The 56,338-nt window shown below is 69.1% G+C and carries 52 protein-coding genes and 2 tRNA genes (2 of these 54 only partly in view); 24 read left to right on the forward strand and 30 right to left on the reverse strand.

Annotation, left to right across the window (positions count from 1 at the left end):
• The 3 genes from murA to IBL26_RS04055 form a co-directional block, all read right to left on the reverse strand.
• Positions 1–602, reverse strand: partial view of a UDP-N-acetylglucosamine 1-carboxyvinyltransferase gene (gene murA, locus IBL26_RS04045; RefSeq protein ID WP_187783167.1) — the 5' end (the start) only. The gene continues 658 nt to the left of window position 1, outside the view; the window shows 602 of its 1,260 coding nt (coding positions 1–602); its start codon is at positions 600–602; the stop codon falls past the left edge of the window.
• A 35-nt stretch (positions 603–637) separates the two neighbouring features.
• Entirely contained in the window at positions 638–1,192 is a 555-nt protein-coding gene (dcd, locus tag IBL26_RS04050; RefSeq protein ID WP_187783168.1) for a dCTP deaminase, read from the reverse strand.
• A gap of 133 nt (positions 1,193–1,325) precedes the next feature.
• A complete protein-coding gene (locus IBL26_RS04055; RefSeq protein WP_187783169.1) occupies positions 1,326–1,496 on the reverse strand; it encodes a hypothetical protein in 171 nt (56 codons plus the stop codon).
• 346 nt (positions 1,497–1,842) lie between these two features.
• Between IBL26_RS04055 and IBL26_RS04060 the strand changes: the two genes are divergently transcribed.
• Positions 1,843–2,412 carry a PEP-CTERM sorting domain-containing protein gene (locus tag IBL26_RS04060; protein ID WP_187783170.1) on the forward strand — a complete coding sequence of 190 codons (570 nt, stop codon included), beginning with the start codon at positions 1,843–1,845 and terminating at the stop codon, positions 2,410–2,412.
• Positions 2,413–2,758: 346 nt separating this feature from the next.
• On the opposite strand, the gene IBL26_RS04065 is transcribed toward IBL26_RS04060, so the two are convergent.
• Positions 2,759–2,833, reverse strand: a tRNA-Thr gene (locus tag IBL26_RS04065).
• A gap of 367 nt (positions 2,834–3,200) precedes the next feature.
• Between IBL26_RS04065 and radC the strand changes: the two genes are divergently transcribed.
• Positions 3,201–4,130 carry a RadC family protein gene (gene radC, locus IBL26_RS04070; RefSeq protein ID WP_367615365.1) on the forward strand — a complete coding sequence of 310 codons (930 nt, stop codon included), beginning with the start codon at positions 3,201–3,203 and terminating at the stop codon, positions 4,128–4,130.
• Between the two features lie 148 nt (positions 4,131–4,278).
• The gene (locus IBL26_RS04075; protein WP_187783171.1) at positions 4,279–5,499 is read left to right on the forward strand and encodes an MFS transporter; all 1,221 of its coding nucleotides are present in this window, start codon (positions 4,279–4,281) and stop codon (positions 5,497–5,499) included.
• A 28-nt stretch (positions 5,500–5,527) separates the two neighbouring features.
• On the opposite strand, the gene IBL26_RS04080 is transcribed toward IBL26_RS04075, so the two are convergent.
• The 6 genes from IBL26_RS04080 to IBL26_RS04105 all read right to left on the reverse strand — a co-directional run bounded on the left by IBL26_RS04080 (position 5,528) and on the right by IBL26_RS04105 (position 11,198).
• The gene (locus tag IBL26_RS04080) at positions 5,528–5,965 is read right to left on the reverse strand and encodes a glycoside hydrolase family protein (RefSeq protein WP_187783172.1); all 438 of its coding nucleotides are present in this window, start codon (positions 5,963–5,965) and stop codon (positions 5,528–5,530) included.
• Positions 5,962–6,180, reverse strand: a complete 219-nt coding sequence (locus tag IBL26_RS04085; RefSeq protein ID WP_187783173.1) for a hypothetical protein — start codon at positions 6,178–6,180, stop codon at positions 5,962–5,964. The genes IBL26_RS04080 and IBL26_RS04085 overlap by 4 nt, the downstream gene beginning before the upstream one ends.
• Before the next feature lie 200 nt (positions 6,181–6,380).
• Complete coding sequence (locus tag IBL26_RS04090; RefSeq protein WP_187783174.1) at positions 6,381–6,755, reverse strand: phage tail fiber protein; 375 nt, start codon at positions 6,753–6,755, stop codon at positions 6,381–6,383.
• A gap of 40 nt (positions 6,756–6,795) precedes the next feature.
• Positions 6,796–8,043 (reverse strand): hypothetical protein, encoded by a 1,248-nt coding sequence (locus tag IBL26_RS04095; protein WP_187783175.1) that lies wholly within the window; start codon positions 8,041–8,043, stop codon positions 6,796–6,798.
• 2 nt (positions 8,044–8,045) lie between these two features.
• A complete protein-coding gene (locus tag IBL26_RS25535; protein ID WP_206684134.1) occupies positions 8,046–10,496 on the reverse strand; it encodes a glycosyl hydrolase family 28-related protein in 2,451 nt (816 codons plus the stop codon).
• 51 nt (positions 10,497–10,547) lie between these two features.
• The gene (locus IBL26_RS04105) at positions 10,548–11,198 is read right to left on the reverse strand and encodes a hypothetical protein (RefSeq protein WP_187783176.1); all 651 of its coding nucleotides are present in this window, start codon (positions 11,196–11,198) and stop codon (positions 10,548–10,550) included.
• 293 nt (positions 11,199–11,491) lie between these two features.
• Here IBL26_RS04105 and IBL26_RS04110 point away from each other — a divergent pair, with 293 nt between their 5' ends.
• From IBL26_RS04110 to IBL26_RS04135, 6 genes are all read left to right on the forward strand, one after another.
• Positions 11,492–12,643, forward strand: a complete 1,152-nt coding sequence (locus IBL26_RS04110) for an extracellular solute-binding protein (RefSeq protein WP_187783177.1) — start codon at positions 11,492–11,494, stop codon at positions 12,641–12,643.
• A 3-nt stretch (positions 12,644–12,646) separates the two neighbouring features.
• The gene (locus IBL26_RS04115) at positions 12,647–13,696 is read left to right on the forward strand and encodes an ABC transporter ATP-binding protein (protein WP_187783178.1); all 1,050 of its coding nucleotides are present in this window, start codon (positions 12,647–12,649) and stop codon (positions 13,694–13,696) included.
• A complete protein-coding gene (locus IBL26_RS04120; RefSeq protein WP_187783179.1) occupies positions 13,696–14,550 on the forward strand; it encodes an ABC transporter permease subunit in 855 nt (284 codons plus the stop codon). Before IBL26_RS04115 ends, IBL26_RS04120 begins: the two co-directional genes overlap by 1 nt.
• Complete coding sequence (locus tag IBL26_RS04125) at positions 14,547–15,329, forward strand: ABC transporter permease subunit (protein WP_187783180.1); 783 nt, start codon at positions 14,547–14,549, stop codon at positions 15,327–15,329. Before IBL26_RS04120 ends, IBL26_RS04125 begins: the two co-directional genes overlap by 4 nt.
• Before the next feature lie 141 nt (positions 15,330–15,470).
• A complete protein-coding gene (locus tag IBL26_RS04130) occupies positions 15,471–15,917 on the forward strand; it encodes a hypothetical protein (protein ID WP_367615366.1) in 447 nt (148 codons plus the stop codon).
• Positions 15,914–16,408, forward strand: coding sequence for a hypothetical protein (locus IBL26_RS04135; protein ID WP_206684135.1), 495 nt, complete (start codon positions 15,914–15,916; stop codon positions 16,406–16,408). The genes IBL26_RS04130 and IBL26_RS04135 overlap by 4 nt, the downstream gene beginning before the upstream one ends.
• Here IBL26_RS04135 and IBL26_RS04140 read toward each other — a convergent pair.
• Genes IBL26_RS04140 through IBL26_RS04165 form a run of 6 tightly spaced genes read right to left on the reverse strand, consistent with a single transcriptional unit; the run spans position 16,400 to position 26,299 of the window.
• Positions 16,400–18,178: an ABC transporter ATP-binding protein gene (locus IBL26_RS04140; RefSeq protein WP_187783183.1), complete on the reverse strand. Its 1,779-nt coding sequence runs from the start codon at positions 18,176–18,178 to the stop codon at positions 16,400–16,402. The two genes, IBL26_RS04135 and IBL26_RS04140, sit on opposite strands and share 9 nt — an antisense overlap.
• Positions 18,178–19,053 (reverse strand): ABC transporter permease, encoded by an 876-nt coding sequence (locus tag IBL26_RS04145; protein WP_187783184.1) that lies wholly within the window; start codon positions 19,051–19,053, stop codon positions 18,178–18,180. Before IBL26_RS04145 ends, IBL26_RS04140 begins: the two co-directional genes overlap by 1 nt.
• The gene (locus tag IBL26_RS04150; protein ID WP_187783185.1) at positions 19,050–20,057 is read right to left on the reverse strand and encodes an ABC transporter permease; all 1,008 of its coding nucleotides are present in this window, start codon (positions 20,055–20,057) and stop codon (positions 19,050–19,052) included. Before IBL26_RS04150 ends, IBL26_RS04145 begins: the two co-directional genes overlap by 4 nt.
• 9 nt (positions 20,058–20,066) lie before the next feature.
• Positions 20,067–21,626 carry an ABC transporter substrate-binding protein gene (locus IBL26_RS04155; RefSeq protein WP_241748977.1) on the reverse strand — a complete coding sequence of 520 codons (1,560 nt, stop codon included), beginning with the start codon at positions 21,624–21,626 and terminating at the stop codon, positions 20,067–20,069.
• 32 nt (positions 21,627–21,658) lie between these two features.
• Complete coding sequence (locus IBL26_RS04160; RefSeq protein WP_241748978.1) at positions 21,659–25,480, reverse strand: hydantoinase B/oxoprolinase family protein; 3,822 nt, start codon at positions 25,478–25,480, stop codon at positions 21,659–21,661.
• A gap of 15 nt (positions 25,481–25,495) precedes the next feature.
• Positions 25,496–26,299: an IclR family transcriptional regulator gene (locus IBL26_RS04165; RefSeq protein ID WP_187783188.1), complete on the reverse strand. Its 804-nt coding sequence runs from the start codon at positions 26,297–26,299 to the stop codon at positions 25,496–25,498.
• Positions 26,300–26,647: 348 nt separating this feature from the next.
• On the opposite strand from IBL26_RS04165, the gene IBL26_RS04170 reads away from it, so the two are divergent.
• The 6 genes from IBL26_RS04170 to IBL26_RS04195 all read left to right on the forward strand — a co-directional run bounded on the left by IBL26_RS04170 (position 26,648) and on the right by IBL26_RS04195 (position 32,645).
• Positions 26,648–27,448: a DUF2189 domain-containing protein gene (locus tag IBL26_RS04170; RefSeq protein ID WP_187783189.1), complete on the forward strand. Its 801-nt coding sequence runs from the start codon at positions 26,648–26,650 to the stop codon at positions 27,446–27,448.
• A 141-nt stretch (positions 27,449–27,589) separates the two neighbouring features.
• Positions 27,590–28,792, forward strand: coding sequence for a pyridoxal phosphate-dependent aminotransferase (locus IBL26_RS04175; RefSeq protein WP_187783190.1), 1,203 nt, complete (start codon positions 27,590–27,592; stop codon positions 28,790–28,792).
• Between the two features lie 10 nt (positions 28,793–28,802).
• Complete coding sequence (locus IBL26_RS04180) at positions 28,803–30,476, forward strand: aminotransferase class I/II-fold pyridoxal phosphate-dependent enzyme (RefSeq protein ID WP_187783191.1); 1,674 nt, start codon at positions 28,803–28,805, stop codon at positions 30,474–30,476.
• The gene (locus IBL26_RS04185) at positions 30,473–31,483 is read left to right on the forward strand and encodes a GNAT family N-acetyltransferase (RefSeq protein ID WP_367615367.1); all 1,011 of its coding nucleotides are present in this window, start codon (positions 30,473–30,475) and stop codon (positions 31,481–31,483) included. Before IBL26_RS04180 ends, IBL26_RS04185 begins: the two co-directional genes overlap by 4 nt.
• Before the next feature lie 4 nt (positions 31,484–31,487).
• Complete coding sequence (locus tag IBL26_RS04190; protein ID WP_187783192.1) at positions 31,488–31,988, forward strand: DinB family protein; 501 nt, start codon at positions 31,488–31,490, stop codon at positions 31,986–31,988.
• Positions 31,989–32,057: 69 nt separating this feature from the next.
• The gene (locus tag IBL26_RS04195; protein ID WP_187783193.1) at positions 32,058–32,645 is read left to right on the forward strand and encodes a type 1 glutamine amidotransferase domain-containing protein; all 588 of its coding nucleotides are present in this window, start codon (positions 32,058–32,060) and stop codon (positions 32,643–32,645) included.
• A 15-nt stretch (positions 32,646–32,660) separates the two neighbouring features.
• Here IBL26_RS04195 and IBL26_RS04200 read toward each other — a convergent pair whose 3' ends face one another.
• Positions 32,661–33,545, reverse strand: a complete 885-nt coding sequence (locus IBL26_RS04200; protein WP_187783194.1) for an alpha/beta fold hydrolase — start codon at positions 33,543–33,545, stop codon at positions 32,661–32,663.
• Position 33,546: 1 nt separating this feature from the next.
• Entirely contained in the window at positions 33,547–34,041 is a 495-nt protein-coding gene (locus tag IBL26_RS04205; RefSeq protein WP_241748979.1) for a hypothetical protein, read from the reverse strand.
• A gap of 86 nt (positions 34,042–34,127) precedes the next feature.
• On the opposite strand from IBL26_RS04205, the gene IBL26_RS04210 reads away from it, so the two are divergent.
• Complete coding sequence (locus tag IBL26_RS04210) at positions 34,128–34,367, forward strand: hypothetical protein (protein ID WP_187783195.1); 240 nt, start codon at positions 34,128–34,130, stop codon at positions 34,365–34,367.
• A 115-nt stretch (positions 34,368–34,482) separates the two neighbouring features.
• On the opposite strand, the gene IBL26_RS04215 is transcribed toward IBL26_RS04210, so the two are convergent.
• The 3 genes from IBL26_RS04215 to trxB form a co-directional block, all read right to left on the reverse strand.
• On the reverse strand, positions 34,483–34,632 hold the full coding sequence (locus tag IBL26_RS04215) for a hypothetical protein (protein ID WP_187783196.1): 150 nt from the start codon (positions 34,630–34,632) through the stop codon (positions 34,483–34,485).
• A gap of 347 nt (positions 34,633–34,979) precedes the next feature.
• Entirely contained in the window at positions 34,980–35,873 is an 894-nt protein-coding gene (locus IBL26_RS04220; protein WP_187783197.1) for a LysR family transcriptional regulator, read from the reverse strand.
• A gap of 5 nt (positions 35,874–35,878) precedes the next feature.
• Positions 35,879–36,859 (reverse strand): thioredoxin-disulfide reductase, encoded by a 981-nt coding sequence (trxB, locus tag IBL26_RS04225; protein WP_187783198.1) that lies wholly within the window; start codon positions 36,857–36,859, stop codon positions 35,879–35,881.
• Positions 36,860–36,999: 140 nt separating this feature from the next.
• Here trxB and IBL26_RS04230 point away from each other — a divergent pair, with 140 nt between their 5' ends.
• On the forward strand, positions 37,000–37,476 hold the full coding sequence (locus IBL26_RS04230) for an Lrp/AsnC family transcriptional regulator (RefSeq protein WP_187783199.1): 477 nt from the start codon (positions 37,000–37,002) through the stop codon (positions 37,474–37,476).
• A gap of 49 nt (positions 37,477–37,525) precedes the next feature.
• Here IBL26_RS04230 and IBL26_RS04235 read toward each other — a convergent pair whose 3' ends face one another.
• The 6 genes from IBL26_RS04235 to carA all read right to left on the reverse strand — a co-directional run bounded on the left by IBL26_RS04235 (position 37,526) and on the right by carA (position 45,395).
• Positions 37,526–37,921, reverse strand: coding sequence for a hypothetical protein (locus IBL26_RS04235; protein ID WP_187783200.1), 396 nt, complete (start codon positions 37,919–37,921; stop codon positions 37,526–37,528).
• 2 nt (positions 37,922–37,923) lie between these two features.
• Positions 37,924–39,123, reverse strand: a complete 1,200-nt coding sequence (locus tag IBL26_RS04240; protein WP_187783251.1) for a threonine ammonia-lyase — start codon at positions 39,121–39,123, stop codon at positions 37,924–37,926.
• A 35-nt stretch (positions 39,124–39,158) separates the two neighbouring features.
• Positions 39,159–39,632 (reverse strand): transcription elongation factor GreA, encoded by a 474-nt coding sequence (gene greA / locus IBL26_RS04245; RefSeq protein WP_187783201.1) that lies wholly within the window; start codon positions 39,630–39,632, stop codon positions 39,159–39,161.
• Positions 39,633–39,768: 136 nt separating this feature from the next.
• Positions 39,769–43,014, reverse strand: coding sequence for a carbamoyl-phosphate synthase large subunit (gene carB, locus IBL26_RS04250; protein WP_187783202.1), 3,246 nt, complete (start codon positions 43,012–43,014; stop codon positions 39,769–39,771).
• Between the two features lie 117 nt (positions 43,015–43,131).
• Complete coding sequence (locus IBL26_RS04255; protein WP_187783203.1) at positions 43,132–43,881, reverse strand: SDR family NAD(P)-dependent oxidoreductase; 750 nt, start codon at positions 43,879–43,881, stop codon at positions 43,132–43,134.
• A gap of 32 nt (positions 43,882–43,913) precedes the next feature.
• Positions 43,914–45,395, reverse strand: a complete 1,482-nt coding sequence (gene carA, locus IBL26_RS04260; RefSeq protein WP_187783204.1) for a glutamine-hydrolyzing carbamoyl-phosphate synthase small subunit — start codon at positions 45,393–45,395, stop codon at positions 43,914–43,916.
• A 189-nt stretch (positions 45,396–45,584) separates the two neighbouring features.
• On the opposite strand from carA, the gene IBL26_RS04265 reads away from it, so the two are divergent.
• The 4 genes from IBL26_RS04265 (at position 45,585) to IBL26_RS04280 (ending at position 50,879) form a co-directional block, all read left to right on the forward strand.
• Positions 45,585–46,043, forward strand: a complete 459-nt coding sequence (locus IBL26_RS04265) for a GatB/YqeY domain-containing protein (protein ID WP_187783205.1) — start codon at positions 45,585–45,587, stop codon at positions 46,041–46,043.
• Positions 46,044–46,331: 288 nt separating this feature from the next.
• The gene (gene dnaG, locus IBL26_RS04270; RefSeq protein WP_187783206.1) at positions 46,332–48,176 is read left to right on the forward strand and encodes a DNA primase; all 1,845 of its coding nucleotides are present in this window, start codon (positions 46,332–46,334) and stop codon (positions 48,174–48,176) included.
• A 185-nt stretch (positions 48,177–48,361) separates the two neighbouring features.
• A complete protein-coding gene (gene rpoD / locus IBL26_RS04275; RefSeq protein ID WP_187783207.1) occupies positions 48,362–50,290 on the forward strand; it encodes an RNA polymerase sigma factor RpoD in 1,929 nt (642 codons plus the stop codon).
• A 7-nt stretch (positions 50,291–50,297) separates the two neighbouring features.
• Positions 50,298–50,879, forward strand: coding sequence for a GNAT family N-acetyltransferase (locus IBL26_RS04280; RefSeq protein ID WP_187783208.1), 582 nt, complete (start codon positions 50,298–50,300; stop codon positions 50,877–50,879).
• Positions 50,880–50,945: 66 nt separating this feature from the next.
• Here IBL26_RS04280 and IBL26_RS04285 read toward each other — a convergent pair whose 3' ends face one another.
• From IBL26_RS04285 to ppa, 3 genes are all read right to left on the reverse strand, one after another.
• The gene (locus IBL26_RS04285; protein WP_187783209.1) at positions 50,946–51,782 is read right to left on the reverse strand and encodes a hypothetical protein; all 837 of its coding nucleotides are present in this window, start codon (positions 51,780–51,782) and stop codon (positions 50,946–50,948) included.
• Between the two features lie 87 nt (positions 51,783–51,869).
• Positions 51,870–52,733: a hypothetical protein gene (locus IBL26_RS04290; RefSeq protein WP_187783210.1), complete on the reverse strand. Its 864-nt coding sequence runs from the start codon at positions 52,731–52,733 to the stop codon at positions 51,870–51,872.
• Positions 52,734–52,805: 72 nt separating this feature from the next.
• The gene (ppa, locus tag IBL26_RS04295; RefSeq protein WP_187783211.1) at positions 52,806–53,330 is read right to left on the reverse strand and encodes an inorganic diphosphatase; all 525 of its coding nucleotides are present in this window, start codon (positions 53,328–53,330) and stop codon (positions 52,806–52,808) included.
• 204 nt (positions 53,331–53,534) lie between these two features.
• On the opposite strand from ppa, the gene IBL26_RS04300 reads away from it, so the two are divergent.
• The 3 genes from IBL26_RS04300 to IBL26_RS04310 all read left to right on the forward strand — a co-directional run.
• A complete protein-coding gene (locus IBL26_RS04300) occupies positions 53,535–54,782 on the forward strand; it encodes an E22 family MetX-like putative esterase (protein WP_187783212.1) in 1,248 nt (415 codons plus the stop codon).
• A gap of 69 nt (positions 54,783–54,851) precedes the next feature.
• Positions 54,852–54,925, forward strand: a tRNA-Ile gene (locus tag IBL26_RS04305).
• A 148-nt stretch (positions 54,926–55,073) separates the two neighbouring features.
• Positions 55,074–56,338 carry the 5' portion of a sensor domain-containing diguanylate cyclase gene (locus IBL26_RS04310; RefSeq protein ID WP_187783213.1) on the forward strand. Its footprint extends 331 nt past the window's final position, so the window shows 1,265 of its 1,596 coding nt (coding positions 1–1,265); it begins with the start codon at positions 55,074–55,076; its stop codon lies beyond the right edge, outside the window.

Raw genomic sequence — 56,338 nt, forward strand, 5'->3', positions numbered from 1 at the left:
ACCAGGCAGGTGGCGAGGTCGCAGATCTCGGGCTCGCGCGCCGCGTTGATCAGGGTGGTGGTGCCGCGGGCCAGGGTGGCGGCCATCAGCAGGTTCTCGGTCGCGCCGACGGAGACCTGGGGGAAGATGATCTTGGCGCCGACCAGGCCATCGGGGGCGGAGGCGTCGATATAGCCGGCCTGCAGGTCGATCCTGGCGCCCATGGCCTGCAGCCCCTTCAGGTGCAGGTCGACCGGGCGGGTGCCGATGGCGCAGCCGCCGGGCAGCGAGACGCGGGCGCTGCGGTAGCGGGCCAGCAGGGGGCCGAGCACGAGAATGGAAGCACGCATCTTACGGACGAGGTCGTAAGGGGCTTCCAGGCTGGTGGCCTCGCCTTCCAGGCGGAGGGTGCGGGCGGCCTTGTCGTGCTCCACCTTCAGGCCGTGCTGGGCGAGCAGGGCGGCCATGGTGATGACGTCCGACAGCGCGGGCGTGTTGGTGAGGGTGACGCCATCCCCGGTGAGCAGGGCGGTGGCCATCAGCGGCAGGGCGGCGTTCTTGGCGCCCCCCACGGCGATGCTGCCCTTCAGCCGGCGGCCGCCACGGATGCGGATGCGGTCCATCGCCTTACTCCCTTACTATCTTACTGGAGGGCTGCTTACAGGCGGGGCAGCGCGACGCCGCGCTGGCCCATGTACTTGCCCTTGCGGTCTGCATAGGAGACGTCGGGCGCCGACTCGCCGCGCAGGAAGAGGAACTGGCAGATCCCCTCATTCGCGTAGATGCGGGCGGGGAGCGGGGTGGTGTTGCTGATCTCGATGGTCACCTGGCCTTCCCACTCGGGCTCCAGCGGGGTGACGTTCACGATCAGGCCGCAGCGGGCGTAGGTGGATTTGCCGAGGCAGATGACCAGCACGTCGCGCGGCACGCGGAAGTATTCGACCGTGTGGGCCAGCACGAAGGAATTGGGCGGGATGATGCAGGTCGGGCCCTTGCGGGAGACGAAGCTGGTGTCATCGAACTGCTTGGGGTCCACCAGCGCGTTGTCGACATTGGTGAAGATCTTGAACTCGTCCGCCACGCGCGCGTCGTAGCCATAGGAGGAGACGCCGTAGGAGATGACGCCCTCCCGCCGCTGGCTCTCCACGAAGGGCTCGATCATGCCGTGCTCGGTGGCCATCCGACGGATCCAGTGGTCGGGCATGATCGACATGGGCAGGGGCTTCCGTGGCGGCTGTGGGCGCGGGTGCGGCCGCCGACCGGAGGCGGCACCCGCGCGCGCGAAGATAAGAGGCGCCGGGGTCTACAGCACAGGCCCCGCAGCCGCAACCGACGGGCGTGGGAGGTCAGGCCTGCTCGGGTTCCGGCTTGGCGGCCTGCTCGGCTTCCCGGCCGCGGGTCTGCGCCTTGCGGCGGCGCAGGTTCTCGCGCAGCGCGGCGGCGAGGCGGGCCTCGGCCCTGGCGGCGCGGATTTCGGCGGCGGTGCGGGGCGGGGCGGTGTCGGGTGGCTTGGCCATGATGCGTCCGGGGCAGCGGGCTGGCGGGGCAGTGGCTGGTTATTGGCGCGCGGCGGCGTGACGGCAAGCGCGGATTGCGGCGCCGGCGGCGTCAGGACGGCCGACAGGCGAGGGTTGGACGGCGGAAGGGATGGCGCCGGGGTGGTGGCCGGCGGCTTAATGCCATGCTCACGGTAAAGAGTACCGATCACGCGAGGGTGAGCACTGTCGGCAGACTTTACGGCGTGAGGATGCGGCTTGGGAAAGCGGGAGGAAAAATCACTGAAAACATGGCGTTAACGGAGTGGCCCGGGTCTTGCTTCTGTCAGTCCGGGCACGAAGCGCGCCCCTGCAAGGAGATTACGCCATGAAGAACTTCCTCTTGGGTACCACGATGGCCGTCGCTATCGCGGCCGCCGCACCTGCCGCCTTCGCCGCGCCGATTGCCGCTGGCAGCAACTTCTCGATCCAGGGCGTGGACAGCGTCAACGCCACCACGATCTCGTTCCCGTCCCCGGCCAACCTGGCGGTCTCCGCCGGCAGCTTTGCCGGCCTGGGCACCTGCACCGCCTGCGTGTCGCTGGAGAGCATCACCTACTCCCCGGCCGTGTCGTCCGGCCTGTTGCTGACGATCGTCAACAACCTGCTGACGGCGACGTTCACGATCGATCCGGGCGCCACGGCGTTCGTCTCGAACGGCACCCCGGGCACCGTCAACATCGACGGCACGGGCGTCGCCACGCTGACCGGCTACGACCCGACCCCGGGCCGGTTCTCCTTCACCACGCAGAACGGCGTGCTGAACAACGTGACCTTCTCCTCCACGATCGTGGCGGTGCCGGAGCCGGCTTCTCTGGGCCTGTTCGGTATCGGCATGCTGGGCCTTGGCCTGATGCGCCGCGCCCGCCGCAAGTCCTCGGCCGCCGTGGCCGCCTGAAGCCTGACACTCTCGGCCCTGGGCGGCTCACGCCACCCAAGGCCGAAGGTTGCTGAGATCTGACGCCTGGCTGACTGAACCGTCCCGCACCCGTTGGCTCCGTGCCGCCGGGTGTGCTTCCCCCTCCGGGGCGGGTCACCCCCCCACAGTCCGGTGCCGGTCTGGCGATGCCTGCGATGGAGCGCCAGCGCGCCGCCCTTGCCGACAACGGCGGGGGCGGCGCGATCTTTTTGTGGGAGCGCCGATGCGGTGCGCAACGCCGCACGGTGTGGGCGAAACCGGTCCTGATAACAGGGAAGTCTGGGACTGGCCTTCGCGTGAAGCCGCGCTGGAAGCGGGCTTCGGATGGTGCTGCTGCAGGGACTCGAACCCTGGACCTCTCCCTTACCAAGGGAGTGCTCTACCACTGAGCTACAGCAGCGTACCGGCTGAAAGCGAGGCGGTTCCTAGGGTCTGGCGCGGTGGAGCGCAATACCCTTTTTGTGGCACGCGGCATGAACCGGCATGGAACGGTACCCGCGATTGGCACGCTGCCGATACGCGGTTCGCCGGGTGTTCCGGCTTGGCGCGGTGTGGGGCGACCGGGGCTGGTTGGGCGGTGCTGGTGGAGTGGTGGCTGGGCCGAGACGGTGGGGTCCGCTTCGCACGGTCCAGCGCGTTCATAAAAGATGTGGAAAACTCACGAAATCGTGAGTGTTTGGTTGCCTGGGTGCGGGGAGACGGGGAGAATGGCGCCGCAAGGCCGCCCCCGCGGCCCTATGGCAATCGCAAGAGGCGTGCGTCCGGATATGTGGCTGAAACGCATCATCGAGCCCGCGCTGCAGGGCTGGCCCTGGCGGACGAAACCGCGCGCGCGGCCCAGGCCGGTGTACCGCCCGGTGCCGCAGGGGGCGCTGCCGCCGGGCTTCGCCGAGGATGCCAGTGCCATCCGGCTGAATGCCAGCCTGATGGAATCCGGCACCGGGCGCGGCAAGGCGGAGTGGATGGGCGCCGGTGGCAGCGGCCGGAAGCGGGGCGGGGAGGCGGCGGAGATGCCGTTCCCCGAGGGTGACGGGCCACATGGCCACCGCGGCCGCATGCGGGAGAAGCTGCTGGAGCGCGGGCCGGGGGCGCTGGCCGATTACGAGCTGCTGGAGATGCTGTTGTTCTTCGCCTTCAAGAAGGGCGACACCAAGCCGTTGGCGAAGCGGCTGATCAACCGGTACGGCTCCTTCGCCGGGGTGCTGACGGCGCCGCAGCAGGAATTGCTGGCGACGCCGGGACTGGGGGAGCACAGCGTCTCCGCCCTCAAGCTGGTGCAGGACGCGGCGTTGCGGCTGGCCAAGGCGGAGGTGATGGACCAGCCGGTGCTGAAGAGCTGGGACCTGTTGATGGACTACCTGAACGCGGCGATCGCGCGGGAGAAGATCGAGCAGTTCCGCATCCTCTTCCTGGATTCCAAGAACCGGCTGATCGCCGACGAGGCGCAGGCGCGCGGCACAGTGAACCATACGCCGGTCTACCCGCGCGAGGTGATCAAGCGGGCGCTGGAGCTGCATGCGACGGCGTTGATCCTGGTGCACAACCACCCGAGCGGCGACCCGACGCCGAGCCGGGCGGATGTGGAGATGACGGCGGAGATCAAGGCGGCGGGGGCGGTGCTTTCCGTCGTGGTGCATGACCACATCATCATCGGCAATGGGCGGCACCTGTCCTTCCGGCGCGAAGGGTTGCTCTGAGGCGTCCTGGCCGTGCGGGGCGGGATGCCTGTGGCCAGGGGGCGGCTGGTCTGCCGGCGGTGGTGGTTGCCGCCCGGGCCTGGCTTGTTACTGTGCTGCGGTGCGCTGGCAGGATGACCCGGCGCCGGGCAGGGACGGAACACGCCGGATGACGGTCGAGAGCGGTGCGGATAGCGCCATGATGAAGCGCGGCGCCGACGGCGCCATGATGAAGCGCAATGTCTACCTGATGTTCCTGTGCCAGGCGCTGATGCAGGCGGCGACGGTGGGGCAGACGGCGATGTCGGCGCTGATCGGCTACAGCCTGGCGGGGGACAAGGCGCTGGCCACCCTGCCGCTGGCGTTGCAGATGGCCTCCACCATGGCGGCGTCGATCCCGGCGGGCATCATCTTCGCGCGGCTGGGGCGCAAGCCGGGCTTCGTCCTGGGCGCCATCTGCGCCGGGCTGGGCAGCCTGACCTTCGCGGCCGGCATTTGGCAGGGCAGCTTCCTGCTGTATTGCCTGGGTGCGCTGCCGGCGGGCATCGGCTTCGGCATCTCCCAGCATTATCGCTTCGCGGCAGCGGAAGTGGCGACGCCGGCCTACCGGCCGCGAGCGATCTCCCTGGTGATGGCGGGGGGCGTGCTTTCGGCCATCTTCGGGCCGGAGCTGGTGAAGCATTCGAAGGACATGTTCGGGCCGCTGCTGTTTCTCGGCACCTATCTGATCCTGGCGGTGCTGCCGGTGATCTGCATTACGCTGCTCTCCTTCACCCGGTTGCCGCCGGCGCCGCCGCGGCCGAAGGTGGCGACGCCGCTGCGGGCCATCCTGACCCGGCCCTCCTTCCTCACCGCCGTCATCGCCGGTGCGCTGGCCTATGGCACGATGAACCTGATGATGACGGCGACGCCGCTGGAGATGATGCTCTGCGGCTTCGGCGTGACGGACAGTGCCACGGTGATTCAGATGCATGCGGTGGCGATGTTCGCGCCGGGCTTCTTCAGCGGCCGGCTGATCGGGCGCTTCGGCGCGCGGCGGGTGATCGTGGCGGGGGCGGGGCTGAACCTGGCCTGCGTGGCGATCGCGGCCAGCGGCGCCAGCTTCGTGCAGTTCGGCGTCTCGCTGATGCTGCTGGGGCTGGGGTGGAACTTCATGTTCGTCGGCGCCACCAACCTGCTGGCCGAATCCTACCGGCCGGAGGAGCGGGTGCGGGCGCAGGCGGCGAACGACTTCATCGTGTTCGGCACGGTGGCCTGCACGGCCTTCGCTTCCGGCGCCATCCATGCGACGGCGGGGTGGGATACGCTGATCCTGCTGCTGGTGCCGGCGATGGTGCTGGCGGTGGGGGCGCTGGCCTTCTCCCGCCGCCGCGCGGTGGCGGCGGGGTAGGCTGGGCGCCTTCGCGCCCGGCGCGGGCTCAGCCCTCGCGCATCATCGCCGCCATGCGGGCGGCGCGGGCGGGGGTCTGGCGGGCCCAGAGGGAAGCGAGCATGCCCTCCGCCGCCGCCGCGTAGTCGCCACGCTGGATGGCGGCCAGGGTGGCGCGGAACTTCAGCAGGCCGGCGAGGCCGAGCTGGAAGGCCATGGCCTGCAGCACCACCTGCCGCGTTTCCGACAAGGCGCCGGCCCAGGGCAGGGCGCGGGCGAGATCGGCCCGGATCTCGGCGATGTCGTTTTCCAGCAGCAGGGTGGCCTCGGCGGCGGTGAGGCCCTTGCGGTCCAGGCAGCGGCCGATGCCGATGGTGGGATGGCCGACTACCGTCATGCCGGGCAGCAGCGGCTTGCCGGTGGCGTCGTCATAGACGGCGAGGCGCAGGCCTTCTTCCCGCCGCAGCAAATCGGCGACGCGGCTCATGCGGCGGCTTCCTTGCGTGGCGCGCGGCGGCGTGGGGGCTTCGGTGCCTTCTGTTCCGGCATCAGGGCCGAGACGGCGCCAAGGCCGAGGATGCCGACATTGACGAGGTTCTGCAGCATCGCCTCGTCCGGCACGATGCCCTTGAGGGCGAAGACGATGACGGCGAGCGAACGCAGCGTGCCCGGCTCCGCGAGCCGGTCCAGCAGGTAGCGCATGGTGGGGGGTTCCTGTGTCTGGAGCGTGATCGCCTGAGGCGGGATCACTGGAGGTGTGACTCACGCGAGCGGGCCTGGGCGTGGTCGCCGAAAGGCGTGCACCGCGCGGCGGGCAGTGGGCTGGAGCGTGCGCCGTGCCCGGATGTGCGTGGGCCTGCTGCTGGGGGTGGCCCCGCCTGGGGTGGGCGGGGCCGGGGTGGTCATTCGGCGTTGAGGGTAAGCGTCTCGGCGCCGATGGTGACGGTGCCGGGGCCGGAGACCGGGGCGTTCTGCGCCAGCGGGCCGAAGGCGAGCGGGTTGCCACCGGAGGCCGCGTGGTAGAGGCCGACATGCGTCAGCGTGCCGGCGGTGGCGGTGAAGACGAAGCGCAGCGCCTCGGCATTCCGCTGCTGGCCGGTGCCGGTGAAGGTGATCTTCTGGCGGGCATAGCCGTTGCCCGCCGGCTCGCCGGACAGGCCGGCGGCGACGGTGCCGCCGGTGCCGAGCGCGGCATAGACCGCGGTGGGCAGGGAAGGGCCGCGGGCGCAGAGGGCGCGAGCCACCAGGTTGCGGGCATAGTCGGTCAGGATCGGCATGGTGGTGATTCCTCTGGAAGGGGTGGAAAGCAGGGCGCGCCTATGCGGCGGCGGCCATCGCCTGCAGGAAGGCGTTGGGCAGGCGGGTGGGCGCGTAGTCGACCAGCTCGACCTCGCCGAAGGCGGCGCGGTTGAGTTGGGTGGAGGCGTGGCCGAGCAGCATGCGCGCCAGCCCGGGGGGCAGGGCGGCGCCGGTGGCCTGCACCGCGCCGCCGCCGAGGCAGAGCGCCTGGTCGCCCGGCGCCCAGGCGAAGGCGGCGCGGAAGGGCGTGCCGGGCGTCATGTTGCCGGGGGAGAGCGTGGCGACGGTGACGCCGTTGATGTCCACCACGCCGGTGATGGCGGAGCCGGCGGAGGTGTTGCGCAGTTGCAGCCGGTTCTGGTCGGTGCCGTCGTCGATCTGCCACAGGCCCTGGGAGGCGCCGAAGACGGCGAGCTGCGGCAGCATCGCCTTGATGACCACGGTGCCTTGCGGGCCGAAGCCGCCCGGGGGTGCCCAGACGGGGGTATCCGCCGCGCGCTCCGCCGCCGCCAGCGTACCGGCGGGCGGCAGCATGGGGGAGGAGGCGAAGGGCGCCATCTCCAGCGTCGGGAAGGCGATGCGGATGACTTCGTTGTAGGTGACGCCGCTGATGTAGGTGATGCGCCAGTTCAGCCGGACGAAGGCGGCGCCGGTGGCGGTGAGCTGGCCGGTAACGGTGCTGCGCGCCCAACCGGCGTTGGCAATGGTGTCGCCGCCTTGGAAGCCGTTCAGCACGGTGTTGCCGGCATCGGAGGGACGGACCTCCACCCGGCTGCTGACCCGCCCGGCCGTACCGCTGAGCTGGCGGATATGCAGCCCGGCCGTCCAGGTCTGGCCGGTGGCGGCCGGGATGCCGGCCATATTCTCGAAGGTCGGGATCAGCACGCCGGTGCTGGTTGCGGTGCCGGAGAGCAGCAGGTCGAGGCACGGCATGCCGGCCTCGGCCGTGGTGCCGAGGATGGTCAAGGAGAGGCCGTTGCCGGTGGCGGTGAGGTTGGCGTAGCTCGGGCTCGTACTGGGTGCGGCGGCGCCTTCGAAGCGCGGGTTGCGGATCATGTTGGTGCGCGCGCCTTCCACCAGGAGGCGGCGCGCGCTGCCGGAGAAGCGGGGCGTATCCGCCGCGGCGGCGATGAAGCCCGAGCTGTCGGTCGGGTTCATCGCCGTGCTGGCGCGGCTGAAGGCGATACGGCCTGGATTGTCCGGCCCCAGCACGCGCAAGGCGGAACCACCGCCCAGCGCGCCGATGAGGGGGAAAGACAGGTTCATGGTCAGGGGGCTCCGGCACCCGTCAGGTGGCAGATCCGGGTGGTGCCGCCATCGGGCGAGTAGATGAGCAGGGAGGCCACGCCGCCGGCGCGGATGCGGGTGAAGCCATCGGTGTTGGTGGGCGCGGTGTTGACGGTGAAGCCGGAGAGCGTCAGCGCCAGGTCGGTGGCCATGCGGTTGACGACGACGCAGGAGAAGCCGTCCCCCGTATTGGCCCAGCTCAGTGAAAGGGTGGTGCCGTTGTTGGCGATCAGCATCCGTGCGTTGTGGCTGGCGTAGGTCAGCGCGGTGGCGGAGGAGAGCAGCAGGGTTGCCATCCGCCGTTCGGTGAACTGGCCGTCCACATAGCGCTTGGTGGCGGCGTGCTGGTTGATGGTGGGGTCCGCCGGCAGCACCAGCGGGCCGGCGAGGGTAGCGGTGCCGGAGGAGGCGATGCGGAAGCGCTCGGCCACCGTGCCGCCGGAGCGGGTCTCGAACACCAGCGCGCCGGCCTCGCTGCCGTTGCCGACCGTCTCGGCGATGGCGGCGACGCGGGCGAAGGTCTGCTCGGTGCCGGCCGCGTTGTTGCCGGTGGCTTCCAGCACCGCCAGCCGGTCGTTGGCGGCGGGGCTGGCGGAGAGGCGGCGCAGCTTCAGCGTCTGCGGCTGCGTCATGCCGGTGCCGCCGAGGCTGAGGGCCGCGTTCGGGTTATTGGTGCTGTCGCCGGCGAAGTTCACCTCGGTGCCGGAGAGGGTGAAGCTGGCGGCCGGCACGTCCGCGGTGTTGTGCAGGCGGAGCTGGGCGCCGCTGCCGGTGCCGCGCCGGTGCAGGTTGATGGCGCCATCGGTATCGGCGGAGAGGCGGGTCTCGATCGCCGCGTTGGCGGAGACGGAGGCGATTTCCACCCGGCCGGCGGCGACGCGGTTGACCGTGCCGCTGGCGGTGCGGTTGGCCGCCAGCAGCAGCCGTTGCATCGCTGCCGCGCTATCGGCCGTGTAGGTGATCTGCGAGGTGTCGCAGCCGCTGACGATGACGTTGCCGGCGCTTTCCCCGATATGGATGGAGGAGAGGGTGGCGTTGCCGGTGCCGGCGACGAAGGTGAAGTCGCAGCCGATGAAGGAGACCTGGCCGTCGATGATCTCCGCCACGCGGCGGGCGCCGCCGGTGACGTCGACACCGATGAACTCCTGCTGCTCGGTGTCCGTGCTGGACATCTGCACCGAGACGCCCTTGGAGGACAGGAAACCGCCGACGAACTTGTTGCGCTGCGCCGTGCCGCTGATGCGGACGCCGATGGTCGTCGGGTCCGCGGCATCCACCCAGCCATCGGCGCCGCAGTTGAAGAAGCCGCAGGCGTGCACGGCGTCCTGGATGTCGAAGCCGATCTCATGGCCGTATTCGAAGCAGTTCTGCAGCACCGTCATGTCCGCGCTGGCGATGACGAAGGCGCTGCCGAGGCGCCGGTTGGGCTGGATGTACACCGCGCCGCCGGAGTTCCAGCCGGCGGCGTAGGTGGAGTCGTTCAGGTCTACCGTGGTGGTATTCACCACCGTGACGGTCCAGCGGCCGTAGAGGCTGGGGGCGCCGCTGCTGCGGACCTCGGCGATGTTGATGAGGTCGCCGGTCTGCAGGCTGTGGGCGCTGGCCATGCTGATGCGGAAGCGGCCGGCACCGTTGTCGGTGACGTTGCCGATGATGATGCGGGTGTTGGACCAGATGCGGGAGGTGGTGACCAGCGGGTGCCAGTTGACCTCGCTGATGCGGCAGACATCGAAGGCGCGGCCGAGATAGAGGCCGTTGCGGCAATCCCCGGTGACGTCCTTGACCCGCAGGCGCGCGTTGCCTTCGCTGTAGATGCCCCAGTGGAAGCCGAGGATCAGCAGGCCGCACAGCGTGGCGTCGGCGCCGTTGCCGGCGGTGTTGCCGCCGCCGCCATCGCCCACCGTGATGGCGGTGCCTGCGAAGGCGGCGGCCGCGTCCAGCCCCTGGCGGAGGTTGCCCGGCGTGGTCAGGCCCCGGCGCAGGATGGCCAGGCCGTCCACGCCGGCATTGCGTTGCACGCGGATGGTGCGGGCGGGGTCCAGCAGGATGGCGTAGTTGACCGTGGTGAAGTTGCCGTCCACGCGCCAGCCGCCGGCGCTGGCGCGGCCGCGCAGGAACACGCCGTTCTTCACCGTCAGATCCGCCGCCGCCACCAGGTAGCGGCGCGGGCCCAGCAGCACGGTGCCGCCGCCGAGGGCGGCCGCGGCATCGATGGCGGCCTGGATGGCGGCGGTATCGTCCGTCGTGCCATTGCCGATGGCGCCGTAGTCCCGCACATGCACGGAGCGGTCGGTCAGCATGGCGGCGCGCATCTGGCCCAGCGTGGTGCGGCGCGTGGTGGCCAGCGCGTTGGCGCCCTGCACCAGCGGCGCGAAATCGGCATCGGCCAGGGTGGTGGCGGCGGGAAGTTCAGAGATCTTGACGTCAGGCATCGCGACAAGGGTCCTTCGGAAGCGGAGGGGGCGCGCGGCGGGCGGGAGGGGTCAGAGAAGCAGTCCGCCGCCGTCCTGCATCAGCAGCGTGTCGCCGTTCTCGGTGAGCAGGACGAAGGGCTCGGTGACCACGAAGGTGGCGGAGAGCTGCATCACCAGCGGTTCTTCCGCATCCTGTACCTTGATGCGGTAGCCGGAGCCGGCGGCCGGCGCGTTGAAGGTGGCCGAGGCGGAACCGGCGGCGACGCTGACCGGGACGGGCCCGCTGACGACGGCGCCGGATGCATCGAGGATGCTGAACTGCAGCGTATTGACCGGCCCGGTGACGCGCGCGGCCACCGTGAAGCTGCGGCCGATGTAGAGGCCGGCCGGAATGGGATCGAGCGCCACGGTGCGCGTCTGCACCGCGACGCCCAGGCTGAACAGCATGGAGAGCGCGGCGCCGACGGTGATGCGCACTGGCGGGGCCGAGGCATCCAGCACCAGCCCGTTGCCGACCGCGCCGCCGCTGCGGACCGGGATCAGGCTGAGCGAATCCGCCGATTGCAGCAGGATGAGATGGCCGGGCAGCAGCTTGTCCGCCACGCTGGCGAAGTAGCCGGGGGCCAGCACCGCGGCGCGGGTGTCGGTGGTGGTGTAGAGCCACATCGTGAAGCCGCCGGCTGATTCCAGCGGCGACAGATTGCGGGCGTCGAAGGCCATGCGCGTCTCCTCGGACGTGTCCAGGGGGATGGGCGCGCGCCGGCGCCCGGCCTGCCGAGGGGGCGGGCAGGCCAGGTGCCGGGCGCGAATGGAATGGGGGGAGGGCCAGGGCGCAATACGCCCGTTGACGGGGGTGGAAGTAGCAGGAACATTAGCCGGAAGTCAAGAAAAAAATCCTATATTCGGCTTTGTATTCACATGACATGGACCGGGCCACGGCTTCACCGTTAGGCTGGCCGGCTGTTGTCCAGCCTTATGTCCAGCCGCGCGTCCGGGCTGGGGGGAACCGCGCCATGCTCCGTCGAATGCTCGCCGCCACGTTCTGCGCCGCCCTGGCCGTCACCACGTTGCCCCCTGCCGCATCCGCGCAGGTTCAGGCCCAAGCTCCGGCACCGAATGCGGCGCAGCCGGGGGCGGGGACGACGCTGAACGTCTACAACTGGTCCGACTACATCGACCCCTACGCCGTCTCCCGCTTCCAGCAGGAAACCGGCATCCGCATCCGCTACGACGTGTATGACAGCCTGGAGACGCTGGAGGGCAAGCTCTCCGCCGGGCGGTCCGGCTACGACATCATCGTGCCGACCAGCGAGCCCACCTTCGCGCGGCTGGTGCGGGCGGGCGCGCTGCTGCCGCTGGACCGCGCGCGGATTCCGAATTGGACCAACCAGGACCCGGCGCTGCTGCAGCGCGTGGCTTCCAGCGACCCGGGCAACCGCTTCGGGGCCATCTACCTGTACGGCACTGTCGGCCTCGGCATCCGGGTGGACCGGGTGCGTGCGGCGTTGCCCGACGTGCCGCTGGATAGCCTGGACGTGCTGATGCAGCCGGAGAACGCGCGCAGGCTGGCCCGCTGCGGCATCGCGGTGATGGATTCCGCCATCGATGTGTTGCCGAGCGTGCTGCGCTGGCGCGGGCGCGACCCGAACAGCACCGATGCGGCGGACCTGCGCGCGGCGGAGGAAGCGCTGCTGGCCATCCGCCCGCATGTGCGCGCCATCATCGCCAGCGGCAACATCATGGATGCGCTGGCCACCGGCGAGTACTGCGTGGCGCTGACCTATTCCGGTGACGTCATCCAGGCGCAGGCCAGGGCGCGGGAAGCGGCGCGCGGCGTCGAGATTGGCTACATCCAGCCGAAGGAGGGCGCGCAGCTGTGGTTCGACATGCTGGCCATTCCCGCCGACGCGCCGAACCCGGAGGCCGCGCAGGCCTTCATCAACTTCGTGCTGCGGCCTGACGTGATGGCTGGCATCACCAACCACGTGCGCTACCCCAACGCCATCCCCACCGCGACGCCGCTGGTGAACGAGGCGGTGCGCAACGACCCGAACGTGTACCCGACGCCGGAGATGCTGGGCCGCACCTTCGTCGCCACCCAGCTCTCCGCGCAGGCGGAGCGGGCGCGCAGCCGCAGTTGGAACCGCTTCCGCGCCGGCCGCTGAGCCTTGGGCCTGCTGGAGATCGCTGGCCTGGCGAAGCGCTTTGGCGCCGTGCCGGCCCTGGTGGGGCTGGACCTGCGAGTGGAGGCCGGGGAATTCCTGGCGCTGCTCGGCGGGTCCGGTTCCGGCAAGTCCACGCTGCTGCGGTTGATCGCGGGGTTCGAGGCGCCGGATGCGGGCAGCATCCGGCTGGGTGGGCAGGACCTGACGGCGATGCCGCCGCATGCGCGGCCGTTGAACATGATGTTCCAGTCCTACGCGCTGTTCCCGCATCTCAGCGTCGGCAACAATGTCGGCTACGGCCTGCGGCGGGAGGGCACGCCGCGGGCGGAGCGCGAGGCGCGGGTGGCGGAGGCGCTGGCGATGGTGGGGATGCAGGAGCTGGCCGGGCGGATGCCGCACCGTCTGTCCGGCGGGCAGCGGCAGCGCGTGGCGCTGGCCCGCGCGCTGGTGAAGCGCCCGAAGCTGTTGTTGCTCGATGAGCCGCTGGGCGCGCTAGACGCCAATCTGCGCGAGCGCACGGGGTTCGAGCTGCGAGCACTGCAACGCCGTACCGGCGCCAGCTTCATCATGGTGACGCATGACCAGCAGGAGGCGCTGGCCCTGGCCGACCGCGTGGCGGTGCTGGAGCACGGGCGGCTGGTGCAGGCCGGGCCGCCGCGCGCGGTGTATGAGCGGCCGGCCACCCGCTTCGTCGCCGGGTTCCTCGGTGCCGCCAATGTGCTGGAGGGAGCGCCCGACGCGGCGGGCGGGCTGGATTGCCCCGGCCTGGGCAGCACGCTGCGGGCACCCGCGTCGATGCCCGCCGGCACCACCGCCTGCGCCCTGCGGCCGGAGCGCATTGCGCTCGGCCAGCCGGTGGGCGGCGCCAATACGGCGAGCGGCGTGGTGGAGGACCTGGCCTTCCGCGGCGATGACAGCCTGCTGCTGGTGCGTGCCGCCGGCGGCACCCTGCTACGCGTCAGCCACGCGGAGGAGGACGGGCCGCCCCCCGCTATCGGCAGCACGGTGACGATGGGGTGGGAGGCGGCGGCGGTGGTGCCGCTGGCCGGCTGATGCGGCGCCTGCAGCTGCTGGTGCCGGCGCTGTGGCTGGCCGGGTTCGTCGCGTTGCCGTTGCTGGTGGTGCTGCTGCTTTCCATCGCCCAGCCGGGTCCGGGGGTGCCGCCTTTCCTGCTGCCCTTCGCCTGGGACGGCGGGCTGGTGCTGCGGCCGAACTGGGAGCCGTTCGGGCTGCTGGTGGCGGATGACTACTATGTCTCCGCCTTCCTGCAATCGCTGTGGGTGGCGGGCGGCACGGCGGGGCTGTGCCTGCTGCTGGGCTTCCCGATGGCGCTGGGCATCGCGCGTGCCAAGCCGCACTGGCGGGCGCCGTTGCTGATGGCGGTGCTGCTGCCGTTCTGGACCGGCTTCCTGCCGCGCGTCGGCGCCTGGATCGGGCTGTTGCGGGACGAGGGCTGGGTGAATGGCGTGCTGCGCGGGCTGGGCTGGATCGATGCGCCGTTGCCGCTGTTGTATTCGGACCTCGCGCTGTTCCTGGGCATGGTGCATGCCTACCTGCCTTTCGCCGTGCTGCCGCTCTATGCCAGCCTGTCCCGGCTGGACCTGACGCTGGAGGAAGCGGCGTCCGATCTGGGCGCCACGCCGGCCACGGTGTTCCGCACCATCACGCTGCCGCTCGCCGCGCCGGGTGCGCTGGCGGCGTTCCTGCTGGTGTTCATCCCGGCCGCCGGCGAATACGTCATCCCCGAATTGCTGGGGCCGCCGGAGGCGCTGCTGGTCGGGCGGGCGCTGTGGCAGGAATTCTTCCAGAACCGCGACTGGCCGGTGGCGGCGGCGCTGGCGGTGGCGCTGTTGGCCATGCTGATCCTGCCCATCCGCCTGTTCCAGCGGCTGGAGGCACGGCGGTGAGGCGGCTTGGCCTCTGCCTCGGCCTGGCATTCCTGTGGCTGCCGGTGCTGTTGCTGGCGGGCTACGCGTTCAGCGACAGCCGCATCCCGTTCCAGTGGGGCGGCTTCTCGCTGCGCTGGTTCCAGGCGCTGGCGGCGAATGAGCGGATGCTGGAGGCCGCCTTCCTCTCCCTGCGCGTGGCGGCGGGGTCGGCGACGCTGGCGATGCTGCTGGGGGGCGCCACCGGCTGGGTGCTGGCGCGGCGGGGGCCCTTTGCCGGGCGGGCGTTGTTCGGCGCGCTGGCCGGGGCGCCGCTGGTGCTGCCGGAGGTGGTGACCGGGCTCTCCCTGTTGCTGACCTTCGTGATGCTGCAGGGGCTGACCGGCTGGCCGGCGGAGCGGGGCGCCACCACCATCCTGCTGGCGCACGCCACCATGGGCGCGGCCTATGTGGCCGTGGTGGTGCAGGCGCGGCTGGCGGGGATGGACGGCATGCTGGAGGAAGCGGCGCGCGACCTGGGCGCCACGCCGGCCACCGCTTTCCGCACCGTCACGCTGCCGCTGATGGCACCGAGCCTGGTGGCCGGCTGGCTGCTGGCCTTCACCCTGTCGCTGGATGACGTGGTGGTTGCCTCCTTCGTCTCCGGCCCGGCGGGCACGACGTTGCCGATGCTGGTCTTCTCCATGCTGCGGCTGGGGCTGACGCCGGAGGTGAACGCGCTGGCTGTGGCGATCCTGCTGCTGGCTTTCCTGGCGGCCGGCGGGGCCATGCTGGCGTTGTGGCGCCGAACGGAGTTGTGAGCTTCCCATCTTCTGTCCGCATGATAGGCAGAAGCGTGGGGATCATGAGGGACTTAGTCGAACATCGTGACAATGGCTTCTGGATTGCCTCTGCGTTCCCTGCTTCTGGCTACGCTTCTACTGGGTGGGTGCCAGTCCCTGGTGCGGGAAGGCACCGCGGACGTGGCCGGTATCGGCGGCGCCGCGCTGGCCACGGCGGTGACCGATAACGGCGCCGTCGCCACCGGCATCGGCCTTGGGGTGCGGTCCCTGGCCAATGCCGGGCTGCAATACACCGAACGGCGGCTGCAACGGCAGCAGCAGGACAAGATCGCCGCCATCGCCGGGCCATTGCCGATCGGCCAAGTGGCGGCCTGGAACGCCAGCTATGCCGTGCCGCTGCATGCGGATGAGAAGGGCCAGGTGACGGTGGTGCGGGAGATCGGCGGTGCCGGCCTCCAGTGCCGGGAGATCGTCTTCTCGGTCGATACGGTGGTGGAGCGGAAGCCGCAGCGCGCCTTCTACACCGCCGCCATCTGCCGCAACGGCCAGACCTGGAAATGGGCCAGCGCCGAACCCGCCACGGAACGGTGGGGAGCCTTGCAGTGACCCGGCGGGCCGCGCGGCGCGCGGCGCTGCTGGCGGTGCTGCTGCCGCTGGCCGGCTGCAACGCGGTGGGCGGCATCGTCGGCGGTGTCTCCGGCGCATTGACCGGCGCGGCCACCACCAACCCGGCCGTCGGCTATGCCGTGGGCATCAGCGTCAAGGCCGTGACCGACGCCACCATCCAATACGTCATGCGCAACATCCAGCGCGGGGAGCAGGACAGCATCGTCCGCGTCGCCGGGACGCTGGCGCCGGGCGACGTGGCGCCGTGGAAGGCCGAACACTCGCTGCCCTTCGGCTATGGCGATGCCGAGGGCACGGTGCAGGTGGTGCGGGTGATCGACACGCCGCTGGCGCAGTGCCGTGAGGTCGCCATCGGTGTCGGCAAGGGCGAGGACGCGGCGACGATCATCGCCACGGCCTGCGCGCAGGAGCAGGGCTGGAAATGGGCGAACGCGGAACCGGCGGTGGAGCGCTGGGGCGCGCTACAGTAGCACCGCTTCCCGCCGACGCAGGGGCGAGAGGTCCGGGTCCGGGTCCGGCATCGCGGCGAGCAGCATCTTCGCGTAGTCGCTGCGCGGGTTGGTGAAGACGTCCTCGGTCTCACCCTGTTCCACCAGCTTGCCGTGGTGGATCAGCGCCACGCGGTCGCAGATGTAGCGGATGACGCCGAGGTCGTGGCTGATGAAGAAATAGGTCAGCCCCAGCCGCGATTGCAGGTCGTGCAGCAGGTTCAGCACCTGTGCCTGGACGGAGACATCCAGGGCCGAGGTCGGCTCATCCAGGATCAGGAAGTCCGGCTTCGGGGCCAGCGCGCGGGCGATGCCGATGCGCTGGCGCTGCCCGCCGGAGAATTCGTGCGGGAAGCGGTTCAGGTGCTGCGTGGTCAGCCCGACCTGTTCCAGCAGTTCCGCCGCGCGGTCTGTGCGCTGGCGCGGCGTCAGCCCCAGCTTGCCGTGATGGATTTCCATCGGCTCCGCGATGATGTCGCGGATGGTCATGCGCGGGTTCAGCGAGGCGTAGGGGTCCTGGAACACGATCTGGATACGGGCGCGCAGGGCCTGCATCTGCTGCGGCGTCTGCGCCGCCAGGTCGATGCCGTCATAGACGATGCGGCCGCTGGTGATCTTCTCCAGTTGCAGGATGCAGCGGGTGAGGGTGGTCTTCCCGGACCCTGACTCACCGACAAGGCCGAAGCTCTCGCCCTGGCGGATGTTCAGGCTGACATCGCGCAGGGCCTGCACCGGCGGCGCACGGTCGAAGAAGCCACGCCGGGCACCGGGGAATTCCTTCACCACGTGCTCGATGGCCATGATGGTGCCGCCGGGGGCGGCGCGGGGCGGTGGCGGCGCCAGGGCCTCGGCCGCCAGGGCGCCGCCAGCCAGGCCGCGCAGCTCGCCGCGCTTCATGCTGGGCTTGGGCACGGAGGCGAGCAGGCCGCGTGTGTAGTCGTGCCGGGGGTGCTTCAGCACATCCCGCACCGGGCCGGATTCGACGATGGCGCCGGCATACATGACCGCGACATGGGTGCAGAGCTGCGCCACCACGCCGAGATTGTGGGTGATGAACAGGACGCCGAGATTGTGCTCCTCCACCAGCCCATGGATCAGCCGCAGAATCTGTGCCTGCACGGAGACATCCAGCGCCGTCGTCGGCTCATCCGCGATCAGCAGGTCCGGCCGGCCGATCAGCGCCATGGCGATCAGCACGCGCTGCTTCATGCCGCCGGAGAACTGGTGCGGGTAGTCGTTCACCCGCTCGGCCGCGTTGGGGATGCCCACTTCCTCCAACCGGGCGATGGCCACCTTCTCGGCCGCGGCGCGGCGCGCGCGGCGGGAGGCGCCGGCGGGTAGGCCGAGGATGGTCGGGTCCAGCTTCGCCGCGTGCAACGCCACGTCCACGAGCTGAGTGCCGATGCGGAAGGTGGGGTTCAGGTTGGTGGTGGGGTCCTGGAAGATCATGCCGATGCGCCGGCCCCGCAGGGTGCGCATCGTCTCCTCCGACTGCTTCAGCACGTCCTGGCCCTGGAAGCGCACGCTGCCGCGCAGGTAGCGCCCCGGCGGCGTCGGCACGAGGCGGGAGACGGTGAGGCCGGTGAGCGACTTGCCCGAACCCGTCTCCCCCACGATGCCCCAGATCTCGCCGCGCTTCACCGCGAAGGAGACGCCGTTGAGGACCTGGATCTCGCCCTCGAAGCTGCGCATGGCGAGGTTGAGGTCGTCGATCTCCAGCAGGGTATCGGTGTCCAGCGACGGGGGGTTCATCAGCGACGGGCCTTCGGGTCGAGCAGGTCGCGCAGGCCATCGCCCAGCAGGTTGAAGCCGAACACGGCCATGAAGATGGCGAGGCCGGGGAAGATGGCCGTCCACCAGTAATCCGGCATGTTCACGCGGGCGACGGAGAGCAGCGAACCCCATTCCGGCGTCGGCGGCTTCACGCCGATGCCGATAAAGCCGAGCGACGCCACGGTGAGGATGGCAAACCCCATGTCCAGCGACATCTTCACGATGATCGGCGACATGATGTTCGGCAGGATATGCTTCCACAGCAGCCGGTTGGTGCCGGCGCCCATGGCGCGGGAGGCGAGGACGAATGTCTCCTCCCGCTTGGCCATCACCTCGCCGCGCACCAGGCGGGCGTAGCCGGGCCACCAGGAGAGCGCGATGGCGAAGACCATGTTGACGATGCCGGGGCCGAGCGCGGCGGCGACCGCCATGGCCAGGATCAGCCCCGGCACGGTCAGCTTGAGGTCGGCGAGGCGCATCAGCACCTCATCCACCCAGCCGCCGAGGAAGCCGGCGATGGCGCCGACGAACACGCCGAAGGCCGCGCCGACGATGACCACCGCCATGCCCGCCAGCAGCGAGATGCGCGTGCCGGCGACGACGAGGGAGAACACGTCCTGCCCCAGCTCGTTGGTGCCGAACCAGTAAGTGGTGGAGGGCGCCTGCAGCCGCGCGCTGGTATCCACCAGCCCGGCGATATGCTGCGGGTAGGGCGCCAGGTGCTGCCCGCCGATGGCGAGCACCAGCAGTACCGAGACGATCAGCAGACCCAGCACGGAAACCCAGGACTGGCGGAAGCGGTAGAGGCCGCGCCGCCAGGATTCGAGGCGCGGATGCGCGGTGGTGCTGCTCACTGGTAGCGGACCTTCGGGTTCAGCAGGCCGTAGAGCATGTCCACCACCAGGTTGACGGTCACGAAGATGGCGCCGATGCACAGGGTGACGCCGATGATCGGCATGAAGTCCTGCGTCAGCACCGCCTGGGTGGCGTAGAGGCCGATGCCCGGCCAGTCGAACACCGTCTCCACCAGCACGGTGCCGCCCAGCAGCCAGCCGAAATACAAGCCGATGACGGTGAGCGTGGCGGAGATGGCGTTCTTCAGCACGTATTTGAACAGGATCAGCTTCTGCGAGAGGCCGAGGGCGCGCTCCGTCAACACATAGTCCTGTTGCAGCACCTCGATCGTCGAGGCGCGCATCATCCGCATGATGGTGGCCAGCGGCGACAGGCACATGGCGATGGCGGGCAGCGCGAGGTAGGAGAGCGCGACGCCGAAGGCATGGAACTGGCCGGAGAGCAGCGCATCCACCGTCAGCATGCCGGTGATCTGCGGCGGCGGGTCCTCGGTCAGCGGAAAGCGTCCGGAGAGCGGTAGCCAGCCCAGCCACATGGCGAACAGCAGCTGGAACACCAGGCCAAGGAAGAAGCGCGGCATGGAGATGGCGCCGAGCGAGACGGTGCGCGCCAGGAAATCCGGCCACTTGTTGCGGAACACCGCCGCCATCAGCCCCAGCGGAATGCCGAGGCCGATGGCCAGCAGCATCGCGGCCAGCACCAGTTCCAGCGTCGCCGGCAGGTAGGCGGCGAGATCCTCCGCCACCGGGCGGCGGGTGAAGATGGAGACGCCCCAGTCACCCCGGAACAGCCCGGTCAGGTAGTTCCAGTACTGGACCACCAGGGGCTGATCCAGGCCGAATTCCCGTGCCACGGAGGCCACATCCGCCGCTGTCGCATTCGGCCCCGCCGCCAGCGCCACCGGGTCCCCCGGCAGGAGCCGGGCGATGGCGAAGACGAGCATGGACAGGCCCAGCAGCACCGGGACCAGCAGCAACAGCCGCCGCAGGATGTAGCCGACCATGGCGCGCGGTCAGCCCAGCGAGAGCGGGAACAGGTCGATGGCGTTGGAGGCCACCGGGGTGAAGGCGAAGCCCTGCACGTTGCTGCGCATGGCCAGCTTGCGCTTTTCCAGCACGCCGAAGATGTCGGGGCTGTCCTCCATCAGCACGCGCTGGAAGCGGACATAGAGGGCGCGGCGCTTCTCCGCATCCGATTCAGCGCGGGCCTGGGTGAGCAGGCTGTCCACTTCCGGGTTGGCGTAAGTGGGGTTCTGCCAGCCACCGTTGCGGGAGGAGTGGTAGCCGGCGAAGGCCAGGTTGTCCGGGTCGCCGTAATTGGCGGTCTGGTACACCATGAAGATGTCCGGCGTCGTCTCGGGCGAGCGGGCGGCGGAGACCATGTCGGGCCAGATCATCGGCTTGATGTCCAGCTCGATGTTCAGCGCGCGCAGGCTGTCCAGCAACACCAGCGCCCAGCGCCGCTGCTGCTCCAGACCCGAGACATGCGCGACGGTGATCTTGATGCCGCCATTCGGCGTGGAGGATTTTGCCAGATACTCCTTCGCCCGGGCGAGATCGGTGCGATAGACCGGCAGATCCTTGTCGAAGCCGTCGATGCTCTCGGGGAAGGGGCCCTTCATCAGCTCGGCATAGCCGGCGACGTCCAGCATGCCCTGGTAGTTGAAGGCGCAGGCGATGGCGCGGCGCAGATTCGCATCCTGCAGCGGGCCGTGCCGCGTGTTCATCTTCATCGAGAAGGTGCGGTATTCGGGCTCGATGACCAGGTTGACGCCAGCGCGGCCCTTCAGCGAATCCATGTCCTCGCTGGTCAGGTCCACGGCGATCTGCGCTTCGCCCCGCTGCACCATCAGGCGCTGCGTCGCCGTCTCTCGCGTGATCTTCCAGATGGCGCCGGTCAGGTTGCCGCCGCCCTTGCGCCACGCATCGGCGACGCGCTCGAACTCATACAGATTGCCGGCCTCGGCACGGCGCAGGCGGAAGGCGCCGGAGCCCGCGAGGTTGGAGCGCAGCCAGGCTTGGCCGTCATCGCTGCCCTTATTGGCCTCGACCTGCGCCGGGTTGACGATCCACACCCAGGGCAGCACCGAGAGGAACGGCACGAAGGGCGTGACCAGCTTGATGCGGACCGTGGTGGCGTCGATGGCCTCGACGCTGTTCTGGTCCACGACGCCGGCGATCATCCAGGCATTGCCGCGGTTCAGGCGTAGCAGGCGGTTGAAGGAGTACTTCACCGCCTCCGCATTCACCGGCGAGCCGTCATGGAATTTTGCGGCCGGGTCCAGCTTGAAGGTGTACTCCCGGCCATCGTCGGAAATGGTCCAGGACTGCGCCAGTTGCGGCACCGGCTTGGGCGGGTTGCCCGCCACGCCGACCAGTGAGTCATAGGTGTTCCGCAGCGCCATCGACGCCGAGTAGCCATTGGCCACATGCGGGTCGAAATTCGGGATGTCCTGGTTGCTGGCCATCACCAGGATGCGGCGGCTCTGCGCCTGCGCATCCCGGCCCGTGGCCATTCCCGCCAGCAGGGCGGCGCCGCCGGCCATGACGCCACGTCGTGTCGTTGTCAGCATTGCTCTCTCCATGGCCCAGGGGAAGTTCATCTTCAGGCCGTCGCGGCGACAGGTGCCACGGCGTAGTCGCGCGCCGCGCCCTCTTCCGATACCAGGCCCCTCTGCACGTCGCGTGCCAGCACGGCGGGGTCGCGCTCGGCGGGTTCGCCGAAGCCCGAGCCGCCGGCCAGGACGATTTCCACCACCTGCGTATCACGGTCGATCTGCACCAGCATGCCCGTACCGCAGTTCAGCACCTCGTTGCCTTCGGTATCCAGCACGCGGCCACTGGCCTCGCCGCCGGCCTTGCCGCCGAACAGGCCGGCGATGGGGTTGCCGACGCCCTCGGGGTAGACGGTGATCAGCGTGGTCAGCCCGTCATCATGCAGCTTCCGCACCTTGACCCGCTGGCCAAGGCCGCCGCGGTGCCTGCCGGCACCGCCCGTGTCCGTGATGAAGGTCTTCTCGAGTACCAGCACCGGGACCCGCGCTTCGAACAGTTCAATAGACGTATTCGCGGCGGAGGTCGGCCACAGCAGGCCGTTCTTGCCGTCGCCCTGGGCGGACGCACCCTGGCCGCCGCCGATGAACAGCATGTCGGAATAGGTGCGGCCTTCCGCATCCTGCCCGTACATGTAGGCGGCCATCGGCAGGCCGGTATTGGCCTGCACCTGGCGCGGCGCGGCATCGGACAGCGCGCGGAAGATGTTCGGCGCCAGGTACCAGCCGGTGCGCGTGCGCAGATTGACCGAAGCGGGGCGCTTCGGGTTCAGGATCGAGCCCTCCGGCGCCTTGACGCTGAAGGGGCGGTAGCAGCCGGCATTGCCGCGCACGCCCGGCGTCAGCATGCATTTCAGCGGGTAGGTGGCGTGGGCCGCCGTGTAGTTCAGCGTGGAATTCAGCCCACCCTGCGGCAGCTGCGGCGGCGCGCCTTCGAAATCCAGCTCGATCTCGTCGCCGGAGACGGTGAGCTTCAGCGGGTAATCCAGCCGCTGGCCCAGCGGGTTGTTCCAGATGGTGCTGTTGTACTCGCCATCCGGCAGGGCGCGGATGGCATCGCGCATCGCCTTCTCGGACCGGCCCTGCACCACGGCGGCCAGGGCGCGCAAATCCTTCATGCCGTAGTCGTTGAGGAAGGAGAGCAGCCGCTCCCCGCCCAGCGCGTTGGCGGCGACGAAGGAGTGGATGTCACCCAGCACCTGCTCGGGGTTCCGCACATTCTCGGCCAGCAGGCGGAACAGGCTTTCGTTCGGGCGGCCCGCCTCGAACAGCTTCATCGGCGGAATCTGGAAGCCTTCCTCGTAGATCTCGCGGGCCCGCAGCGAGTCCTTGGTGCCGCCAATGTCGGAGACATGGCCCACCGTGCCCATCAGGCCGACGACCTTGCCGTCCAGGAACACCGGCGTCACCACGGCGATGTCGAACAAGTGGCCAGCGCAGAGCCAGGGGTCGTTGGTGATCAGCACGTCGCCGGGCACCAGCGTCTCGGCCGGGTAGCGCTCCAGCAACGCCTTCACCGCCAGCGGCAGCGTCAGGTTGAACACCGGCATGGCGCGCGGGGAGTGCGCCAGCGTCTCGCCGGTCGGGTCCAGCAGCTCGGTCGCGAAGTCCTGGCTTTCCGAGATCACCAGCGAGAAGGCGGTGCGGCAGATGGTCAGCCACATCTCCTCCACCACCGTGATCAGGCGGGACCACATGATCTCCAGCGCGATCGGGTCGGCCTCGATGCGGGCGATGGCCTGGTCCAGCGGCATGTCGGCGGTGATGCCGTCCGCCGCGCGCACGGTGGCGGCGATGGCGATGCGCAGGTTCAGGCTTTCATCCACCGTCACGCTGTCGCCCGGCGCCACGATGGTGGTGGATTCCCGTTCCTCGATGATCGCCGGGCCCTGCAGCGTGTAGCCGGTGGAGAGCGCGTAGCGGTCATAGACCGTGGCGTCGTGCCAGCCGCCTTCGAACCAGGCGCGGCGCGTGCCCTTCACCGCCTGGGCGGCATCGGCGCCGCCGGTGGCGCCACTGAGGGAGAGCTTCGGCACCGGGCCGACGACGCGGAGGCGGAAGTTGATCGCCTCCATCCGCGCGCCTTCGTAGACGGAGGTGTAGCGGGCGGCGTAGGCCTTGACGAACTCGGCGCGGATCGCCTCCAGGCTCTCCTGGCCGATGACGCCGCTGGGCAGGCCGACGCTGATATCGTGCATCTGGCCGACGAGGCGCATGTCCGCGCTGCGCTCGACCCGGATATCGGCGGCGGCGGTGCCGGCGCCCAGCAGGTGCTTGCGGCCCTCGGCCTCCAGCTCATCCAGCACGGCGTTGACGCGCGCGGCGTCGAAGCCGGGCGAGAACTCGACGGGCAGGGAGCGGACGGATTCGAAGGACAGCGGCGCCGCCAGGAAGCCGAGCGCGGAAGCCGCGCCGGAGGCCGGCGGGATGATGACTTCCTTCACGCCCAGCACGCGCGCCACGTCGGCCGCATGCGCCGGGCCGGCGCCGCCGAAGCCCACCATGGCGTAGCGGCGTGGGTCCTTGCCCTTTTCCACCAGGTGCACGCGGGCGGCGGCGGCCATGCTTTCCGTCACCACCTTGTGGATGCCCCAGGCGGCTTCCGGCACGGAGAGGCCGAGCGGCGTCGCGACCGACTGCATCGCCGCCTCGCACGCCGCCATGTCCAGCTTCATGCGGCCGCCGAGGAAGAAGGCGGGGTCGTAGTAGCCGAGGATGAGGTTGGCATCCGTCACAGTCGGCTTGGTGCCGCCCATGCCGTAGCAGGCCGGGCCGGGATCGGAACCGGCGGAATGCGGCCCGACCTTCAGCAGCCCGACCTCGTCGATCTGCGCGATGGAACCGCCACCCGCGCCGATCTCGATCATATCGATGACGGGCGCCTTGATCGGCAGGCCGGAACCCTTGCTGAAGCGGTGCACGCGCCCGGCTTCCAGCATCGGCGCGATTTCGACGCGGCCATCCTCCACCATGCAGGCCTTGGCGGTGGTGCCGCCCATGTCGAAGGAGATCACGTCCTTCTTGCCAGCCAGCTCGCCGAACAGGGCGGTGGCCAGGCCGCCGCCAGCGGGGCCGGATTCCAGCAGGCGGATGGGGAAGGCGCGCGCCGTCTCCGGCGACACCAGGCCGCCCGCAGAGTGCATCAGCCGCAATGCGCCGGTGAATCCCCGCGCCGCCAGCTCCCGCTCCAGCCGCTTCAGGTAGCGGTCCATCAGCGGCTGCACATAGGCGTTGGCGCAGGTGGTCACGGCGCGCTGGTATTCCCAGAGTTCGCTGACCACCTCGGCGGAAAGCGAGACGGCCAGTTCCGGGAACTCCTCGCGCGCGATGCGGCCGATGACCTGCTCATGCACCGTGTTGCGGTAGGAATTCAGCAGGCAGACGGCCACGGCCTCGACGCCCGCATCCAGCAACTGGCGCAGCGCGGCGCGCACCGCCGCCTCGTCCAGCGGCGTGACCGTGTTGCCATCGCGATCCAGCCGCTCCGGCACTTCCAGGCGCAGATCGCGGGAAACCAACGGCTCCGGGAAGCCGAGGAAGAGATCATAGATGTCGTAGCGCTGCTCCGTGCCCATCTCCAGGATGTCGCGGAAGCCCTGGGTGGTGATCAGGCCCAGCTTGGCGCCCTTGCGCTCGATCACGGCATTGGTGACCAGCGTGGTGCCGTGGATGATCTCGCCCACGTCGCCCAGGCCGATGCCGGCCATGGCCACCAGCTCCTCCAGCCCCAGCAGCGCGGCGGCGGAGGGGTCGTGCGGTGTGGTCAGGCGCTTGTGCAGGCGCACGCTGCCTTCGTTGCCGTCATACAGGATGAAGTCGGTGAAGGTGCCGCCGATGTCGAAGCCGATGCGCCAGCGGTGGGTGGTGGGGGCCATGGTCGGGTTCATCCTTCAGGCGGCCTTGTGGGCAAGCGGGCGGGGGGCGGAGTGCGGCGCGGGGCGAGGGCCGGCGAGCGGGTCCTCCACCAGCGCGGCGATCTCGGCCGCCTCGGCCAGCAGGGCATGCAGCATGGCTTCCCGTTCCGTGTCGGAGACGGTGGCCAGGGGGTAGACGATGCAGAGGCTGACTTCCTCGCCGGTCTGGCGCTCACCGACGGCGACGGACATGGCGCCGACGCCGGGATTCGCCTCGGCGGCCGAGGTCGCGTAGCCATCACGCCGCACGGTGGCCAGCATGGCCAGCAGCGCATCGATATCGGCCGGGGAGGCCGGATGGACGGGGCGCAAGGGCTGTGGGTGCAGCGCCCGCACATCGGCATCGCCGCGCCGGGCGAGCAGGGAGCGGCCGGTGGAGCTGGCGAAGCCCGCCAGCCGGCGGCCGATGGGGGTGCCGACGCGCAGCGCGCTGGTGCCCTCATGATGCGCGACGCCGACCACGTCGGCGCCATCCAGCACCGAGACGTAGCCGGTATGGCCGAAGCGGCGGGAGAGCCGTGCCACCGCGTCATCCGCCCGGGCCAGCAGGGTGGAGGCGCGGCGGTAGGTCTGCCCCAGCTCGAACAGCAAGATGCCGGGGCGGTAGCGGCGGGAGGCCGGGGCAAGTTCCAGCAGCCCGGCATCGCGCATCGCGCGCAGCAGGCGGGAGGTGCTGCTCTTCGGCGTCCCCAGCAGGGCGACGACATCGGTCAATGTCAGCTCCAGCCGTTGGGAGGTGAAGCAGCGGAGCACGTCGGCGGCGTTGGCCAGGATCGTCATGCCAGTTCCGATTTATGGAACCGAGGTTCCGAATACAGGCACTATAACGCCTGAAAATTCGGGCGTTCAAGCAGTCTTCTTTCGTCGTCCGGACGCTGCGCGCAACTTTATGCTTAAAATACCGGCTTCCTGCCCGCATCGATGCCTCGTGAATGGGCAAAGGCGGGTTTGTGTTGGATCGGCGATGGGAGAGGCGCATGGTTTGCGGGCCAGACCCGGCCATCCGCCGTCGTGTCCGCTCCTGTCTCGCTTCGGGCGAAACCCTCGGCTTTCCGGGCCTCCGCGATGCCATCGCGGTTCCTGCGCCGTCATGGCCGGGAACCGGGGAAACCGAGGGAGAGAACGACCATGGCGCCGCTCACGCAGCCCTATACCGAGATCGCCCCGGCGGCCGACGGCCTGCCGGCTATCCGCCGCATCGGCACCAGCGCGGTGTGGCGCGCCCTGCGCCAGGGCTGGGACGACTTTACGGCCAGCCCGACGCAGCTGGTGTTCCTGGCCATCATCTATCCCATCATCGGCCTGGTCGCCGCCGCTGCCGCGGCGGGGCGGGACCTGATGCCGCTGGTCTGGCCGCTGCTTTCCGGCTTCGCGCTGGTCGGACCGGTCGCCGCGCTGGGCGTATACGAGCTGAGCCGGAGGCGGGAGCAGGGGCTGCCCGTCAGCTGGGTGAATGCGTTCGACGTGCGCCACTCTCCCTCCCTGCCCTCCATCCTGGCGCTGGGGGTGTTGCTGCTGGCCATCTTCGTCGCCTGGCTGTTCACGGCGGAGGCCATCTATCGCGGCAGCTTCGGCCGCATGGTGCCGGCCTCGACCGCCGACTTCCTGGCGATGCTCACCGGCACGCCGGGCGGGCGGCGTTTGATGGTGCTGGGCAATTTCGCCGGCTTCCTGTTCGCCGCCGCCGTCCTGGCGCTGACCGTCATTTCCTTTCCGCTGCTGCTGGACCGCCCGGTGGGCGCCGGCGCCGCCATCCGTGCCTCCCTGCGCGCCGTGGCGCTGAACCCGATGCCGATGGCGCTGTGGGGGCTGGTGGTGGCGGTGGTGCTGCTGGTGGCCAGCATCCCCCTGTTCGTCGGCCTCGCCGTGGCGGTGCCGGTCCTGGGGCACGCGACGTGGCACCTCTACCGCGCCGTGATGCCGCGCTGAGGGCAGGGGCGGCGATGCGGGGCCGGCGTGGAGCCAGCCCTGTGGCCTGGGTCATGGCTGGGCGGGCCGCAGGGCGGGTTGTCGGGCCGTGAGCACGGCGGTAGGGTCCGTTCCGTTCTTTGGTGCTGGATCGTTCAACCTATGAAGCTGACCGCCGAGCGGCTCGACCGCATTGCTCCTTCCCAGACCATCGCCATCACGGCGAAGGCGCGCGCCCTGAAGGCCGGCGGGAAGAACGTCATTAGCCTCTCGGCCGGGGAGCCGGATTTCGACACGCCCCAGAACGTCAAGGATGCCGCCATCCGCGCCATCCAGGCGGGCGAGACGAAGTACACCGACGTCTCCGGCACCAAGGTGCTGCGGGAGGCCGCGGCCAACTACTTCAAGCGCGAGCACGGGCTGGACTACAAGCCGGAGGAGATCGTCGTCTCCACCGGCGGCAAGCAGGTGATCTTCAATGCCATGCTGGCCACGATGGGCCCGGGCGACGAAGCCATCATCCCTGCTCCGTGCTGGGTGTCCTACCCGGACATCGTGACTCTGGCGGAAGGCAAGCCTGTTATTGTGGCCGCCGGCCAGAACCAGGGCTTCAAGCTGCTGCCGGAGCAGCTGGAAGCCGCGATTACGCCCAAGACCAAGTGGCTGATCCTGAACAACCCCTCCAACCCGACCGGCGCGGCCTATTCCGAGGCCGAGCTGAAGGCGCTGGCCGAAGTGCTGCTGCGCCACCCGGATGTGTGGGTGTTCACCGACGACATCTACGAGAAGCTCGTCTATGGCGGCTTCAAGTGCAAGACAATCGTGGAGGTGGAGCCGCGTCTGAAGGACCGCACCATCACCATGAACGGCTGCTCCAAGGCCTGGGCCATGACCGGCTGGCGCATCGGCTTCGCCGGCGCCCCGCTGGCGCTGGTGAAGGCGATGGACAAGCTGCAGGGCCAGTCCACCTCCAACACCTCCTCCGTCTCCCAGGCGGCGGCGGTCGAGGCGCTGAACGGCCCGCAGGACGAGCTGGAGAAGATGCGCCAGGTGTATGAGAAGCGCCGCGACCTCGTCGTCGGCCTGCTCAACAAGGCGCCGGGCGTGCATTGCCTGGTGCCGGAAGGCGCCTTCTACGTGTTCCCCTCGATCCATGGCTGCCTCGGCAAGACCACCGCCAGCGGCAAGAAGATCGAGACGGACGAGGATTTCGTCACCGCGCTGCTGGAAGACGAGGGCGTGGCCGCCGTGCATGGCTCGGCCTTCATGTTTCCCGGCCATTTCCGCGCCAGCTACGCGACCGACGATGCCTCCCTGACCGAGGCCTGCACGCGCATCCAGCGCTTCTGCGCCGGCCTGAAGTGAGCGACCTGGCGTGACCAATGCCGAGATCCGCTTCCGCCCCGCGGCGGAGGCGGATTTCGCGTGGTATCTGGACCTCTCCATCCGCACCTTGCGCGACCAGCTGGAAGCGCTGGGGCGGTGGGACCCGGAGCGCCGGCGCAACCGCGCGCGGGCTTCTTTCGACACCGGCGAATTGCGGGTGGTCGAGCGTGCCGGGCAGCGCCTCGGCACCGTGGCGCTGGGCATCCAGGACGACCACGCCGAGATCCATAGCTTTTATCTGGAGCCCGCGTTGCACGGCCAGGGCACCGGCGCCGCCATCCTGCGCCTGCTGCTGGCGGAGGCCGCCGCGCTGCGACCGGCCCGCCCCGTGCGGCTGGAAGTGCTGAAGCGGAGCCCGGCCGCGCGCCTGTACGAACGCGCCGGCTTTGTCCGCGCCGCCGAGCAGGACTATGACTGGCTTTATACGCTTCCCCTTTCTCCACCGGAGTCGAACCCAGCGATGCCTGCTCTCGCCGAACGCCTGAAGGACGTCACCGTCTCCCCCATCGTGGCGATGAGCACGCGGGCCCGCGCGCTGAAGGCCGAGGGCAAGCAGGTGATCAGCCTGGCCGTGGGCGAGCCGGATTTCCCGACGCCGCCGCATGCGGTGGAAGCCGCGCACCAGGCGGCGTTGCGTGGTGAGACCAAGTACCCCGCGCAGGATGGCGGCGTGCCGCTGAAGACGGCCATCCAGGCCAAGTTCAGGCGCGAGAACAACCTGGACTACGCGCTGGACGAGATCTGCGTCTGCAACGGCGGCAAGCAGGTGCTGATGAACGCACTGCTGGCCACCGTCAGCCCCGGCGACGAGGTGCTGATCCCGGTGCCCTACTGGGCCAGCTATGGCGAGATGGTGAAGCTGGCCGGCGGCAAGCCCGTCTATGTGAACTGCCCGCAGAACAACGGCTTTAAGCTGCGCCCGGAGGACCTGGACGCCGCCATCACGCCGCAGACCAAGATGCTGATGCTGAACTTCCCGAACAACCCGACCGGCGCCGGGTGCTCGCGGGAGGAGATGCAGGCCCTGGCGGCGGTGATGCTGAAGCACCCGCATGTCTGGATCCTGACCGATGACATGTACGAGCACCTGGTGTTCGACGGCTTCAAGTTCTGCACGATCGCCGAGGTGGAGCCGCGGTTGAAGGACCGCGTCATCACCGCCAACGGCGTGTCCAAGACCTATGCGATGACGGGCTGGCGCGTCGGCTATGCCGGTGGCCCCAAGGCCGTCATCAAGGCGATGGTGAACATGCAGGGGCAGGTGACCAGCGGCGTCAGCGGCATCACCCAGGCCGCCGCGCTCGCCGCGCTGGAAGGGCCGCAGGAGCTGGTGGCCGAGCGCGCCGCCATCTACGCCCAGCGGCGCGACCTGGTGGTGGAGATGCTGAACCAGGCCCCCGGCATCGTCTGCCACAAGCCGGAAGGTGCCTTCTACGTCTACCCCAACATCGCCAGCTGCCTGGGCAAGACCACGGCTGGCGGCCGGCGGATCGAGACCGATGGCGACTTCGCCCTGGCGCTGCTGGAGGAGAAGCTGGTGGCCACCGTGCATGGCGGCGCCTATGGCATGAGCCCGTACCTGCGCATTTCCTACGCCACGGATACGGAGAGCCTGCGCGAGGCCTGCACCCGCATCCAGGATTTTTGCAAAGGCCTGTCGTGAGCGCCGTGCTCCACAACACCGTCATCCGCCCCGGCCTCGACAGTGACGAGGCCGGCTATATCCGCCTGATCGGCGATGCCTGGGCCGAGTACCCCAACTGCATCCTGGACGTGGATGGCGAGGTGCCGGAGCTGCGTGCCCTGGCCACCTATTTCGCCAAGGCCGGCGGTGCCCTGTGGGTGGCGGAAGAGGCGGGGCGGCTGGTCGGCATGGTCGCCACCCGGCCGCTGGGCTCCGACAACGCCTGGGAAATCTGCAAGATGTATGTGGAGAAGTCCCAGCGCGGCACCGGCCTGGCGCACACGCTGCTGGGCGGGGCGGAGGCGCACGCCATCCAGGCCGGCGCGCACCGCATCGTGCTCTGGACCGACACGCGCTTCGATGCCGCGCACCGCTTCTACGAGAAGCGGGGCTTCGTCCGCTCCGGCTCCATCCGCATCCTGGACGATATCTCCAAGTCGCTGGAATTCCGCTACGCCAAGCCGGCGCGCGGCGTGGTGGTGGAGGCGCTGGACGCCGCCGCCGCCGCCAGCGCCGAGCGCCGGCTGGCGGAGATCCTGGTTGCCTGTGTCGATGCCGGTGCCAGCGTGTCCTACCTGCCGCCGCTGTCGCTGGAAGCGGCGCGCAGCTTCTGGCGCAAGGTCTCGGGCGATGTCGCCATGGCCAACCGGCTGCTGCTGGTGGCGTGGGTAGATGGCCGCATGGCCGGCACGGTGCAGCTGGACCTCGGCACTCCGGCCAACCAGCGCCACCGGGCGGAGTTGGCGAAGCTGCTGGTGCACCCGGATTTCCGCCGCGCCGGCACCGGCCGCGCGCTGATGCAGCGGGCGGAACAGGCGGCGCGCGGCATTGGCCGCACGCTGCTGACGCTGGATACCCGCGCCGGCGATGCGGGGGAGGCGCTGTACCGCGAGCTGGGCTGGCAGGAAGGCGGCCGCATTCCCGACTATGCCGTAGACGCCGAGGGGCGGCTGCACGATACCATCCTGTTCTACAAGAAGATCTGAACCGATGATCTCGGCGGAATGGTGCCGCATGATGGCGCTCTACAACACCGAGATGAACCGGCGCTTCTACGCCGCCGCTGCCCGCTTGCCGGATGCGGTGCGGCGGGAAGATGGCGGCGCCTTCTTCGGCTCCCTGCACGGCACGCTGTGCCACCTGGTCTGGGCCGATACGATCTGGATGTCCCGCTTCGATGGCGGAGAGGGCGTGCCGGTCGGCATTGCCGACAGCCCACGCATGATCGAGGATTTCGATGCGATGTGGGCGGCGCGCCAGGCGACGGATGCGCGCATCACCCGCTGGGCGGAGGCGTTGCAGTACAGCGCGCTGGACGGCGAGCTCAGCTGGTACAGCCAGAGCGCGGGCCGGCAGATGGTCCGCCCGATGGTGGCCACGGTCACGCATCTCTTCCTGCACCAGAACCACCATCGCGGCCAGGCGCATGCGCTGCTGACCCGCCATGGCGAAGATACCGGCGCGACCGACCTGCCTTTCGTACTGCCCTGACCTGCGGCAACCTGGCGCCGGTCCGTCTGTTCCTCCTCCTGACTTCCACAGCGGAAAGGAGGACACGACATGCCCGATATCCGACAGGCTCACATCCTGGTCCTGGCGACCGATGGCTTCGAGCAATCCGAGCTGCTGGTGCCCGTCGAGCAACTGCGCGCCAAGGGCGCCACGGTCGATGTGGTGGCGCCGGAGCAGACGCAGCAGCCTGGTAAGATCGTCGCCTGGAATGGCGAGGCCTCGCCGCCCAATTGGGGTGAGGTGGTGAAGGTGGACAAGGCGCTCTCCGCCGTGAAGGCGGCCGATTACGACGCGATCGTGCTGCCCGGTGGCCAGATCAACCCGGACAAGCTGCGCGGCGAGCAGCAGGCCATCGCGCTGATCCAGGACTTCGCCCGCAACGGCAAGGTCGTTGCCGCCATCTGCCACGCGCCCTGGCTGCTGGTCGAGGCCGGGCTGACCAAGGGAAGGCGCATGACCTCCTTTGCCTCCATCCAGACGGATGTGAAGAATGGCGGCGCCAACTGGGTGGATCAGGAAGTGGTGACCGACAAGGGCATCGTCACCAGCCGTTCGCCCAAGGACCTCGACGCCTTCGTGGCCAAGATCGTCGAGGAGATCGGCGAGGGCAATCACGGCGACCGGATGGCCGCCTGACGCCTGGAGCTGATTTTAGCGGGCGAGGAAGGGTTCCAGCGCCGCCAACACGGCGTCCGGGGCCTCTTCCGCCAGGTAGTGGCCGCTGGGGACGGTGCCGCCGTTGACGGGGCCGGTGGCGTATTGGCGCCATAGCTCCAGCGGCTGGTACCACTGGCCCATCTTGCCCTTGGCACCCCATAGGGCCAGCAGCGGGCAGGCGACCTTCTGCCCCGCTGCCCGGCTGGCGCGGTCATGCTCCAGGTCGATCGTGGCGGCGGCGCGGTAATCCTCGCAGATGGCCATGACCGTGCCGGGCTGGCGCAGGGCGGCCAGGTAGTCCGCCCGCGCTTCAGGGTGGAAGAAGCTGCGGTCCTTGGGCTCGCGCCCGGTGTGCAGGTCGAACCAATCCTCCACGTCGCGCAGGATCAGCCGTTCCGGCAGGTCGTGCGGCTGGGCTAGCCAGAACCAGTGATAGTAGCCCATGGCGAAGGCCATGTCGGTGCGTTCGAAATGCTCGATGGTGGGGACGATATCCATCACCGCCAGGCGCTCCACCGCCTCCGGCGCATCCAGCGCCATGCGGTGCGCCACCCGGGCACCGCGATCGTGGCTGACGACGCCGAAGCGCGGGAAGCCCAGTTCGCACATCAGCGCCACCATGTCCGCCGCCATCGCCCGCTTGGAGTAGGCGGCGTGGTCGGCGCTGGGGCCAGGCTTGCCGGAGAAGCCGTAGCCGCGCAGGTCGGCGCAGACGACGGTGTGGTCCCGCGCCAGCACCGGCGCGACGTGGTGCCACATCATGTGCGTCTGCGGATTGCCGTGCAGCAGCAGCAGCGGCGGCCCCTTGCCACCCCGGCGGAGGCGGAGCGACTGGCCGCCGATGACCCGCTCCTCCAACGTGAAATCCGCGAACAGCATGTCAGCCCGCTCCCAGCTCGGCGCCCGGGCCGAGGATGAGATAGACACTCAACCCCACTCCCAGCACGCCCATCAGCATCGACAGGGCCGGCCAGAACGGCTTCGGGCCCCGGATGATGAGGAACACATTGAACAGCAGGGACAGGCCGAAGCCCAGCGCCACATGGTGCAGTGGGCGCATATAGACGCCCCAGATCAACATGCCGATCCACAGGAAGAAGGCCAGCTTGCCCAGCAGCCGCCAGAACAGGTCCGCGCCTTCGGAACTCGGCCGCAGCTCCGGCACGTTGGAACGCGAATGGATGAACGCGGAACCGGAGAGCAGCATGAGGGCGGGAAGGTAGATTTCCATGAAATGCCGGTACCGCGTGCCATGCCGCTTGCCAAGCCCGCGTCGCTCCGCCATGCGGCAACCGCCGTCTGGCGTGGCTCGTTTCACCCAGGGCGCGGTGAACGCGGCGGTGGCGGGGGCACGAGCCTGGACTGCGACCGGCATGCGTGAATCATGCGGCTGAACAGGCACTGAAGGATGGCCCGCACTCCGGTGAAGGGCCATGCTGCAGCAGCAGCGGAGAACGGACCATGAGCAAGCTCGTCTACGAAGTCGTCCAGCATGACGGCGGCTGGGCCTACAAGGCCGACGGCGTCTTCTCGGAGAGCTACCCGACGCACGACCTGGCGGCGAAGGCCGCGCATGCGGCGGCCGACCACCAGCAGCGCTCGGCCGAGACCGAGGTGATCGAGTACCAGGACAAGAAGGGCGAGTGGCATACCGAGACGGCGCGGGGCAACGACCGGCCCGAGACGTCCGTCAAGGATTGAGCGGCAGCGCCGGCGGCCACATACCAGCCGCCGGCGCTGCGGGCGCCCCACCGGGCCAGAAACGACAAAATGGCAGCGCGACGATCGCGCTGCCCTTTCTGCTACGGCAAAGTCTTCAGTGCTGCGGGAAGGTGCGGACCAGGGCCAGCAACTCATCCGGGATCGGCTCTTCCGCCGGCTGAGTGTACTGGGCCTTCAGGGAACGCTGCATCCATTGGTCCATGGCGCGCTGCTCCACCGGGGCCGGCTGGCTGAAGCGTCTCATGACCTTAGAATTTCCTTTGCCCGGTTCATGGTGTTCGCCACCCACGATGTGGCGCTCCTCATCTCTGTCGGAGGTTCCAACACCGGAAAGGCTTCAGGGTTCCGCGTAATTTTCACGGGGCTGCAAAGATGTGGCCGGGCGGCAACAGCCAGGACCCAGCCAAAAAAAGGCCGCCAACCCGGGGGTGGCGGCCGAAGTCAAACAGGGAGGCTTCACGTCTGGGAGACGAAGGATCCTAAGACCCTTTCCGGCTCAGCACCGGATGACCGAAACATAATCCGCGTTTCGGTCATGCTCCCACTATGAATATCACCGTACGGCCATGCGTCCAGCGCATGATGAAGTTTTCACGACGACGAGATCGCCGCCAGTTCCGCCACCAGGAAGTCCCGGAACACGCCGACGCGCTTGGAGTGCCGCATTTCCTCGGGATAGACGAAGTACGAATCGATGCGGGGGGACTTCAGCTCCGGCAGCACCTGCGTCAGGTCGGCCAGCTCACCCATGTAATCGGGCAGGGCGGCGAGGCCGAGACCGGAGCGTACCGCATAGAGAATGGCCGGAAGGCTGTTGACCTCCACAGCCGCGCGGCGCGGGCTGCCGGGGCGGCGGCCCGCTTCCACCAGCCAGTTGATGCTCTCGACAGGCGGGCGGTAGTCGCCATAGACGACCAGCCGGTGGTTATCGAGGTCCTCCGGCCGCTGCGGCATGCCGGTCTGCTTCAGGTAGTCGGCTGAGCCGACGATCTTGTAGCCGAAGGTGGCGATGTGGCGCTGGATCAGGTCCGGCTGCTTCGGCGGATGCATGCGGATGGCTACGTCCGCCTCCCGCATCGCCAGGTCCAGGTCGTCGTCGTCCAGCAGCAGCGTCACGGTCACGTCCGGGTGCTGCGTCATGAACTTCTTCAGCCGCGGGGCCAGCCAGGTGGCGCCGAAGCCGGTGGTGGTGGTCACCTTCAGCCGGCCGGCGGCACGCTCCCGGCTCTCGGTCAGCAGCGCCTCGGTCATCGCCAGCTTGGCGAAGACTTCCCGCACGGTGCGGTTCAGCGACTCGCCCTGCTCGGTCAGGATCAGGCCACGGGCATGGCGGTGGAAGAGCGGCACCTGCAGGGCCTCCTCCAACGCCTGGATCTGGCGGGAGACGGCCGACTGGCTGAGGTTCAGCGACTCACCCGCATGGGTGAAGCTGCCGGCCTCGGCGACGGCGTGGAAGACGCGGAGCTTGTCCCAATCCAACGGCATGCGCGTCAGGCCGCCTGGTGCTGCGCGGGGGCCTGGTCCTCGACGGCGGCCAGGAACTTCTCGGCCTCCAGCGCGGCCATGCAGCCCGTGCCGGCGGCGGTGACCGCCTGCCGGAACACGCGGTCCTGCACGTCGCCGGCGGCGAAGACGCCCTCCCGGCTGGTGCGGGTCGAATCGGGTTCGGTCACCAGGTAGCCCTCCGCGTCCATGTCCAACTGCCCCGTGAAGAGGGTGGTCGCGGGCGAGTGGCCGATGGCGACGAAGACGCCGTCCACCGCCAGCTCGGACCGCTCGCCGGTCTTCACATCGCTCAGTACCAGGCCGCGCGCGACGGGGGCGTGGCCCCCGGTCTGGGCCAGCACTTCTTCCGTCACGCTGTTCCAGCGCACGGTCACATTGGACTTGGCCAGCAGGCGCTGCTGCAGGATGCGCTCCGCCCGCAGCGAATCGCGCCGGTGCACCAGCGTCACGTGCTTCGCCAGATTGGCCAGGTACAGCGCTTCCTCGACCGCCGAGTTGCCGCCGCCGATCACCGCGACATCCTTGCCGCGATAGAAGAAGCCGTCGCAGGTGGCGCAGGCGGAGACACCGAAGCCGGACAGCTCCTTCTCGCCCGGGATGCCGAGCCAGCGGGCCTGGGCGCCGGTGGCGATGACCACGGCCTCGGCCTCATACGTGTCGCCCGAATCGCCCACGGCGCGGTACGGCCGCTTCGACAGGTCGATGGAGGTGATCAGGTCGTACTGGATGCGGGCGCCGACATGCTCGGCCTGCTCGCGCATCTGTTCCATCAGCCAGGGGCCCTGGACGGGCGCGGCGAAGCCGGGGAAATTCTCGACCTCGGTGGTGATGGTAAGCTGGCCGCCGGGCTGCATGCCGGCGACGACCAGGGGTTGCAACCCGGCGCGGGCGGCGTAGATCGCCGCGGTATACCCAGCAGGGCCTGCACCGAGGATCAGCAGGCGGGTACGATGCAGTTCGGGCAAGGTCTTGGTCCTGGAAACACTCACGGGGCACAAGATATCGGCAAGATCGGTGAATACCGCAACCCGGATGCCTTGAATACGCGAGGCCATGCAAGGATATTGCGCTTGAAACGCCGCGCGAGCAATGAACGGTTCAATTGATGCCCGATTCCATAGATAACCTTGACGCGGTCGACCGGCAGATTCTGGCGGAACTGCAATCCGACGGCCGCATGACGAATGTGGAGCTGGCGCGCCGCGTGGATCTCTCCGCCCCGCCCTGCCTGCGCCGGGTGCGGCGGCTGGAGGAAGCCGGCATCATCCGCGGCTACCATGCCGAGGTCGATCCGGTGGCGCTGGGCTGGGAAATCACCTTCTTCGCGCTGGTGGGGCTGGAGAGCCAGAAGCAGACCCTGCTGCAGGCCTTCCAGGAGGAGGTGAAGCAGTGGCCGGAGGTGCGGGAGTGCCACATGATCCGCGGCGGCGGCGACTTCCTGCTGCGCGTGGTGGCGCGCGACACGGCGCATGAGAATGCGCTGACCAACCGCCTGACCTCGCACGCCACCGTCTCCCGCGTACAGACGCTGCAGACGATCCATACCGCCAAGCAGGTGCCCGGCGTACCGCTGGAGATGTGAGGGAGCCGGGGGAGGGCGTCCTCCCCGGACTTGTTGTCCTGCGCCGGCCCTATGCGGCCGCGCGGCGACCCTTGGTCCAGGCCCAGGCCAGCGCCACGGTGGCGACGAACCATGCCAGCGCCAGCAGCGGGTGCAGGAAAATGGTCAGCAGGTTCATGAACAGCATCGGGTTGATCAGGCCCGCCAGGAAGATACCGATGCTGTAGCCGTTGACGACCTCCGCCACATCACGGCCCCACAGCCAGCAATGGTTGAAGGTGCCGGCGCTGGAGGTACATTCCGCCAGGGCCGGTAGCAGGAAGAGCGCGATGATGTTGCTCAGCAGCGGCACCGCGAACATCACCGCCAGCAGCACCAGCGGGCCGCCGACCAGCAGCAGCGCCCAGCCCAGGCGCCGTTGCCGCCGACGCCGGTCCGCGGCCGGCGAAGCCTCCGTCCCAGCCACGCTCAGCCCCGGCGGACGACGTACTGGGCGGCCGCCAGCGCGGCGATGATGGCGTTGCCCTGCGCCGAGTCGCGGACCTCGATCATCAGCTCCAGCTCGGTCGACTGCACCGTGGGGGCGCCGAACAATTGCTGGTGCTTGACCTCGATGACATTGCCGCCGGCATCAGCGATGCGGCGGGAGATGTCGGAGAGCATGCCGGGGCGGTCGGGGATATCGAAGGTCAGGCGCAGCAGCCGGCCATCCCGCAGCAACTGCCGCAGCAACACGTTGGAGAGCGCCCGCGCATCGATATTGCCGCCGCAGACCGGCGTGCCGACCCGCTTGCCGGCGAACAGGGACGGATGCGTCAGCAGCGCCGCGACGCCAGCGGCACCGGCGCCTTCCGCCACCACCTTGGCACCTTCGGCCAGCAGGGCGATGCCCTGCTCCACCGCACGCTCCGGCACGATCAGGACCTCGACGCCCAGGCGCTTCAGCAAGGCGTAGGGCGCCTCGCCGACATCGCGCACGGCGATGCCCTCGGCCACCGTCGGGCCGCCGACGGCCACCGGCTGCCCGGCCAGGCGCTGCGCCATGGCCGGATAGCCCTCGACCTCGACGCCATAGATCTTCACGCGCGGGTTCAGCTCGGCAATCGCGGCCGCGCAGCCGGCGAGCAGGCCGCCGCCGCCGACCGGGATGACCAGCGTGTCGATCTCCGGCGCGTCCTCGACCATCTCCAGCGCCATGGTGCCCTGGCCGGCGATGACGCCGGGGTCGTCATAGGGGTGGATGAAGGTCAGCCCCTCGCGTAGCGCCAGGTCGTGGGCGTAGGCGGCGGCCTCGGCCAGCATCTCGCCGTGCAGCACCACCCTGGCGCCCCAGCCCTCGGTGCGCGTCACCTTGGTCGAGGGGGTGAATTTCGGCATGACGATGGTGGCGGCGATGCCCAGCAGGCTGGCATGCCGCGCCACGGCCTGGGCATGGTTGCCGGCGGACATGGCGACGACACCCGCCGCGCGTTCCCGCGCCGTCAGCAGCGCCAGCCGGTTGGCGGCGCCACGCTCCTTGAAGGCCCCGGTGGCCTGCAGGTTGTCCAGCTTCAGCCAGACGTCGCAGCCCACCGCGCGCCCGACGGCGTGGGAGGGCAGGGTGGGCGTCCGCAACACCGCACCCTGGATGCGGGCCGCGGCGGCCCGCACCTCAGCCAGCCCGATCACAGGCAGGTCGGCGGGCTCCACCAACGGCCGCTGCATCAGCGGAACCGCACCTTGGCGATCTCGTAGGCACGGGCGCCGCCCGGGGCCGGCACCTCCACCGTATCGCCGACCGACTTGCCCAGCAGGGCTTTGGCGAGCGGCGAGGACATGGAGACGGAGCCGTTCTTCATGTCTGCCTCATACGCGCCGACGATGCGGTAGGATTTCTCCTCCTCCGTCTCCTCGTCGATGATCGTGACATAGGCGCCGAACTTCACCTGGTCGCCGGAGAACTTGGAGATGTCGATGATCTCCGAGGCCGGGACGATGGTCTCCAGCTCCGCGATCCGGCCCTCGATGAAGGACTGGCGCTCCCGCGCGGCATGGTACTCGGCGTTCTCGGAGAGATCGCCATGGGCACGCGCTTCCGCGATCGCGCGGATCACGGCGGGGCGTTCCTCAGCCCTCAGCTGGCGCAGCTCCTCTTCGAGCCTTGCATGGCCTTCGGCGGTCATGGGGAACTTCTGCACGGCGTGCCCTTCCTAACAAACGATGGCCCCATCGGTAGCGCCGGCCGGGCCATCTTGGCCGGGCCGGCACCGCCGGTGGGGCAGGGACTATAAAGGGGGCTAAGGCCGCCTCCGTCACGGAAGCGGCCCCACCCGGTCAGAACGAAGGGGGAAAGTAAGCCTGCACCGGCGCCACATCAAGGGTTCCGGCCTTGAGGGCGGCAATGGCGTGCACCACGGCCCGCGCGCCGGCCATGGTGGTGTAGTGCGGCACGCCATGCGTCAGCGCGCTGCGACGGATGTCGAAGCTATCCGCCACGGCGGCCCCGCTGCCGGTGGTGTTGATGACGATCTGGATCTCGCCATTGCTGATGGCGTCCACGCAATGCGGGCGGCCTTCCATCACCTTGTTGACCACGGAGACCTCAAGCCCGGCCTCCCGCAGCTTGGCGGCGGTGCCGCGGGTGGCGACGAGAGCGAACCCCATCTCGGTCAGCCGGCGGCCGAGCTGGACGGCGGTGTTCTTGTCCCCCTCCTTCACCGAGATGAAGGCGCCGCCGCTCAGCGGCAGGTTCACGCCGGCGCCAAGCTGCGCCTTGGCAAAAGCGCGCTCGAACGAGGTGTCGAGTCCCATCACCTCGCCGGTGGACTTCATTTCCGGGCCCAGGATGACATCGACATTGGGGAAGCGGTTGAAGGGGAACACCGCTTCCTTGACGGCGACATGGCGGCTGATCGCCTCGTCATCCAGCTTGAACTCGGACAGCTTCGCGCCCGCCATCACGCGGGCCCCGATCTTCGCCACGGCCACGCCGGTCGCCTTCGCCACGAACGGCACGGTGCGGGACGCGCGCGGGTTCACCTCGAGGACGAAGATTTCCCCGTCCTTGACCGCGTACTGCACGTTCATCAGGCCCTTCACCTTCAAGGCCTTCGCCATCGCCTCCGTCTCCGCCTTCAGCTCGGTGATGATGGCGGGGGAGAGCGAGTAGGGCGGCAGGGAGCAGGCGCTGTCGCCGGAATGGATACCGGCTTCCTCGATATGCTCCATGACGCCGGCGACATAGACGTTGCCGGCCTCGTCGGCGATGCAGTCCACATCGACCTCGATGGCGTCCTGCAGGTACTGGTCGATCAGGATCGGGTTCTCGCCCGAGACCTTCACGGCCTCCTGCCCGAAGCGCAGCAGCTGCTCCTTGTTGTAGGCGATTTCCATCGCCCGGCCGCCGAGCACGTAGGAGGGCCGGACGACGACGGGGTAGCCGATGCGCTCGGCCTCCACCACCGCCTCATCCAGCGTGCGGACGATGCCGTTCTGCGGCTGCTTCAGGCCAAGGCCCTTCAGCAGCTGCTGGAAGCGCTCGCGGTCCTCGGCGATGTCGATCGCCTCGGCGCTGGTGCCCAGGATGGGGATGCCGGCCTTGTCGAGCGCCTGGGAAAGCTTCAGCGGCGTCTGGCCGCCATACTGCACGATGCAGCCGAGGATCTCGCCCTTCTCCTGCTCCTTGCGGATGATGGAGATGACGTCCTCGGCCGTCAGCGGCTCGAAATACAAGCGGTCCGAGGTGTCGTAGTCGGTGGAGACCGTCTCGGGGTTGCAGTTGATCATGATCGTCTCGAAGCCCGCATCGCGCAGCGCGTAGCAGGCATGGACGCAGCAATAGTCGAACTCGATGCCCTGGCCGATACGGTTCGGGCCACCGCCGAGGATGACCACCTTCTTCTTGTCGGTCGGCCGGCTCTCGCACTCGGGCGTACCGAAGCCGCCTTCGTAGGTGGAGTACATGTACGGCGTGTCGGACGCGAACTCACCCGCGCAGGTATCGATGCGCTTGAACACCGGCAGCACGCCGGCCTGGTGGCGCAGCGCGGTGATGTCGGCTTCGGATTTGCCGGCCAGCTTGCCCAGGCGCTTGTCGGAGAAGCCCATCGCCTTCAGCTTGCGCAGGCCGATCGTGTCGGTCGGCAGGCCGGCCTTGCGGACCTCGTTCTCGGCCAGCACGATCTTCTCGATCTCGCGCAGGAACCAAGGCTCGAACTTGCAGGCGCCGTGGATCTCGTCGACCGTCAGCCCGGCGCGGAAGGCCTGCGCCACGTTCAGCACGCGGTCCGGCTTCGGCGTGGCCAGCGATGCGAGATGCGCTTCCTTCGAGCCATCGCCCGGCTGCTCGATATCATCCAGGCCGGACAGGCCGGTCTCCAGCGAGCGCAGGCCCTTCTGCAGCGCCTCGTTGAAGGAGCGGCCGATGGCCATCGCCTCGCCGACCGACTTCATCGAGGTCGTCAGGGTGGCCGGCGTGCCGGGGAACTTCTCGAAGGTGAAGCGGGGGATCTTCACGACCACATAGTCGATCGTCGGCTCGAAGGCCGCCGGCGTCACCATGGTAATGTCGTTCTTCAGCTCGTCCAGCGTGTAGCCGACGGCCAGCTTCGCCGCGATCTTGGCAATCGGGAAGCCCGTGGCCTTCGACGCCAGCGCGGAGGAGCGGGAGACGCGCGGGTTCATCTCGATGACAACCATGCGGCCATCGGCGGGATTGATGCCGAACTGCACGTTGGAGCCGCCGGTATCGACGCCGATCTCGCGCAGGCAGGCGATGCTCGCATCGCGCATGCGCTGGTATTCTTTGTCCGTCAGCGTCAGGGCCGGGGCCACCGTCACGGAGTCACCCGTGTGGACGCCCATCGGGTCCAGGTTCTCGATGGAGCAGACGATGATGCAGTTATCCGCGCTGTCGCGGACCACCTCCATCTCGAACTCCTTCCAGCCCAGCACGCTCTCCTCGATCAGCACTTCCTTGGTCATGGAAGCGGAGAGGCCGGCGGAGACAATCTGCTCGAACTCTTCCTTGTTGTAGGCAATGCCGCCGCCCGTGCCGCCCAGGGTGAAGGAGGGGCGGATGACGCAGGGCAGCTTCACCAGCTCCAGCCCGGCGCGCGCCTCTTCCATCGAATGGGCGATGGCGCTCTTCGGGCTCTCGATGCCGATCTTGGTCATGGCATCGCGGAACTTCAGGCGGTCCTCCGCCTTGTCGATCACCTCGGCCTTCGCGCCGATCAGCTCGCAACCGTACTTCTCCAGCACGCCGGCCTCGGCCAGCTTGAGGGACGTGTTCAGCGCGGTCTGGCCGCCCATGGTGGGCAGCAGCGCGTCCGGCCGCTCCTTGGCGATGATCTTCTCGACCATCTCCACGGTGATCGGCTCGATATAGGTCGCGTCCGCCAGGCCGGGGTCGGTCATGATGGTGGCGGGGTTGGAGTTCACCAGGATGACCCGGTAGCCCTCCGCCCGCAGCGCCTTGCAGGCCTGCGCGCCGGAATAGTCGAACTCGCAGGCCTGGCCGATGACGATGGGGCCGGCCCCGATGATCATGATGGACTTGATGTCTGTACGCTTCGGCATCGGGGAGGGGCCTCAGGTCTGGAGCATGATCGCTGGCGGCGGGTTCACCGTGCAGCGCGGGTCATGCGGATCAATCACAGGGTGCGCGGCCCGGCGGATGGGCCGCGCGCAGGAAGTTCAGCCGTGCACCGACAGGCCGCCATCCACCGGAATGGCCGTGCCGGTGACGAAGGCCGCGGCGTCGCTGGCCAGGAAGGCGGCGAGGCCGGAGAAGTCGCCCGGGTTGCCCCAGCGCTTCTGCGGCGTGCGGGCCAGCACGCGGTCGTTCAGGTCCGGCATGTCGCGCTTGGCGCCGGCCGTCAGCTCGGTCTCGATCCAGCCGGGCAGGATGGCGTTGGCGGTGATGCCATCCGGCCCCCATGCCACGGCCAGGCTGCGCGTGTACTGCACGATGCCGCCCTTGCTGGCGCCATAGGCGGGGGAGAGCGGCAGGCCGAAGATCGACATCATCGAGCCGATGGAGATGATGCGCCCGTGGCCGGAGGCCTTCAGGTGCGGGTAGGCGGCACGGCTCATCCGCATGGCGCTGGTCAGGTTGGCGTCCATGACGGCCATCCATTCCTCGTCCGTCACGTCCTGCGGCAGGCGGCGAATATTGGTGCCGGCATTGTTGACCAGGATGTCGATGCCGCCACCCTGCTCCACCACCTGGGCGATGACGCGGTCCGCCGCATCCTTCTCCGTCAGGTCGGCCTGGATGGCGAAGGCGCCGTCACCCAGCTCGGCCACCGCGGCCTTGTTCTTGTCGGCGTTGCGGCCGACCACGGCCACCCAGGCGCCGGCCTTGGCCAGCCCGCGCGCCATGCCGAGGCCGATGCCGCCATTGCCGCCCGTGACCACGGCGACCCGTCCGCTGAGATCGAACATCTTCGTTCCTCTTTCCTGGAAAGGGCCGTTGCTCAGCCCTTTTGGGCCGCGATCATGTCCACGAAGCGGTGGAAGAGATAGTGGCTGTCCGACGGGCCGGGGCTCGCCTCCGGGTGGTACTGGACAGAGAAGGCGGGTTTGTCCGTGGCGGCGATGCCCTCGTTGGAACCGTCGAACAGCGACTTGTGCGTCACCGTCACGCCGGCGGGCAGGCTCGCCTCGTCCACCGCGAAGCCGTGGTTCTGGCTGGTGATCTCCACCTTGCCGGTGGCGAGGTCCTGCACCGGCTGGTTAGCGCCGCGGTGGCCGCGGTCCAGCTTGTAGGTCTTGGCGCCCAGGGCCAGGGCCAGCAGCTGGTGCCCCAGGCAGATGCCGAAGACCGGCTTACCGGAAGCCAGCACGCCCTGGATGGCGGGCACGGCGTACACGCCGGTCGCCGCCGGGTCGCCCGGGCCGTTGGAAAGGAAGACGCCATCCGGGTTATGGGCCAGGATGTCCTCGGCGGTGGCGGTGGCGGGCACCACGGTCACGTCGCAGCCGGCATCGGCCAGGCAGCGCAGGATGTTGCGCTTGGCGCCGTAGTCGACGGCCACGACCTTGTGGGCGCGCACCGGGTTCTTCTCGAAGCCCTGGCCCCAGCTCCACAGGCCCTCTTCCCAGGCATAGGACTGGCGGCAGGAGACCTCCTTGGCCAGGTCCATGCCTTCCAGCCCGGGCCAGCCGGCGGCCTCGGCGCGCAGGGCGGCCAGGTCGAACTTGCCATCCACCGGGAAGGCCAGCACGCCGTTCGGCGCGCCGCCATCGCGGATGCGCAGTGTCAGCGCCCGGGTATCCACGCCGGCGATGCCGGGGATGCCGTGGCTCTTCAGCCAGTCATCCAAATGGCGGGTGGCGCGGTAATTGGCGGGCTCGGTCAGGTCCAGCTTCACCACCAGGCCGCGCGCGGCCGGGTTGATGCTCTCCACATCCTCCGCATTGGCGCCGACATTGCCGATATGCGGGAAGGTGAAGGTGATGATCTGGCCGGCATAGGACGGGTCGGTCAGGGTCTCCTGATAGCCCGTCATGGCGGTGTTGAAGCAGATCTCGCCGACGCTGGTGGTGTGGGCGCCGAAGCCCATGCCCCAGAAGACGGAGCCGTCGCCCAGGACCAGCGCGGCGGTGGCGCCGGAGGGCGGCTGCTCGGCGGCCATGCTGCTGCTCTGCTGCTGGGTCTGCATCGGGCTCTCCGCTTCCGGTGTGATGGGCGCGCCCTGGGGCACGGATGTTTTGGCCGCGCCCGGGGCTGCGAAAGTCTTGGGCGCGAAACTCTGGGGCGCCGTCGCAGGCGCGGGCGCGCCCAGCGGCATGTCGGCCAGGCTCAGGCCGGTGGCGGCGATGATGGCCGGCCAGTGCTTGGGCGGGATGGCGCGTGACTGGCGCCACTTCCGCACGGCCTCCGTACCGATGCCACAACGCTGGGCGGCAACTTCGGCGCCACCGATCAGGCTCAGGATGTCTTCGACGGACCGCATGCCGGCCTTATGTGGGAATTCTTTTCCCAACACAAGAATTCCAGGCGGGAGTCGGTGGGAAAAAAATTCCCACGCTTGCCGGGCGGCTGGCCTGTGGTGGTTCCTCTGGCCCTCGCGCCGCCCCGGGCCTTATACCCGCGACCCATGCCTGGCGCCGCCGCGCCCGGCCCCCGACCAAGGAGATTCACCATGACCCTGCGCGCACGCTTCCTGGAGGAAATGAAGGCCTCGATGAAGGCCGGCGACTCCGCGCGCACCTCTACCATCCGCATGGTCATGGCCAAGCTGAAGGACACGGACATCGCCTCCCGCCCCACCGGCGTGACCGAGGTGCCGGATGAGCAGATCGTCTCCATGCTGCGCGGCATGGTGAAGTCCCGCCGCGAGAGCGTCGAGATGTACACCCAGGGCAACCGACCGGAGCTCGCCGCCAAGGAAGAGGCCGAGATCGCCGTGATCGAGGGCTTCCTGCCGCAGCAGATGGATGACGCTGCCACCCAGGCCGCCGTCGATGCCGCCGTGGCCGAGGCCGGCGCCACCAGCATCAAGGACATGGGCAAGGTCATGGCCGTGCTGCGCGCCAAGTACGCGGCGACGCTGGACATGGGCAAGGCCGGGCCGCTGGTGAAGGCGAAGCTGGGCGCCTGATGGGGAAAGAGTCAGGTCGGGGGGAGGAATTCCCCCGAGCCCCCATCTTTTCTCTTCGAGTTGGCGTGGCGCTCCCAGACAGGTGACCCTCCGGCGACTGACAGTCAGCCCGCGCCGCCTTTATGATTCATAACGGCTCTTCACCCGGCGCGCCGGTTTGTCCTTCCGGCCGAAGCCCAGCTTGCAAAAGAAAGAAGGGGGTTCGGGGAATTCTTTCGCCGACCTTACGCTTTCCCGCAGCCACTTCCCCGCTGACGCCCGCACCGCTCATGCTCTAAGAGCCACCTCATGGCGTTGCCTCCCAATTTTCTGGACGAGCTCAGGCTGCGGACGCCGCTGCCGGCGTTGATCGGCCGCAAGACCAAGGTCACGCGGTCCGGGCGGCAATGGCGGGCCTGCTGCCCGTTTCACGGCGAGAAGACGCCGTCCTTCTACATTTATGACGACCACTACCATTGCTTCGGTTGCGGGGCGCATGGTGATGCCATTGCCTTCGTCATGCAGAGCGACGGCGCCTCCTTCCCCGAGGCGGTGGAGCGGCTGGCGGGCGAGGCCGGGCTGGAAGTGCCCAAGGCCACCCCGCAACAGGCGAAGCGGGAAGCCAAAAGCCGCGACCTGCATGCCGTACTGGAAGCCGCCGCCGAGGCCTTCCAGCGCCGGTTGCGCCTGCCGGAAGGCCGCGCCGGGCTGGACTACCTGCTGCGCCGCGGCCTGAGCGAGGCGACCATCCAGAAATTCGGCCTCGGCTGGTCCGGCGGCGGGCGTGGCGCGCTGGCGGCGGACCTGAAGCCGCTGGGCATCGAGCTGCGCCAACTGGTGGATGCCGGGCTGATGCGGGCCGGGGAGGGCAGCGAGCCACCGGTGGACCTGTTCTTCAACCGCGTCATGTTCCCCATCCGGGACCGGCGGGGGAAGCTGGTCTCCTTCGGCGGGCGCATCCTGGGCGACGGGCAGCCGAAATACGTCAATGGGCCGGAGACCGACCTCTTCTCCAAGCGCCGCAACCTCTATGGCATCGACCTGGCGCGGGAAGCCGCCTTCCGGGGCCAGAAGGTGGTTGTGGCCGAAGGCTACATGGACGTCATCGCCCTGCACCAGGCCGGGTTCGGCGCGGCGGTGGCGCCGCTCGGCACCGCGCTGACGGAGGAGCAGCTCGCGGAACTCTGGCGCATGGTGCCGGACCCGGTGCTGTGCTTCGACGGCGACAATGCCGGCACCCGCGCCGCCGCCAAGGCGGCCGAGACGGCGCTGCCGCTGCTCTCGCCGGAGCGGACCCTGGCCTTCATCGCCCTGCCAGCGGGCGAGGACCCGGATTCCCTGACGCGCAAGAACGGCGCCGGCGCCTTCCAGTCCCTGCTGGATGCCGCCAAGCCGCTGAGCGACGTGCTGTACGACATGCTGGCGGCGCAGAGCCCGGGCGCCACGCCGGAAGCCCGCGCCACCCTGCGCCACAAGCTGGTCGGCGCCGCCGAGGTCATCCCGGACAAGACGCTCGGCGCTGAATATCGGCGGCTGCTGCTGGACCGGTTCTTCGAATCCGGCCGGCGGGCGCCGCAGCCGCGCTTCGCCCCGCGTGGCGAGTGGAAGAAGGGTGGCCGCCCCGGCCCGCCGGCGCTGAACCTGCCCAGCCCGGGCATCGACCGCGATCGCACGCAGCGGGAACGCGCCGGGTGCCTGATGGCCATGACCATCTCCCACCCCTGGCTGCTGCCGGAGGTGGAGGAGGCGCTGGGCCAGCTGGACCTGCCGCCCGACAGCCCCGAGGCATTGTTGCGCGACGGCATCCTGCACTGGCATGCTGGCGCCGAGCAGCTTGACCCGGACGCCCTGCGCGCCCACCTGCAGGCGACGCGGGCGGAGGAACTGGCCTGGGCCACGCGCCTGCCCGGCCTGCCCCGCGCCGCGATGGCCGAGGCCCTGCCGAAGGAAGTGGCGGCGGGCTGGTGGCACTTCTTCGGCCTGCTGCGCGGCCAGGAGGCCCTGATGGAAGACCGGCGGCAGGCGGAGCTGGACTGGATCGCCTCGAACGACGAAGCCGCGCTGACACGGCTGGTCCGCCTGACCGAGGCCCTCTCCGCCCAGCAGCGCGGGGATATGGAGGATGACACCAACGAGGCCGACACCGCGCTGTAACGGCGTGGCTTTCGCTCCACCGGCTCTTGTGTTGCGGGGCCACGCGCGGCTATGGCCCGAAGTGTGGTGCGCGGCGCCCCAGGGTTTCCGGGGCCCGCTGGAATCAGAACGATGCGCCACCCGCGCCGGTTTTCCGGCGATGGCTTCGGGTGGCATGTGCGGCGGCATCTGACGGAGCGGACGGCATGGCGAGCAAGACGGCAGGTGGTACCGAGACAGTCGAGACCCGCGACGAAGCAGTGGAAGGTGCCCTGCTCGATACCCTCTCCGCCGCCGTCAAGAAGCTCGTCGCCCGCGGCAAGGAACGCGGCTACGTCACCTATGACGAACTGAACGCCGCCCTTCCGTCCGAGCAGGTTTCCTCCGAGCTGATCGAGGACACCATGGCGATGCTGAGCGAGCTCGGCATCAACGTGGTGGAATCCGAGGAAGCCGAGGAAGGCGAGGGCACCGCGAAGCCCGCCGCCAAGGCCGAAGGCGCCGAGGAAGAGGAAGAAGAGGAAGAGGGCTCCACCGGCAACGTCAACGAGGAGACCCTCGGCCGCACGGATGACCCGGTCCGCATGTACCTGCGGGAGATGGGCAGCGTCGAGCTGCTCTCCCGCGAGGGCGAGATCGCCATCGCCAAGCGCATCGAGGCCGGCCGGGACGCCATGATCGGCGGGCTGTGCGAGAGCCCGATGACCTTCCAGGCGATCCTGACCTGGCATGAGGCGGTCAAGGACGGCCGCATGCTGCTGCGCGACGTCATCGACCTGGAAGCCACCGCCGCCGCCGACAGCCCGGACGTCCCGCCGCCCGCCGAGGCCGAGGAGTTCGAGGACGGCGAGGAAGGCGAGGGGATGGGCCTCTCCCTCTCCGCGCTGGAAGAGAAGCTGAAGCCGGAGGCGCTGGCGGCATTCGAGGAAATCGAGGGCCTCTACGGCAAGCTGCACAAGATGCAGCTGAAGCGCATGGAGGCCTACACCGCCGGCGGCGGCCTCGGCACCAAGACCGAGCAGGCCTACGAGGCCGTGCGGCTGGAGCTGGTGGCGCTGGTGGAGAAGGTCCACCTGCACAACAACCGGATCGAGGAGCTGGTCGACCAGCTCAAGGGCCTGAACCGGCGCATCACCGGCTTCGAGGGGCAGGTGCTGCGCCTGGCCGAAGCCAGCAAGGTCAAGCGCGACGACTTCCTGACCCATTGGCGCGGCGCCGAGATCGACCCCGCCTGGATCGACCGCGTCGGCGCCCTGCCGGGCAAGGCCTGGAAGAACTTCGTCGAACGCTCCCGCGACGAGGTGGAGGCGGTTCGCAAGCAGATCGGCGCCACGGCCGAGGTGACGGGCCTGCCGGTCAACGAGTTCAAGCGGGTCTACTCCGCCGTCTCGCGCGGCGAGCGCGACATGACCCAGGCGAAGAAAGAGATGATCGAGGCGAACCTGCGCCTCGTGATCTCCATCGCCAAGAAATACACCAATCGCGGGCTGCAGTTCCTGGACCTGATCCAGGAAGGCAATATCGGCCTGATGAAGGCGGTCGATAAGTTCGAGTACCGCCGCGGCTACAAGTTCTCCACCTATGCGACGTGGTGGATCCGTCAGGCCATCACCCGCAGCATCGCCGACCAGGCGCGCACGATCCGTATTCCCGTGCACATGATCGAGACGATCAACAAGCTGGTCCGCACCAGCCGGCAGATGCTGCACGAGATCGGCCGCGAGCCGCAGCCGGAGGAACTGGCCGAGAAGCTCGGCATGCCGCTGGAGAAGGTCCGCAAGGTCCTCAAGATCGCCAAGGAGCCGATTTCGCTCGAGACGCCGATCGGCGACGAAGAGGACAGCCATCTCGGTGACTTCATCGAGGACAAGGCCGCCATCATCCCGCTGGATGCCGCTATCCAGACCAACCTGCGCGAGGCCACCACCCGCGTGCTGTCCAGCCTGACGCCGCGCGAGGAGCGGGTGCTGCGGATGCGCTTCGGCATCGGCATGAACACCGACCACACGCTGGAAGAGGTCGGCCAGCAGTTCAACGTGACGCGCGAGCGTATCCGGCAGATCGAGGCCAAGGCGCTGCGCAAGCTGAAGCACCCCAGCCGCAGCCGCAAGCTGCGCAGCTTCCTGGATAATTGAGGCCGCCATGTCGGTGAAGCTGTCCCTGGTAGAGCCCGCCATCCGCGTCGCGGTGGACGTGACCTTCCTGCGGATGGAACTGCCGCCGGCGCCACCCGGGCCGGCCCTGCCGGCGGATGCGGTGGTGACGGTAGCGACGCACTGCACCGTGCCGTTCTACCGCTACCTCTACAACACGGTGGGGCAGGACTACGTCTGGTGGCTGCGCCGAACGGCGGCGGATGCCGAGATCGCCACGATCCTGGCCGACCCCGCCACCAGCATCCACGTGCTGTACCGAGACGGCGCCCCGGCCGGCTTCTATGAGCTGGAGCGGCGCTCCGGCGGGCAGACCAACATCGCCTATTTTGGCCTGCTGCCGCACGCGGTGGGGCAGGGCATGGGTAACGCCTTCCTGCGCCACGCGATCGACGAGGGCTGGACGCGCGGCACCAAGCTGCTGACGGTCAATACCTGCACGGCCGACCACCCCCGCGCGCTGCCCAACTACCGCGCCGCCGGCTTTACCGAGACGCGCCGGGTGCGGGAGATCTGGCCGGTGCCGGTGCGCCTGGGCCTCAAGATACCGGACCACTTGCGGGCTGGCTGAGGCGGGTTCCGCTGAGCTGCATTCGTAGAGCGCGTTCCGGGCCTTATGTGATCCGGCCCCAGCCGATCACGCTTTGGCTGCCTCTTGCAGGAAGGCGGCCAGCGCCGCCTTGTCGGCCATCAGGGCACCGATCTCCGCCGCGTCGCGCGGGATTGGCAGGCCCAGTACCCGCGCCATGCCGCAGAACACCGCGACCTCGTCCTCCATCGCCACGTTCTGCCGGGCGAGCGCCTTCTCCACCTCCAGCTCGATGGCCCGCAGGCGCAGGGCGGGGTCCGGCTGGTGGTGCCGCAGCATCTGGCGGACGAAGCTGCCCTTCACCCCGTTGAACAGCGTGAAGGCCTCCGGGTGGATATGCGCCGTCAGCCGGGCGCCGTCCGCACGCAGGATATCCTGCAGCATCTGCTGATCCTTCGGGCCCTGGGACCAGTCGCTCGCGGCGCGCAGATGCCGCAGGGACGCGCTTTCCGCCGCCGCCCGCCAGGCGCGGATCACTTCCCGCGTGTCCTTGTGGGCCAGGTTGGCCAGGAAGGCGCCGTCATTGACGTCCCAGGCCTCCGCCGTGCCGCCCTGGGCGAAGACGAAGGAGGTGCCGAGCCCCAGCCCGTTCAGGTAGCCCCGCAGGTTGAAGCCGAGGTCGTTGACCCAGGCATCCGAGTCCAGATGCAGGTACCAGCCCTCAAACCCCAGGCTGAGCAGCTCGTCCAAAATGTAGATGCGGTTGTGGGAGGCCTGCCATGGGTGGAAGCCGCGCATGATGCCGTGGTGGCAGATGTAGTGGATGCGGTGGCGGAGGCAGTAGGCCCGGTTGATGCGCGACGTGGCGCGCAGCATCGCGAAGTAGTTCACCGGGTCCGCCGACTGGGCCAGGACGATGTCCTGGTCGGGCCTGTTCAGGATCAAGGCTGGTTCCTCCGGCGCGGTGCAGGCTGGGGCAGGGCCCGGTGCTGACTGAACGCGTGTCTCGCCCGTGCCCGAAGGCGGGTGGGGCTAGCTCTTGGCGGGCGGCGCTTCCAGCTCCGTCAGGGTCTTCCGCAGGAACTCCACCAGCGCCTTGCGGTGCGCCACGATCTCGCCTAGCCCTTCGGCCTCGCGCGGCAACGGCAGGCCGAGGGTGCGGGCCAGGTTGCAGTAGTGCAGGACCGGGTCCTCGGGCGGCAGCTTCTGCCGGGCGATCGCCATGCCGACCCGGTGCTGGATCTGCCCGAGCCGCTTGGCCGGGTCCGTCTGCTGCGCCCGCAGCAACTGGCAGAACACGTCGGAGGTCGGCGCGTTCATGAAGCTGATGGGCTCATAGCGGACATGGGCGGTCAGCCGCTCGTCATCGCGCCGGAACACGTTCTGCAGCAGATTCTGGTCGCAGGGCACGTGATTATCGTACCAGTTGGGCGCGGCGCGCAGGCTGTCCTCGCTGATGCCCTCGGCGCCCCGTTGCCAGGCGGCCGCGACCTCCCGCGTGTCCGGATGCGCGCAATTGGCCAGGAAGATACCGTCATTGACGTCCCACTTCTGCCCGCTCGCCATCTTCGCGAAGATCATCGAGTTATCGGCACAGCCGGCCAGGTAGGCGCGGATATCGAAATTGGTGTTGTGCACCCACGCATCGGCATCCAGGTGGATGTACCAGCCGGTGAACCCCAGCCCGATCAGGTTCTGCAGGGTGTAGATGCGGTTGTAGCAGGCCTGCCAGGGGTGGAAGCCACGGATGATGCCATGGTGGCAGGTGTAGTCGATGTCGTGCTTCAGGCAGAATTCGCGGTTGATGCGTGACGTGGTCCGGAGCGGGGAAAAGTAGTTCACCGAATCGGCCGATTGAACCAACACGATATCCTGGCCGGGCTTCGACAGGCGCATCTTGATCTTCCTGGGCTGCTGCGGATGCTTCAAAGAAAAAGGCGGGAGCCTGGGGCCCCCGCCTTTATCGTCTTACTTCGCGGCGGCCGCGATCTGCCGCTCCAGGATGGCGGCGGCTTCCGCCGCACCACCCCAGTTGCGCACCTTCACCCACTTGCCGGGCTCCAGGTCCTTGTAGCGGGTGAAGAAGTGCTCGATCGCGTCGCGGGTGATCTTGGGCAGGTCGGCGATGTCTTTGACATCCGTGTAGGCGGTGTGCAGCTTGTCATGCGGCACGCAGACCAGCTTCTCGTCCTGGCCGCTCTCGTCTTCCATGAACAGCACGCCGATCGGCCGGGCGCGGATCACGGCGCCGGGCACCACGGGCGCGGGGGCCAGCACCAGGGCGTCGGACGGGTCGCCATCATCAGCCAGGGTGCCGGGCACGAAGCCGTAGGCGGCCGGGTAGGCCATCGGCGTGAACAGGAAGCGGTCGACCATGATGGCGCCGCTGTCCTTGTCCAGCTCGTACTTCACCTGGCTCCCCTGGGGGATCTCGATGACGACGTTGATGTCGTACGGCGGGTTCTTGCCGGTGGGAAGCTTCGTCACGTCCATCTGGGAATGCCCATCCGTTCGAATTGCGCCCGGTGGCGGGGGTCGCCGCGGCGCTGTGGCGTTTGTCCGCGCGGCTTAGCAGGGGGCGCGGCAGGCGTCCATTCGTGCTGCCGCCCCCTTGCGGCGGGCCGCGCACCCGGCGCACCATATTGCAGGGCCGCGACCGACGGCCCAAAGCGCCGTGACGAGTGGAGGAACCGCTGAATGACCACCCGCCGTAGCCTGCTGGCCGCGTCGGCCCTGGCGTGTTTCCTGCCCCAGGTGGCCAGCGCCCAGAGCCGCGTGCCGCCGCCGCCATCCCCCCGCCCGGCCACGCCCCCCGCCGCGCCCGCCCCGGCAGGGGAAAGCCTGCTGGTCGAGAAAAAGGTCTTCGAGTTCCAGAACTACCGCACACGCGGCGGCGCCAACCTGGCGACGGGGCGCGTCGGCTACCAGACCGCCGGCACGCTGAACGCGGCTGGCGACAACGCGGTGCTGATCACGCACTTCTTCAGCGGCAACAGCCACGCCTTCGGGCGCTACGCGGCGGGCGAGGCGCCGGGCTACTGGGATTCCATCATCGGCCCCGGCAAGCCGATCGATACCGGCCGCTTCTTCGTCATTGCCTCCGACACGCTGGTCAATCTGAACGCGCGGGATGCGCGCACCACCACCACGGGCCCGGCCTCGGTCAATCCCTCCACGGGGCGGCCCTATGCGATGGATTTCCCCGTCGTCTCGATCCGGGACTTCGTGGAGGTGCAGAAATTGCTGCTGGAGAGCCTGGGGGTGAAGAAGCTGGCCCTGGCCGCCGGCGGCAGCATGGGGGCCTTGCAGGTCATCGAATGGGCCTGCGCCTACCCGGGCTGGGTGGAGCGCGCCATGCCGGTGATCGGCACGGGTGAGATGGATGCCTGGCTGCTGGGCTGGATGGATCTCTGGGAGGCGCCGATCCGCCTGGACCCCAACTGGCGCAACGGCGACTACTACGCCCAGGGCCGCCAGCCGCCGCTGCAGGGGCTGGCGGAGGCGCTGCGCATCGTCACGCTGCAATCGCGGGACCGTGGCTGGGCGCGCGATTTCGGCCGCAAGCCCGGGGAGGGGCAGGACCCGTCCCGCCGCATCCAGGACCGGTTCGCCGTGGAGCAATGGCTGGACGACAACGCCATGGCCCGCGCGCGGATGAGCGACGCCAATTCCTTCCTGTACCTGACCCGCGCCAACCAGCTGTTCCTCAACGAATATGACAGCCGCGACGCCGCCCTGGCCCGCAGCCGGGCCCGCTGGCTGGTCATGCCTTCCGTCACTGACCGGGTCTTCCCGGTGGAGTATGGGCATGAGCTGGCGGCGGCGCTGAAGGGAATGGGCCAGAACGTCCAGACCGTCGACCTGAAGGGGCCGCTGGGGCACCTGGAAGGCGTGGCGAACATTGCCCAGGCGGCGGCGGCGATCCGCACCTTCCTGTCCCGCTGAGGCAGGTTGGTCACCGGCCCCCTCTGGCGATTTGCGGCGGGCCGGTCTAGCTAATGCGCTGCTTCCCAGGCGCCTGTAGCTCAATTGGTTAGAGCGGGCCGCTCATAACGGCTTGGTTGCGGGTTCAAGTCCTGCCGGGCGCAGGGGAAGGCTGCGGCAAAAACGTCGCTCCGCGCAGCGGACCGCACGTGGAGTGCGCCGCTTTTCGTGATCGCGCTTGCAACATGAATATAATGTGCGCGAGATGCTGCTTCTCTCTCCCCCAGAAGTACCGGCGGACCGCGGCGGAGCATGTCGATCACCATCCCCGGGGCCTTGCCCCTGCCGCCCGAGACCGACTCGGCCGGACTGCCCGTCTGGCGCGCTCTGCAGCGCATCGCCGCCAGCCAGGATAATTGGCTGCCAGGCTGGTGCCAGGGCCGCAGCGCCTTGTTCTGGCTCGGCGGCAATCTGACCGTCGCGCTGGTTTACCTGGCCCTGGGCTGGGCGGTCGGGCGCTTCTTCGCCGCGTTCGGCTTGTTCCCTGCGCCCATCTGGCTGCCGGCCGGCCTGGCCGCGACCATGGCGATGCTGGGGGGCTGGCGGCTGGTGCCGGGCATCTTCCTCGGCTCCTTCATCGTCAATGCGTGGGTCTTCGCCGCCGCGCCGCAGGTGGCGGCCGCCATCTCCATCGGCAATGCACTCGGGCCGCTGGCCGGGGCCATGCTGACCCGCTGGCTGCGGCCGGCCAGCGGGCTGTTCACCCGCTTCCGCGGCGTCGTCGCCTTCATCCTGGGCGCGGTGCTGTTGCATGCCGCCATCACCGCCACGATCGGCACGCTGAGCCTGCTGGCCCTGGGCGGGCTGCCGGCCGAGAGCGCGGGCTCGGTCTGGGCCAGCTGGCTGCTGTGCGACGCGGGCGGCACCTTCTACTTCGCCCCCTCCCTGGCGCTATGGCTGGGGGTGGAGCGGACGCCGGAGAGCCCCGGTGGCGGCGCCCGCCGCCCCCATGCCGCGCTGCTGGATGGCGGGGTCTGGATCGGTACCGCCGGGCTGGCGGCGCTGGTCTTCTCCTTCCACCTGCCGCCCGGGCTGCCCTCTGCCCAGCTGGTGTTCCTGCTGGCGGTGCCGCTGTCCTGGATCGCGCTGCGGATTTCGCTGCGCGCCGCCTACACGTTGCTGACGCTGATTTGCATCATCGCCTCCGCCGGCACGGTGGCGGGGTTGGGGCCGTTCCAGGGCGCCGGCGTCACCAACCCGATGCAATCCGCCAGCATGCTGGTGGTGCTCTGCGCCATGAACATCCTGACGCTGCTGGCCTTGGTCAGTGAGCGGCGGGAAGCCGAGTGGGCGCTGGCCGAGGTCAACCGGACGCTGGAATACCGCGTCAGCGAACGCACCGAGCAACTGCGGCGGCAGGCCGAGACGGATGGGCTGACCGAGATCAGCAACCGGCGCGGCTTCATGCTGCAGGCGGAGGCCGCGCTGCATGCCTGCCAGGTGGAAGGCCTGACCTTCGGCCTGGTGACCTTCGACCTGGACCATTTCAAGACCATCAACGACCACGCCGGCCATGC

Origin of the sequence: Teichococcus aerophilus (genome assembly GCF_014490485.1) — a bacterium.
In the GTDB taxonomy this organism is placed as follows: Bacteria; Pseudomonadota; Alphaproteobacteria; order Acetobacterales; family Acetobacteraceae; genus Pseudoroseomonas; species Pseudoroseomonas aerophila.

Bases quoted from the DNA above. Each gene is read 5' to 3' on its own strand.
- IBL26_RS04280 (WP_187783208.1), top strand. From the start codon at position 50,298: ATGTCGGTGAAGCTGTCCCTGGTAGAGCCCGCCATCCGCGTCGCGGTG.
- dnaG (WP_187783206.1), top strand. From the start codon at position 46,332: ATGGCGTTGCCTCCCAATTTTCTGGACGAGCTCAGGCTGCGGACGCCG.
- IBL26_RS04205 (WP_241748979.1), bottom strand. From the start codon at position 34,041: ATGCCGGTCGCAGTCCAGGCTCGTGCCCCCGCCACCGCCGCGTTCACC.
- carB (WP_187783202.1), bottom strand. From the start codon at position 43,014: ATGCCGAAGCGTACAGACATCAAGTCCATCATGATCATCGGGGCCGGC.
- IBL26_RS04195 (WP_187783193.1), top strand. From the start codon at position 32,058: ATGCCCGATATCCGACAGGCTCACATCCTGGTCCTGGCGACCGATGGC.
- IBL26_RS04150 (WP_187783185.1), bottom strand. From the start codon at position 20,057: ATGGTCGGCTACATCCTGCGGCGGCTGTTGCTGCTGGTCCCGGTGCTG.
- IBL26_RS04060 (WP_187783170.1), top strand. From the start codon at position 1,843: ATGAAGAACTTCCTCTTGGGTACCACGATGGCCGTCGCTATCGCGGCC.
- IBL26_RS04080 (WP_187783172.1), bottom strand. From the start codon at position 5,965: ATGAGCCGCGTCGCCGATTTGCTGCGGCGGGAAGAAGGCCTGCGCCTC.
- IBL26_RS04230 (WP_187783199.1), top strand. From the start codon at position 37,000: ATGCCCGATTCCATAGATAACCTTGACGCGGTCGACCGGCAGATTCTG.
- IBL26_RS04095 (WP_187783175.1), bottom strand. From the start codon at position 8,043: ATGAACCTGTCTTTCCCCCTCATCGGCGCGCTGGGCGGTGGTTCCGCC.
- IBL26_RS04105 (WP_187783176.1), bottom strand. From the start codon at position 11,198: ATGGCCTTCGACGCCCGCAATCTGTCGCCGCTGGAATCAGCCGGCGGC.
- IBL26_RS04265 (WP_187783205.1), top strand. From the start codon at position 45,585: ATGACCCTGCGCGCACGCTTCCTGGAGGAAATGAAGGCCTCGATGAAG.
- IBL26_RS04175 (WP_187783190.1), top strand. From the start codon at position 27,590: ATGAAGCTGACCGCCGAGCGGCTCGACCGCATTGCTCCTTCCCAGACC.
- IBL26_RS04170 (WP_187783189.1), top strand. From the start codon at position 26,648: ATGGCGCCGCTCACGCAGCCCTATACCGAGATCGCCCCGGCGGCCGAC.
- IBL26_RS04200 (WP_187783194.1), bottom strand. From the start codon at position 33,545: ATGCTGTTCGCGGATTTCACGTTGGAGGAGCGGGTCATCGGCGGCCAG.
- IBL26_RS04155 (WP_241748977.1), bottom strand. From the start codon at position 21,626: ATGCTGACAACGACACGACGTGGCGTCATGGCCGGCGGCGCCGCCCTG.
- IBL26_RS04160 (WP_241748978.1), bottom strand. From the start codon at position 25,480: ATGGCCCCCACCACCCACCGCTGGCGCATCGGCTTCGACATCGGCGGC.
- carA (WP_187783204.1), bottom strand. From the start codon at position 45,395: ATGCGGTCCGTCGAAGACATCCTGAGCCTGATCGGTGGCGCCGAAGTT.
- IBL26_RS25535 (WP_206684134.1), bottom strand. From the start codon at position 10,496: ATGCCTGACGTCAAGATCTCTGAACTTCCCGCCGCCACCACCCTGGCC.
- IBL26_RS04190 (WP_187783192.1), top strand. From the start codon at position 31,488: ATGATCTCGGCGGAATGGTGCCGCATGATGGCGCTCTACAACACCGAG.
- radC (WP_367615365.1), top strand. From the start codon at position 3,201: ATGTGGCTGAAACGCATCATCGAGCCCGCGCTGCAGGGCTGGCCCTGG.
- IBL26_RS04290 (WP_187783210.1), bottom strand. From the start codon at position 52,733: ATGCGCCTGTCGAAGCCCGGCCAGGATATCGTGTTGGTTCAATCGGCC.
- IBL26_RS04300 (WP_187783212.1), top strand. From the start codon at position 53,535: ATGACCACCCGCCGTAGCCTGCTGGCCGCGTCGGCCCTGGCGTGTTTC.
- dcd (WP_187783168.1), bottom strand. From the start codon at position 1,192: ATGTCGATCATGCCCGACCACTGGATCCGTCGGATGGCCACCGAGCAC.
- IBL26_RS04120 (WP_187783179.1), top strand. From the start codon at position 13,696: ATGCGGCGCCTGCAGCTGCTGGTGCCGGCGCTGTGGCTGGCCGGGTTC.
- IBL26_RS04210 (WP_187783195.1), top strand. From the start codon at position 34,128: ATGAGCAAGCTCGTCTACGAAGTCGTCCAGCATGACGGCGGCTGGGCC.
- IBL26_RS04090 (WP_187783174.1), bottom strand. From the start codon at position 6,755: ATGCCGATCCTGACCGACTATGCCCGCAACCTGGTGGCTCGCGCCCTC.
- rpoD (WP_187783207.1), top strand. From the start codon at position 48,362: ATGGCGAGCAAGACGGCAGGTGGTACCGAGACAGTCGAGACCCGCGAC.
- IBL26_RS04255 (WP_187783203.1), bottom strand. From the start codon at position 43,881: ATGTTCGATCTCAGCGGACGGGTCGCCGTGGTCACGGGCGGCAATGGC.
- IBL26_RS04110 (WP_187783177.1), top strand. From the start codon at position 11,492: ATGCTCCGTCGAATGCTCGCCGCCACGTTCTGCGCCGCCCTGGCCGTC.
- IBL26_RS04075 (WP_187783171.1), top strand. From the start codon at position 4,279: ATGACGGTCGAGAGCGGTGCGGATAGCGCCATGATGAAGCGCGGCGCC.
- IBL26_RS04085 (WP_187783173.1), bottom strand. From the start codon at position 6,180: ATGCGCTACCTGCTGGACCGGCTCGCGGAGCCGGGCACGCTGCGTTCG.
- IBL26_RS04055 (WP_187783169.1), bottom strand. From the start codon at position 1,496: ATGGCCAAGCCACCCGACACCGCCCCGCCCCGCACCGCCGCCGAAATC.
- IBL26_RS04165 (WP_187783188.1), bottom strand. From the start codon at position 26,299: ATGACGATCCTGGCCAACGCCGCCGACGTGCTCCGCTGCTTCACCTCC.
- IBL26_RS04215 (WP_187783196.1), bottom strand. From the start codon at position 34,632: ATGAGACGCTTCAGCCAGCCGGCCCCGGTGGAGCAGCGCGCCATGGAC.
- ppa (WP_187783211.1), bottom strand. From the start codon at position 53,330: ATGGACGTGACGAAGCTTCCCACCGGCAAGAACCCGCCGTACGACATC.
- IBL26_RS04220 (WP_187783197.1), bottom strand. From the start codon at position 35,873: ATGCCGTTGGATTGGGACAAGCTCCGCGTCTTCCACGCCGTCGCCGAG.
- IBL26_RS04140 (WP_187783183.1), bottom strand. From the start codon at position 18,178: ATGAACCCCCCGTCGCTGGACACCGATACCCTGCTGGAGATCGACGAC.